The 55792-nt window shown below is 64.6% G+C and carries 56 protein-coding genes, 1 tRNA gene and 1 riboswitch (2 of these 58 cut by a window edge); of the genes, 32 read left to right on the forward strand and 25 right to left on the reverse strand.

Features of this window, described 5'->3' with window-relative positions:
* Positions 1-229, forward strand: the end of a protein-coding gene (locus MESAU_RS17040; RefSeq protein WP_015317286.1) for a GNAT family N-acetyltransferase. Its footprint begins 302 nt before the window's first position; the window shows 229 of its 531 coding nt (coding positions 303-531); its start codon lies beyond the left edge, outside the window; its stop codon occupies positions 227-229.
* A gap of 10 nt (positions 230-239) precedes the next feature.
* On the opposite strand, the gene MESAU_RS17045 is transcribed toward MESAU_RS17040, so the two are convergent.
* Positions 240-1121: a LysR family transcriptional regulator gene (locus tag MESAU_RS17045; RefSeq protein WP_015317287.1), complete on the reverse strand. Its 882-nt coding sequence runs from the start codon at positions 1119-1121 to the stop codon at positions 240-242.
* Between the two features lie 117 nt (positions 1122-1238).
* On the opposite strand from MESAU_RS17045, the gene tmpA reads away from it, so the two are divergent.
* Genes tmpA through MESAU_RS17060 form a run of 3 tightly spaced genes read left to right on the forward strand, consistent with a single transcriptional unit; the run spans position 1239 to position 3194 of the window.
* Positions 1239-2390, forward strand: a complete 1152-nt coding sequence (tmpA, locus tag MESAU_RS17050) for a 2-trimethylaminoethylphosphonate dioxygenase (protein ID WP_015317288.1) — start codon at positions 1239-1241, stop codon at positions 2388-2390.
* Complete coding sequence (gene tmpB, locus MESAU_RS17055; RefSeq protein WP_015317289.1) at positions 2387-2971, forward strand: (R)-1-hydroxy-2-trimethylaminoethylphosphonate oxygenase; 585 nt, start codon at positions 2387-2389, stop codon at positions 2969-2971. The genes tmpA and tmpB overlap by 4 nt, the downstream gene beginning before the upstream one ends.
* A 28-nt stretch (positions 2972-2999) precedes the next feature.
* Positions 3000-3194, forward strand: a complete 195-nt coding sequence (locus MESAU_RS17060) for a hypothetical protein (RefSeq protein ID WP_015317290.1) — start codon at positions 3000-3002, stop codon at positions 3192-3194.
* On the opposite strand, the gene MESAU_RS17065 is transcribed toward MESAU_RS17060, so the two are convergent.
* Entirely contained in the window at positions 3182-4990 is a 1809-nt protein-coding gene (locus tag MESAU_RS17065; protein ID WP_015317291.1) for an NAD(P)/FAD-dependent oxidoreductase, read from the reverse strand. The two genes, MESAU_RS17060 and MESAU_RS17065, sit on opposite strands and share 13 nt — an antisense overlap.
* A gap of 445 nt (positions 4991-5435) precedes the next feature.
* Here MESAU_RS17065 and MESAU_RS17070 point away from each other — a divergent pair, with 445 nt between their 5' ends.
* From MESAU_RS17070 to MESAU_RS17115, 9 genes are all read left to right on the forward strand, one after another.
* Positions 5436-7232, forward strand: coding sequence for an acetolactate synthase 3 large subunit (locus tag MESAU_RS17070; protein WP_015317292.1), 1797 nt, complete (start codon positions 5436-5438; stop codon positions 7230-7232).
* Between the two features lie 78 nt (positions 7233-7310).
* The gene (gene ilvN, locus MESAU_RS17075; RefSeq protein ID WP_013894763.1) at positions 7311-7886 is read left to right on the forward strand and encodes an acetolactate synthase small subunit; all 576 of its coding nucleotides are present in this window, start codon (positions 7311-7313) and stop codon (positions 7884-7886) included.
* Positions 7887-8311: 425 nt separating this feature from the next.
* Positions 8312-8908: a LysE family translocator gene (locus tag MESAU_RS17085; protein WP_015317294.1), complete on the forward strand. Its 597-nt coding sequence runs from the start codon at positions 8312-8314 to the stop codon at positions 8906-8908.
* A gap of 235 nt (positions 8909-9143) precedes the next feature.
* Entirely contained in the window at positions 9144-10406 is a 1263-nt protein-coding gene (locus MESAU_RS17090) for an efflux RND transporter periplasmic adaptor subunit (RefSeq protein WP_015317295.1), read from the forward strand.
* A complete protein-coding gene (locus MESAU_RS17095; protein WP_015317296.1) occupies positions 10403-13564 on the forward strand; it encodes an efflux RND transporter permease subunit in 3162 nt (1053 codons plus the stop codon). The genes MESAU_RS17090 and MESAU_RS17095 overlap by 4 nt, the downstream gene beginning before the upstream one ends.
* A 78-nt stretch (positions 13565-13642) precedes the next feature.
* The gene (nthA, locus tag MESAU_RS17100; protein WP_015317297.1) at positions 13643-14248 is read left to right on the forward strand and encodes a nitrile hydratase subunit alpha; all 606 of its coding nucleotides are present in this window, start codon (positions 13643-13645) and stop codon (positions 14246-14248) included.
* Complete coding sequence (nthB, locus tag MESAU_RS17105) at positions 14245-14904, forward strand: nitrile hydratase subunit beta (protein ID WP_015317298.1); 660 nt, start codon at positions 14245-14247, stop codon at positions 14902-14904. The genes nthA and nthB overlap by 4 nt, the downstream gene beginning before the upstream one ends.
* Positions 14891-15256, forward strand: a complete 366-nt coding sequence (locus MESAU_RS17110; protein WP_015317299.1) for a nitrile hydratase accessory protein — start codon at positions 14891-14893, stop codon at positions 15254-15256. Before nthB ends, MESAU_RS17110 begins: the two co-directional genes overlap by 14 nt.
* Positions 15257-15382: 126 nt before the next feature.
* Positions 15383-16510 (forward strand): ATP-dependent DNA helicase, encoded by a 1128-nt coding sequence (locus MESAU_RS17115; protein ID WP_015317300.1) that lies wholly within the window; start codon positions 15383-15385, stop codon positions 16508-16510.
* A 25-nt stretch (positions 16511-16535) separates the two neighbouring features.
* On the opposite strand, the gene MESAU_RS17120 is transcribed toward MESAU_RS17115, so the two are convergent.
* Complete coding sequence (locus tag MESAU_RS17120; RefSeq protein ID WP_015317301.1) at positions 16536-16964, reverse strand: SpoIIAA family protein; 429 nt, start codon at positions 16962-16964, stop codon at positions 16536-16538.
* Positions 16965-17124: 160 nt separating this feature from the next.
* Here MESAU_RS17120 and MESAU_RS17125 point away from each other — a divergent pair, with 160 nt between their 5' ends.
* From MESAU_RS17125 to MESAU_RS17140, 4 genes are all read left to right on the forward strand, one after another.
* Positions 17125-17865, forward strand: coding sequence for a pyridoxine 5'-phosphate synthase (locus MESAU_RS17125; protein ID WP_015317302.1), 741 nt, complete (start codon positions 17125-17127; stop codon positions 17863-17865).
* 96 nt (positions 17866-17961) lie between these two features.
* A complete protein-coding gene (locus tag MESAU_RS17130; protein WP_015317303.1) occupies positions 17962-19875 on the forward strand; it encodes a potassium transporter Kup in 1914 nt (637 codons plus the stop codon).
* 192 nt (positions 19876-20067) lie between these two features.
* Positions 20068-21987, forward strand: coding sequence for a potassium transporter Kup (locus MESAU_RS17135; protein ID WP_015317304.1), 1920 nt, complete (start codon positions 20068-20070; stop codon positions 21985-21987).
* 36 nt (positions 21988-22023) lie between these two features.
* Complete coding sequence (locus MESAU_RS17140; RefSeq protein ID WP_015317305.1) at positions 22024-23064, forward strand: SDR family oxidoreductase; 1041 nt, start codon at positions 22024-22026, stop codon at positions 23062-23064.
* A 34-nt stretch (positions 23065-23098) separates the two neighbouring features.
* On the opposite strand, the gene MESAU_RS17145 is transcribed toward MESAU_RS17140, so the two are convergent.
* Complete coding sequence (locus tag MESAU_RS17145; RefSeq protein WP_015317306.1) at positions 23099-23986, reverse strand: SDR family oxidoreductase; 888 nt, start codon at positions 23984-23986, stop codon at positions 23099-23101.
* Positions 23987-24121: 135 nt separating this feature from the next.
* On the opposite strand from MESAU_RS17145, the gene MESAU_RS17150 reads away from it, so the two are divergent.
* A complete protein-coding gene (locus MESAU_RS17150) occupies positions 24122-24532 on the forward strand; it encodes a winged helix-turn-helix transcriptional regulator (RefSeq protein ID WP_015317307.1) in 411 nt (136 codons plus the stop codon).
* 53 nt (positions 24533-24585) lie between these two features.
* Positions 24586-25851 carry an FAD-dependent oxidoreductase gene (locus tag MESAU_RS17155; RefSeq protein WP_015317308.1) on the forward strand — a complete coding sequence of 422 codons (1266 nt, stop codon included), beginning with the start codon at positions 24586-24588 and terminating at the stop codon, positions 25849-25851.
* Here the strand turns inward: MESAU_RS17155 and MESAU_RS17160 are convergent.
* Positions 25799-26533: a glutathione S-transferase family protein gene (locus MESAU_RS17160; RefSeq protein WP_015317309.1), complete on the reverse strand. Its 735-nt coding sequence runs from the start codon at positions 26531-26533 to the stop codon at positions 25799-25801. The two genes, MESAU_RS17155 and MESAU_RS17160, sit on opposite strands and share 53 nt — an antisense overlap.
* 100 nt (positions 26534-26633) lie before the next feature.
* Between MESAU_RS17160 and MESAU_RS17165 the strand changes: the two genes are divergently transcribed.
* The 3 genes from MESAU_RS17165 to ilvC all read left to right on the forward strand — a co-directional run bounded on the left by MESAU_RS17165 (position 26634) and on the right by ilvC (position 28940).
* A complete protein-coding gene (locus MESAU_RS17165; protein WP_015317310.1) occupies positions 26634-27092 on the forward strand; it encodes a MarR family winged helix-turn-helix transcriptional regulator in 459 nt (152 codons plus the stop codon).
* 148 nt (positions 27093-27240) lie between these two features.
* The gene (locus MESAU_RS17170) at positions 27241-27894 is read left to right on the forward strand and encodes a TetR/AcrR family transcriptional regulator (RefSeq protein ID WP_015317311.1); all 654 of its coding nucleotides are present in this window, start codon (positions 27241-27243) and stop codon (positions 27892-27894) included.
* A 26-nt stretch (positions 27895-27920) separates the two neighbouring features.
* Positions 27921-28940: a ketol-acid reductoisomerase gene (gene ilvC / locus MESAU_RS17175; RefSeq protein WP_013531065.1), complete on the forward strand. Its 1020-nt coding sequence runs from the start codon at positions 27921-27923 to the stop codon at positions 28938-28940.
* A gap of 79 nt (positions 28941-29019) precedes the next feature.
* Here the strand turns inward: ilvC and MESAU_RS17180 are convergent, their stop codons facing one another.
* Positions 29020-29601, reverse strand: a complete 582-nt coding sequence (locus tag MESAU_RS17180) for a BA14K family protein (protein ID WP_015317312.1) — start codon at positions 29599-29601, stop codon at positions 29020-29022.
* A gap of 189 nt (positions 29602-29790) precedes the next feature.
* On the opposite strand from MESAU_RS17180, the gene MESAU_RS17185 reads away from it, so the two are divergent.
* From MESAU_RS17185 to MESAU_RS17200, 4 genes are all read left to right on the forward strand, one after another.
* A complete protein-coding gene (locus tag MESAU_RS17185) occupies positions 29791-30903 on the forward strand; it encodes an endonuclease/exonuclease/phosphatase family protein (RefSeq protein WP_015317313.1) in 1113 nt (370 codons plus the stop codon).
* A 6-nt stretch (positions 30904-30909) separates the two neighbouring features.
* Positions 30910-31626 carry a hypothetical protein gene (locus MESAU_RS17190; RefSeq protein WP_015317314.1) on the forward strand — a complete coding sequence of 239 codons (717 nt, stop codon included), beginning with the start codon at positions 30910-30912 and terminating at the stop codon, positions 31624-31626.
* An 81-nt stretch (positions 31627-31707) separates the two neighbouring features.
* Positions 31708-31962 (forward strand): FitA-like ribbon-helix-helix domain-containing protein, encoded by a 255-nt coding sequence (locus MESAU_RS17195; RefSeq protein WP_015317315.1) that lies wholly within the window; start codon positions 31708-31710, stop codon positions 31960-31962.
* Positions 31959-32384, forward strand: coding sequence for a type II toxin-antitoxin system VapC family toxin (locus tag MESAU_RS17200; RefSeq protein WP_015317316.1), 426 nt, complete (start codon positions 31959-31961; stop codon positions 32382-32384). Before MESAU_RS17195 ends, MESAU_RS17200 begins: the two co-directional genes overlap by 4 nt.
* Before the next feature lie 60 nt (positions 32385-32444).
* Here MESAU_RS17200 and MESAU_RS17205 read toward each other — a convergent pair whose 3' ends face one another.
* The 4 genes from MESAU_RS17205 to MESAU_RS17220 form a co-directional block, all read right to left on the reverse strand.
* The gene (locus tag MESAU_RS17205) at positions 32445-32684 is read right to left on the reverse strand and encodes a hypothetical protein (protein ID WP_015317317.1); all 240 of its coding nucleotides are present in this window, start codon (positions 32682-32684) and stop codon (positions 32445-32447) included.
* Positions 32685-32815: 131 nt separating this feature from the next.
* Entirely contained in the window at positions 32816-34033 is a 1218-nt protein-coding gene (locus MESAU_RS17210; RefSeq protein ID WP_015317318.1) for an ABC transporter permease, read from the reverse strand.
* Positions 34030-34737 carry an ABC transporter ATP-binding protein gene (locus MESAU_RS17215; RefSeq protein ID WP_015317319.1) on the reverse strand — a complete coding sequence of 236 codons (708 nt, stop codon included), beginning with the start codon at positions 34735-34737 and terminating at the stop codon, positions 34030-34032. The genes MESAU_RS17210 and MESAU_RS17215 overlap by 4 nt, the downstream gene beginning before the upstream one ends.
* Before the next feature lie 4 nt (positions 34738-34741).
* The gene (locus MESAU_RS17220) at positions 34742-36028 is read right to left on the reverse strand and encodes an efflux RND transporter periplasmic adaptor subunit (RefSeq protein ID WP_015317320.1); all 1287 of its coding nucleotides are present in this window, start codon (positions 36026-36028) and stop codon (positions 34742-34744) included.
* A gap of 101 nt (positions 36029-36129) precedes the next feature.
* Here MESAU_RS17220 and MESAU_RS17225 point away from each other — a divergent pair, with 101 nt between their 5' ends.
* On the forward strand, positions 36130-37038 hold the full coding sequence (locus tag MESAU_RS17225) for a PhzF family phenazine biosynthesis protein (protein WP_015317321.1): 909 nt from the start codon (positions 36130-36132) through the stop codon (positions 37036-37038).
* Positions 37039-37144: 106 nt separating this feature from the next.
* Positions 37145-37220, forward strand: a tRNA-Lys gene (locus tag MESAU_RS17230).
* Positions 37221-37454: 234 nt separating this feature from the next.
* Here MESAU_RS17230 and cobT read toward each other — a convergent pair.
* From cobT to MESAU_RS17265, 7 genes are read right to left on the reverse strand one after another with little or no spacing between them, the layout of a single operon-like run.
* Positions 37455-38465 (reverse strand): nicotinate-nucleotide--dimethylbenzimidazole phosphoribosyltransferase, encoded by a 1011-nt coding sequence (gene cobT / locus MESAU_RS17235; protein ID WP_015317322.1) that lies wholly within the window; start codon positions 38463-38465, stop codon positions 37455-37457.
* Between the two features lie 39 nt (positions 38466-38504).
* A complete protein-coding gene (gene cobS / locus MESAU_RS17240) occupies positions 38505-39281 on the reverse strand; it encodes an adenosylcobinamide-GDP ribazoletransferase (protein ID WP_015317323.1) in 777 nt (258 codons plus the stop codon).
* A gap of 4 nt (positions 39282-39285) precedes the next feature.
* Positions 39286-40599 (reverse strand): cobyrinic acid a,c-diamide synthase CobB, encoded by a 1314-nt coding sequence (locus MESAU_RS17245; protein ID WP_015317324.1) that lies wholly within the window; start codon positions 40597-40599, stop codon positions 39286-39288.
* A complete protein-coding gene (cobA, locus tag MESAU_RS17250) occupies positions 40596-41414 on the reverse strand; it encodes a uroporphyrinogen-III C-methyltransferase (protein ID WP_015317325.1) in 819 nt (272 codons plus the stop codon). The genes MESAU_RS17245 and cobA overlap by 4 nt, the downstream gene beginning before the upstream one ends.
* Complete coding sequence (gene cobM / locus MESAU_RS17255) at positions 41411-42175, reverse strand: precorrin-4 C(11)-methyltransferase (protein ID WP_015317326.1); 765 nt, start codon at positions 42173-42175, stop codon at positions 41411-41413. The genes cobA and cobM overlap by 4 nt, the downstream gene beginning before the upstream one ends.
* The gene (locus tag MESAU_RS17260) at positions 42172-42558 is read right to left on the reverse strand and encodes a cobalamin biosynthesis protein (RefSeq protein WP_015317327.1); all 387 of its coding nucleotides are present in this window, start codon (positions 42556-42558) and stop codon (positions 42172-42174) included. Before MESAU_RS17260 ends, cobM begins: the two co-directional genes overlap by 4 nt.
* Positions 42555-43796: a bifunctional cobalt-precorrin-7 (C(5))-methyltransferase/cobalt-precorrin-6B (C(15))-methyltransferase gene (locus MESAU_RS17265; RefSeq protein WP_015317328.1), complete on the reverse strand. Its 1242-nt coding sequence runs from the start codon at positions 43794-43796 to the stop codon at positions 42555-42557. The genes MESAU_RS17260 and MESAU_RS17265 overlap by 4 nt, the downstream gene beginning before the upstream one ends.
* A 1-nt stretch (position 43797) precedes the next feature.
* Between MESAU_RS17265 and MESAU_RS17270 the strand changes: the two genes are divergently transcribed.
* Positions 43798-44565 (forward strand): cobalt-precorrin-6A reductase, encoded by a 768-nt coding sequence (locus tag MESAU_RS17270; protein ID WP_015317329.1) that lies wholly within the window; start codon positions 43798-43800, stop codon positions 44563-44565.
* On the opposite strand, the gene MESAU_RS17275 is transcribed toward MESAU_RS17270, so the two are convergent.
* From MESAU_RS17275 to MESAU_RS17310, 8 genes are all read right to left on the reverse strand, one after another.
* On the reverse strand, positions 44529-45293 hold the full coding sequence (locus MESAU_RS17275; RefSeq protein WP_015317330.1) for a precorrin-3B C(17)-methyltransferase: 765 nt from the start codon (positions 45291-45293) through the stop codon (positions 44529-44531). The two genes, MESAU_RS17270 and MESAU_RS17275, sit on opposite strands and share 37 nt — an antisense overlap.
* Positions 45290-46048: a precorrin-2 C(20)-methyltransferase gene (locus MESAU_RS17280; RefSeq protein WP_015317331.1), complete on the reverse strand. Its 759-nt coding sequence runs from the start codon at positions 46046-46048 to the stop codon at positions 45290-45292. The genes MESAU_RS17275 and MESAU_RS17280 overlap by 4 nt, the downstream gene beginning before the upstream one ends.
* A complete protein-coding gene (locus MESAU_RS17285) occupies positions 46045-46677 on the reverse strand; it encodes a precorrin-8X methylmutase (protein WP_015317332.1) in 633 nt (210 codons plus the stop codon). Before MESAU_RS17285 ends, MESAU_RS17280 begins: the two co-directional genes overlap by 4 nt.
* Before the next feature lie 2 nt (positions 46678-46679).
* Complete coding sequence (cobG, locus tag MESAU_RS17290) at positions 46680-48155, reverse strand: precorrin-3B synthase (RefSeq protein ID WP_015317333.1); 1476 nt, start codon at positions 48153-48155, stop codon at positions 46680-46682.
* Positions 48152-51526, reverse strand: coding sequence for a cobaltochelatase subunit CobN (gene cobN, locus MESAU_RS17295; protein ID WP_015317334.1), 3375 nt, complete (start codon positions 51524-51526; stop codon positions 48152-48154). The genes cobG and cobN overlap by 4 nt, the downstream gene beginning before the upstream one ends.
* Positions 51527-51545: 19 nt before the next feature.
* On the reverse strand, positions 51546-52583 hold the full coding sequence (gene cobW, locus MESAU_RS17300; protein WP_015317335.1) for a cobalamin biosynthesis protein CobW: 1038 nt from the start codon (positions 52581-52583) through the stop codon (positions 51546-51548).
* A gap of 2 nt (positions 52584-52585) precedes the next feature.
* Positions 52586-53014, reverse strand: a complete 429-nt coding sequence (locus MESAU_RS17305; RefSeq protein WP_083883227.1) for a DUF1636 family protein — start codon at positions 53012-53014, stop codon at positions 52586-52588.
* A gap of 38 nt (positions 53015-53052) precedes the next feature.
* Positions 53053-53259, reverse strand: a riboswitch (cobalamin riboswitch).
* A gap of 29 nt (positions 53260-53288) precedes the next feature.
* Positions 53289-54488: a winged helix-turn-helix domain-containing protein gene (locus tag MESAU_RS17310; protein WP_015317337.1), complete on the reverse strand. Its 1200-nt coding sequence runs from the start codon at positions 54486-54488 to the stop codon at positions 53289-53291.
* A 334-nt stretch (positions 54489-54822) separates the two neighbouring features.
* On the opposite strand from MESAU_RS17310, the gene MESAU_RS17315 reads away from it, so the two are divergent.
* The 3 genes in view from MESAU_RS17315 to MESAU_RS17325 are tightly spaced (at most 4 nt apart) and all read left to right on the forward strand, a layout consistent with a single transcriptional unit that may run on beyond the window.
* Complete coding sequence (locus tag MESAU_RS17315; protein ID WP_010910112.1) at positions 54823-55188, forward strand: NADH-quinone oxidoreductase subunit A; 366 nt, start codon at positions 54823-54825, stop codon at positions 55186-55188.
* Positions 55179-55760 carry a NuoB/complex I 20 kDa subunit family protein gene (locus MESAU_RS17320; protein WP_015317338.1) on the forward strand — a complete coding sequence of 194 codons (582 nt, stop codon included), beginning with the start codon at positions 55179-55181 and terminating at the stop codon, positions 55758-55760. The genes MESAU_RS17315 and MESAU_RS17320 overlap by 10 nt, the downstream gene beginning before the upstream one ends.
* Before the next feature lie 4 nt (positions 55761-55764).
* On the forward strand, positions 55765-55792 hold the 5' portion of the coding sequence (locus tag MESAU_RS17325) for an NADH-quinone oxidoreductase subunit C (RefSeq protein ID WP_015317339.1). The gene runs 575 nt beyond the window's last position; 28 of the gene's 603 nt are visible here — the first part of the coding sequence; its start codon is at positions 55765-55767; its stop codon lies off the right edge, out of view.

Here is a 55792-nt window from a genome sequence, read left to right on the forward strand (position 1 = left end):
GGGCAGGGGTGTCGGGACGCGCCTGATGCGAGCCGCCGAACGCCTCGCGGCGGAGAAGGGACGCACGCTGCTGGTTCTGGATACGGCGAGCGAAGAGGGTGCGTCGGGACTTTATGAGAAGCTTGGCTTCACCTTGGCCGGCGAAGTTCCGGACTATGCGCTGAAGCCGCATGGCGGGCTGACGGGCACGCTGATCTACTGGAAGCGCATCGGCACAGCGTCGCGGTAACGCCAGTCACTCATGCCTTCCCGGCGAGGCGCTTCAGCAGCCAATGGCGGAAATCCTGCTCGGCGCTGGTCAGGTGCGCGGTCGACGGCCCCGTCAGGAAATGCCCTGACGTGCTGGGCAGCTCAAAAACGGAAAGCCGGACCAGCGCTCCGCCGTCGAGCGCCGCGTCGATTAGGGGCCGCGACCCAAGGAGGACGCCGGCACCGGCGCTCGCCGCATGCATGGCGGCAACGAAACTGTCGAAGCGATGCGAGCGCCGGGGATGGCCGGCCAATCCGGCCGCCGCGAACCATTCGGCCCACATCTCGCGTGCGCCGGCCACCAGAAGCAGCGGCAGCGATGTCCAGTCGGCGGCACTGGCCAAGGCCGGGCTTGCCACCGGCACAAGCCGCTCGGCGGTCAGCCTCTCGGCCTCGCGTCCGGGAAAGGATCCGTTGCCGAAACGGATGTCGAGCGCCGAGCCTGGCAAATCGTAGTCGGTCGGGCGATGGATCGTCACCAGATCAAGCTGGATGCGCGGCAGCGCCTCGGCGAGGTCGGGCAGCGCCGGAACCAGCGCCAGCAGCGCAAACGAGATCGGCACCCGGAGCGAGACGGTCTGGACGGCGCGCGGTTCGAACAGTTCCGTGGTGCTGCTGCCAATGGTGGCGAAGGCCGACTGGATGTGGGGCAGGTAGGCGGCACCTTCCGGCGACAGCGCGACCCCACGCGCCAGCCGCGAGAACAGACGCGTCTTCAGCCTTTCCTCGAGCAGCCGGATGTGCTGGCTGACGGCCGCCTGGGTCAGGCCGAGTTCGGCTGCCGCCGCGGTGAAGTTCGACAGCCGTGCCGCAGCCTCGAAACTGCGCAGCCAGTCGAGTGGAGGAAGGGTAGGAGCGGTTCGCCGTGCCATTACCAAATCGCTGCCATTGGCCAAAAAATGATAATTGGAATTATACCTTTCGGGAGGTCAACATGCAATCCAAACCACGGCACGACCGTGGGCAACAAGGCGACAGGACGGATTTCCATGCTCACCCACGTGCTGGTTGGCGATGAAGGCAGAACAATCGAACTTGGTTGGACAGAAGGCAAGCGTACCCGCTTCCACGCCGTCTGGCTGCGCGACAACGCGCTTGACGACAAGACGCGCAGCGCCGGCAATGGCCAACGCCTGATCACCATCCTCGACATTCCGGCGAAGACGAGAATTGGCGCTGCCGCCATCAAGGCCGGAGCGCTGGAGATCAGCTTCGAGCCGGAGGGAAAAACGGTCAGCTTTCCCGCCCAATGGCTGCGTGCGAACGCCTATGATCGCGACGAGACACGCCAGCCTGGTTGGACAGGCGATGTCATCCAGCGCTGGACCAGGGCGACGATGCAGAACGCGGTGCCGCGCGCCAGCTATCCGGCGGCCTTGCATGGCCGCGGTGTCCTGCGCGAATGGCTTTCGGCGGTGAGGACTTATGGTTTTGCGGTGATGGACGGGCTGCCGGCCGAATCCGGGGCGCTGTGCAAGGTGTCCGACCTGTTCGGCTATATCAGGGAGACCAATTACGGGCGCTGGTTCGAAGTGCGCGCCGAGGTCAACCCGAACAATCTCGCCTACACCAATCTCGGCCTGCAGGCGCATACCGACAATCCCTATCGCGATCCGGTGCCGACGCTGCAGATCCTGTCCTGCATCGAGAACACGGTGGAGGGCGGTGAATCCAGCGTCGTCGACGGCTTTGCCGTCGCGGCCGCTCTTCAAACGGAAAATCCCGAAGGTTTTCGGCTGTTGAGTTCCCATGCGGCGCGGTTCGAATATGCGGGGTCGTCCGGCGTGCGGCTGCAGGCGAAGCGCCCGATGATCGAGCTTGGACCCGACGGCGAACTGATCTGCATCCGCTTCAACAACCGTTCGCTGGCGCCGACCGTCGACGTGTCGTTCGCCGAGATGGGCGCTTATTATGCCGCCTACCGCCGCTTCGCCGAGCTGATCGAGGATCCATCCTTCGAAGTCACCTTCAAGCTCGAGCCCGGCCAGGCCTTCATCGTCGACAACACCCGCGTCATGCATGCCCGCAAGGCGTTTTCCGGCACCGGCAAGCGCTGGCTGCAGGGATGCTACGCCGACAAGGACGGCCTGTTGTCGACGCTCGCGGCGATCGAACACGGCTTCAAGGAGGCCGCGGAATGATCGGCCAGGATCTGAACGCGGACACCATCGTCGAATTCATCGCCGACATTTTTGAGCGCCGGGGCGCCGAATCCTATCTCGGCGAGCCGGTGACGATGTCCGAGCATATGCTGCAAGGGGCTTGGCTGGCGGAACAGGATGGAGCCCCAGACGTGCTGGTGGCCGCCGCGCTGCTGCACGACATCGGCCATTACACCAGCGAGTTCGGCACCTATTCGCCTGACGATGTCGAGGACAAGCACCATGACGAGGCCGGCGGCGAAGTGCTGGCGCCGTTCTTCCCGCCTGTCATCGTCGAGTGCGTCCGGCTGCACGTTGCCGCCAAGCGCTATCTCTGCGCCGCCGACCCGACCTATTTCTCCAGGCTGTCGCCGGCTTCGGTTCATACCTTGTCGCTGCAGGGCGGACCGATGAGTGCCGACGAGGTGGCTGCGTTCCGCGAGAACCCGTTCCATGAGGAAGCGGTGCGGGTTCGCATCTGGGACGAGGGCGGCAAGGTCGCCAATATGCGGACGCGGGCGTTTCGCGACTATGTGCCGTTGCTGCAGCGCGTCGTGCACGACTTCGCCAATCGGCCCTGACGAGACCAATGATCAGGAGGAGACAGCCATGTGCTTCTGCTTCGACGGCGAAAGCGCGGTGGCGGCATACCGGCCCTGCCGCGAGCGTTTGGCTGACGAGGGCGTTTTCACGCCATCGCCGACCAGCCCCAGCGGCGAACTCGCCGCTGCCGCCTTGTTCGACGTCGCCGACGCGGGACAGGTTCACCGTGTCGATGCGGGAGACGCGACCTATCCCTTGTGATGGACCTGCTGCAGCCCGTAGACTGGTGTCGGCAAGCCAACCTGCCGGGCTTTGAGCTGCAGCGCCAGATATTGCGAATAGTGGCGTGACTGATGGAGGTTGCCGCCATGGAACCACAGCGCCTCCTGCTGGGTCGGCTTCCACATGTTGCGCTGCTCGCCTTCCCAGGGGCCGGGATCCTTGGCGGTGTTGGAGCCAAGGCCCCAGACCTTGCCGACCTTGTCAGCCACCTCCTGCGAGATGAGGTCCGCCGCCCATCCGTTCATCGAGCCGTAGCCTGTGGCGTAGATCACGAGATCGGCCGGCAATTCGGTGCCATCGGCGAATTTGACGCCGGTTTGCGTCAATTCCCGCACCGCCGCACCTGGTCCGCTCTTGAGCTTGATCGAGCCGTCTATGACCAGGTCGCAGGCGCCGACATCGATGTAGTAACCCGAACCCCGGCGCAGATATTTCATGAACAGGCCTGAGCCGTCATCGCCCCAGTCGAGCAGGAAGCCGGCCTTTTCCAGGTCCGCGTAGAACTTCGCGTCGCGTTCCTTCATCTGCTGGTAAAGCGGGATCTGGAACTCGTGCAGGATGCGATAGGGCAGGGAGGCGAAGATCAGGTCGGCCTTGCGCGTCGTCATGCCGTTCTCCACCGCCTGCTCGGAATAGAGTGCGCTGAGCCCGATATCCATCAGTGTGTCGGACTTGACGATATGGGTGGAGGAGCGCTGCACCATGGTAACGTCCGCGCCTCTCTCCCAGAGAGCCGCGCAGATGTCGTGGGCGGAGTTGTTGGAGCCGATGACCACGACCTTCTTGCCGCGATATTTGTCGGGGCCGGGATGGGTCGAGGAATGCTGCTGCTCGCCCTTGAAGATGTCCTGGCCCTTGTATTTCGGCCAGTTCGCCTTGCCGGACATGCCGGTGGCCAGCACCAACTGCTTGGGCTTGAGCACGATCTCTTCGCCGTCTCGCTCGACCACGACGGTCCATTCCTTGGCCGTCTCGTCGTATTTCGCGGATTTAGCCGAGGTGGAGGACCAGTAGTTCAGCTCCATCACCTTCGTGTACATCTCCAGCCAGTCGCCGATCTTGTCCTTCGGGGCGAAGACCGGCCAGTTCTTGGGGAAGTCGATATAGGGCAGATGGTCGTACCAGACCGGATCGTGCAGGCAGAGCGACTTGTAGCGCTTGCGCCAGGAATCGCCGGGACGCTCGTTCTTCTCAATGATGATGGCCGATACGCCGAGCTGGCGCAGGCGCGCGCCGAGCGCAATGCCGCCCTGGCCACCGCCGATGATCACGACATAAGGCTGCTTGCCGCGGCCGAGTTCGGCGATCTCGTCATCACGCTCCTCGCGCCAGGATTTCCTGTCCTTGCCGTGACCGTGCTTGGCGCCGAGCGGCCGATTGAAACCGGCCTTCTCCTCATGGCCCTTGAGTTCGGCCATGGTGGTGAGCAAGGTCCAGATCAGGTCGCCCTTGAACCGCACCAGGCCGAAGCCGCGCGCCACCTCGGTCTCGAAGGTGATCCAGGCGGTGGTGACGCCGTCCGCCTCGGTCGCCTCCTCGCCTTCGGCCACCCTCCAGTCGCTCGGCCGGGTTCCAGCCAGCGTCGCTTTCAGCATGTCGCGGACCTGCTCCTGGCCCTCCATCGTCCTGAGATTCCAGGTGAAGGTGACGAGGTCGCGCCAGTAGCAATCCGCCTGGAAACAGTTGACCGCCGCGTCGATGTCGCCGGTCTCCAGCGCCTTGCCAAGCTTGTCGAGCAGGGCCTGCGCCTTCGTGGTGGGTGTTCTCTCGAGCATGGTTTCTCCTCCGGTTGTCGGTTTCCAAGAACGCCTGTTCAGGCTTCCACTGGAACAGCAAGCGGCCGGCCAGGACCTCCCTGCCTGGGGATGGGGCTCCCATTCGCCGGCAACGCGTCTCCTCCCAGGCACGTCGTCAGCCCGGCATAGTGGTGCGTCGATGGGATGGGCTCAACTGTACTATGGTAGCGCGCGGCGGAGCCGATCTCACGGCTGAGTGAATTCGTGCGGTACCCCATTGACGACCCCGCGACTTCGCCTTTATGGTCCGCCACCATGAAAACGGCACTCATTCTCGTAGGAAGGCGCGTGGGCAAGGCGGTGTAACCGCCGGGCGAAAACCCCCCATGCGCAGACACAGGCTCCCTCGGGGGCCTTTTTTATTGCCTGAAACACGACTAAACGACCAGCAACGCCCAATGGCGGACAGTACGGGACCAGACCGATGAGCAATGGACAGAACGAGCGGCGCGAGATGGCAGGTAGGGAAATGACCGGCGCCGAAATGGTGGTGCAGGCGCTGAAGGACAATGGCGTCAAGCATGTCTTCGGTTATCCCGGCGGCGCCGTTCTCCCGATCTATGACGAGATCTTCCAGCAGGACGAGGTCGAGCACATCCTCGTGCGGCACGAGCAGGGCGCCGGCCATGCGGCAGAGGGATATGCGCGGTCGACCGGCAAGGCCGGCGTCATGCTGGTGACATCGGGTCCCGGCGCCACCAATGCGGTGACGCCGCTGCAGGATGCGCTGATGGATTCGATCCCGCTGGTCTGCCTGACCGGTCAGGTGCCGACCTCGCTCATCGGCTCCGACGCGTTCCAGGAATGCGACACGGTCGGCATTACGCGGCCCTGCACCAAGCACAACTGGCTGGTGAAGGACGTCAACGAACTCGCCGCGACCATCCACGAGGCGTTCCATGTCGCGACGACCGGCCGTCCCGGTCCGGTCGTGGTCGACATCCCGAAGGACGTGCAGTTCGCCAAGGGCTTTTATGTGCCGCCGCAGATCGCGCCGCGCACCAGCTACCAGCCCAAGGTCCAGGGCGACCTGGAGAAGATCAAGGCGGCGGTCGAACTGATGGCCGGCGCCAGGAAACCGGTGATCTATTCGGGCGGCGGTGTCATCAATTCCGGCCCTGAAGCGAGCCATCTCTTGCGCGAACTGGTCGACCTCGCCGGTTTCCCGATCACCTCGACGCTGATGGGGCTCGGCGCCTACCCGGCGTCGGGCAAGAACTGGCTCGGCATGCTCGGCATGCACGGCACCTACGAAGCCAACATGGCCATGCATGACTGCGACGTCATGCTCTGCATCGGCGCGCGCTTCGACGACCGTATCACCGGCAGGCTGAATGCGTTCTCGCCGAACTCGCGCAAGATCCACATCGATATCGATCCGTCCTCGATCAACAAGAACGTCCACACCGAAGTGCCCATCATCGGTGATGTCGGGCGGGTGCTGGAAGACATGGTGCGGCTGTGGCGGGCAACCGCCAAGGCCGACAAGAAGGCGCTCTACCCCTGGTGGGAGCAGATCGCCAAATGGCGCGGGCGCGATTCACTCGCCTTCAAGATGAACAACGACGTGATCATGCCGCAATACGCCATCCAGCGGCTCTACGAGCTGACCAAGGACATGGATACCTACATCACCACCGAGGTCGGCCAGCACCAGATGTGGGCGGCGCAGCATTATCATTTCGAGAAGCCGAACCGCTGGATGACCTCGGGCGGGCTGGGCACGATGGGCTACGGCCTGCCTGCCGCGCTCGGCGTGCAGATCGCGCATCCCGATGCGCTGGTCGTCGATATTGCCGGCGATGCTTCGGTGCAGATGACCATGCAGGAGATGAGCGCCGCCGTGCAGCACGACGCGCCGATCAAGATCTTCATCCTCAACAACCAGTATATGGGCATGGTGCGCCAGTGGCAGCAGCTGCTGCACGGCAATCGGTTGTCGCACTCCTACACCGAAGCGATGCCCGATTTCGTCAAGCTGGCCGAGGCCTATGGCGGCCATGGCATTCGCTGCGACAAGCCAGACGAACTGGATGACGCGATCAAGGAGATGATCTCGGTCAGGAAACCGGTGCTGTTCGACTGCCGCGTGGCGACGCTCGCCAACTGCTTCCCGATGATCCCGTCTGGCAAGGCGCATAACGAGATGCTGTTGCCGGACGAGGCCACCGACGAGGTAGTGGCCAATGCAATCGACGCCAAGGGCAGGGAACTGGTGTAGACGACGGACCGGGGCAGGGCTTGTCAAGATAAGCCGTGCGGAAACAGATAGTTAGATCAAGAATTTGAGATTCATGTCATGAACGCACAGCACCTTCAACCCACCGGTTCCGCCTACTTCATCGCCAAGGAAACGGAACGGCCGGAAAACCACACGCTTTCCGTGCTGGTCGATAACGAACCGGGCGTGCTCGCCCGGGTCATCGGCCTGTTTTCCGGGCGTGGCTACAACATCGAGAGCCTGACCGTCTCGGAAACCGAGCATGAAAAACACCTGTCGCGCATCACCATCGTGACGCGCGGCACGCCGCATGTGCTGGAGCAGATCAAGCATCAGCTCGAGCGCATCGTGCCGGTGCATCGCGTGGTCGATCTCACCGTGCGTTCGCACGAGTTCGGACAGGAGCGGCCGCTGGAACGGGAACTGGCGCTGGTCAAGGTTGCCGGCACCGGCGAGGCCCGGGTCGAGGCGCTCAGGCTCGCCGACGCGTTCCGCGCCAGCGTCATCGACGCCAACACCGAGCATTTTATCTTCGAGATCACCGGCAAGGGCTCCAAGCTCGACCAGTTCATCGCCATTATGAAGCCGCTCGGCCTGGTCGAGATCTGCCGCACCGGCGTGGCAGCCATGAACCGCGGCCCGCAGGGGATGTAGCAGTCATACGAAATTAAAGTTCAGCAATCACGGTCGGGCGAGGCGATCCGAAAAGCGAACTGAGACTTGGTGGCGCATGACCCCACGACAAGATCTGGTGATACATGTGATGATGTACGCACTGATCGCATACTCGATCTGGGTGCTTGCCCACGGCTGGGTGACGATGACAGTCCCAGCCTTACGAGGCAATGAATGGGTTGCCTATGCGGATAATCCAACCAGATTCTGGGACCTGATCTTCTTCCACGCGGGGTCCATTGTCATCTTCAGTTGGCTTCTCTGGGCTCTGAAGTATCGCCGTCGGAACTGACGCGCCGCTGGCCGTACAGGCGGATCACTGCGGCGCGCATTGGACCACTCGAATGACGTTGCGTCCGGCGCCCGGTCGATTTAAGTCAGTATTGCTGACCTTTGGAGCCGTCATGACCCTCGACGCCTTCCTTGCCCTGCTGCTCTACGCCCTGGTGACCTCGGTCACGCCGGGCCCGAACAACTTTATGCTGCTGGCGTCGGGCGTGAATTTCGGCATCGTGCGGACTATCCCGCATATGCTCGGCATCAGCATCGGATTTCTCGTCCTTTTGCTTGCCGTCGGCTTCGGGCTTGGGGCGGTGCTGACCGCGTTCCCCGCGCTGCACACCGGGCTTAAGATCGCCGGCGCCGTCTATCTGCTCTACCTGGCCTGGAAGATTGCCATGTCCCGCTCGCTCAGCGGCAAGGGCGAGACGGATGCGCGGCCGATGCGATTCATCGATGCGGCGGCCTTCCAGTGGGTCAACCCCAAGGCTTGGGTGATGGCAATCACCGCGATGGCCGTCTATACCAATCCCGAACGGCCATTCTTGTCCGTCATTCTGATCGGCGTGGCCTTCACCGTGGTCAATCTTCCCAGCGTCTCGGTCTGGGCCGGATTCGGCACGGCACTGCGCGGCTTCCTGTCCGACCCGGTGCGGTTGAAATGGTTCAACATCGCCATGGGCGTGCTGCTGGCGGCGACGCTTTGGCCGATGCTGCGCTAGATAAGGCTGCCCTCTCGGAGGCCATTTTTCCGAGCCCATCCGGCTTCCGGCTTTGAGGATAGCCGGCTGCACAGCTATTGTGCAGTGCACATTAAATCTTCGTAATGCCGTGTTTTGGCCCTTTTCCGACAAACCCGCGTCCTATCTATTCGGCGAAATCGCGGCAGTGAGCCGGGAATTGCGCTAGAATACGACCACCTGGCTATGGCGTGTCGGACGGAGAGGTCTTTTGTCGATGCGTGGAAAAGTCATGCTTTCATTGCTGGCGGTCGCCTGTGTCGGCGCGGCCTGGCTCTATCTGTCGCCGGACGCGCTGAACAAGGCTCAGCAGTTCCTCGGCGCAAAGCAGGTCGCCGCGACAGACAAGCCAGCGACCGACAAGCCGGCGGCGGGGGACAAGGCGGCGGGTGGCGGCAACGGTGCCCGTTCGGCCTCGATCGTTTCGGCGACGGCGACGACCGCGGATTTCCCGATCCGCCGCTATGCCATTGGCTTCGTCTCCTCTCCGGCCGTGGTCAACATCAACGCGCGCGTCTCCAGCCAGATCGTGTCGATCGACGTCAAGGACGGGCAGATGGTGAAGGCGGGCGACCTCCTGTTCTCACTCGACGATCGGGCGCTGAAGGCGCAACTCGCCAAGGACCAGGCAGCGCTTGCCAAGGACCAGGCGCTGCTTGCCAGCTCGAACTCCGACCTTCAGCGCGCCAAGGACCTTGTCGCCAAGCAGGCCGGTACGCAGCAGACCTACGACCAGGCCGTTGCCGCGCAGAAGGCGGCGGCGGCGACCGTCGATGCCGACAAGGCGACGATCGACGCCGACAATGTCCAGCTTGGCTTTGCCACCATCACCGCGCCGATCGCCGGCAGGCTGGGTGCCGTGAATGTCGCCGTCGGCGACCTCGTCACCGTCAGCAACGGCAACAGCAGCACGGCGACGCCACTGGTAACCATCACCCAGATGGACCCGCTGCAGGTCAACTTCAATCTGCCGGAAAGCAACCTTGCGCTGCTTCACAAGGCGCTTGCCAATCCACAGCAGAACGCGGTGACGTTGATCCAGAACGGCGACCCGACGCCGATCGGCAAGGGTACGCTCGATTTCGTCGATTCCAGCGTCGACACCGCATCGGGCACGATCGCGACGCGGGCAAGCATTCCGAATGCCGATCTTTCCCTTTGGCCGGGCCAGTATGTGAATGTCGTGCTCGACGCCGGCATCATGCCGCGGATGACCTCGGTTCCGACCGTGGCGGTGCAGCCCAGCCAGAAGGGGCCGTTCGTGTACGTGGTCAAGCCGGACAGCACTGTCGAGATGCGGCCGGTGCAGGTGGCGCTGACCGAAGGCGCAAACAGCGCCATCAGCCAGGGGCTGAAAAGCGGCGAGAAGGTCGTCACCGAGGGCCAGACAAGGCTGAAGAACGGCGCCGCGGTGCATGAAGGCAAGGCGGCCGCGCCGAAGGTGGCCGAGGCGACCAACGCCGGCGAGGCGGCCCAATGATCTCCGAATTCTGTATCCGCAGGCCGGTCGCCACCCTTCTGATGTCGTTCGCCCTCGTGCTGGGCGGACTGTTCGCCTACAAATTCCTGCCGGTGGCGGCACTGCCGAGCGCCGAATTCCCGGTCGTCAACGTCTCGGCCTCGCTGCCCGGCGCTTCGCCGGAAACCATGGCCACATCGGTGGCGACGCCGCTGATCAAGCAGTTCGCGACCATCGCCGGCATCGATTCCATTTCGACCACCAACTCGCTCGGCCAGACCTCGATCGCCATCCAGTTCGTGCTCAACCGCAACATCGACGCGGCCGCCGCCGACGTCCAGGCGGCGATCGCGCGCACGCAGAAATCGCTACCGCCGCAGATGACGGCGCCGCCAAGCTACCGCAAGGTCAATCCGGCCGATGCGCCGATCCTCTTGATGTCGCTGGTCAGCGACACGGTGCCGCTGACCGACCTCGATGCCTTCGCCGAAAACGTCATCTCGCCGTCGCTGTCGACCATCGACGGCGTCGCGCAGGTCTCGATCTTCGGCCAGCAGAAATACGCGGTGCGCATCCAGATCGATCCGACCGCGCTTGCCGCGCGCGGCATCTCGATCGATCAGCTGCAGGCGGCGGTCGCGTCCGCCAACAGCAACACGCCGCTCGGCGTGCTGCAGAACAACAAGCAGCAGCTCACCATCACCGCCAACACGCAGCTTACCGACGCGGCCGGTTTCTCAAACCTCATCATCGCCACCAAGAACGGCCACCCGGTGCGGCTGGGCGAGGTGACCCGTGTCGTCGATTCGGTGCAGACCACCACGACCGCAAGCTGGTATGACGGTACCCGCGCGATCATCATGGCGGTGCAGCGCCAGCCGGACGCCAACACGGTCGACGTCGTCGACAAGGTCAAGGCGATGCTGCCGTCCTTCCAGGACCAGATGCCGGCCGCAGCCCAGATCAAGCTGCTCAACGACCGCTCGAGCTCGATCCGCCAGGCGGTCGACGACGTGCAGTTCACGCTGCTTTTGACCATCGCGCTGGTGGTGATGGTGATCTTCGTGTTCCTGCGTCGCGTCACGGCGACCATCATCCCGGCCGTGGCGGTGCCGATCTCGCTGATCGCCACGCTCGGCGCGATGTTCCTGTTCGGCTTTTCCATCGACAACATATCGCTGATGGGCCTGACGCTCGCCGTCGGCCTTGTCGTCGACGATGCCATCGTGATGCTCGAAAACATCTTCCGCCATATGGAAGAGGATGGGCTGTCGGCCTTCGACGCGTCGCTGAAGGGCGCGCGCGAAATCGGTTTCACCATCATCTCGATCTCGATCTCGCTAGTGGCGGTGTTCATCCCGGTGCTTCTGATGGGTGGCGTGATCGGGCGCATCTTCAACGAGTTCGCCGTCGTGGTGACCGTCGCCATCCTGGCCTCCATGTTCGTGTCGCTGACGCTGACGCCGATGTTGTGCTCGCGGCTGCTGTCGGTGACCAAGGCCGACCGCGAGGCACATGGTGCTGGCCACAAGCGCGATTTCCTCACGCGCGGCTACGATCGGATTCTGAGCTTCTGCCTGCGGCACACCTTCCTGGTGTTCCTCGTCTTCGTCGGCACCGCGGCAGCCTCGGTGTGGCTGATCGAGGTTTCGCCGAAGGGTTTCTTCCCGCAAGAAGATATCGGCCAGATTTCGGTGACCACCATCGCGCGCCAGGACATTTCGTTCGACGCCATGGCCAAGCTGCAAGGGCAGGTGGCCAGCGTGTTCTCGAAGTCACCCTATGTCGACCATGTGGCGTGGTCGGCGGGCAGCGGTAACAATGCGCTGAACCAGGGACAGCTCTTCGTCCAGCTCAAGGGCAAGGACCAGCGTCCCGATATCGAGAAGGTGCTTGCGGATCTGCGCAAGCAACTGGCCGGCGTGGCGGGTATCGAGACCTACATGCAGCCGGTGCAGAATCTGCGGCTCGGCTCGCGCTCGTCGGCCAGTGCCTACCAGCTTGTGGTTCAGGGCCTCGATACCGGCCTGACGGATCAGTGGGCGCAGAAACTGAATGACGCGATGGCGGCCGACCACATGACCTTCACCGACGTCACCAGCGACCTGCAGAACAACGCCTTGCAGGCGACGCTGGTGGTGGACCGCGACAAGGCCGCCCAACTCGGTATCGACACCGACACGCTGCGCTCGGCTCTTTATGGCGGGTTCGGCACCAACCAGGTTTCAACGATCTTCGGCTCGGCCGACAGTTACGAAGTCATCGCCGAACTCGATCCCAAGATCGAATGGTCGCCGGAGCGGATGCTTGCCATCCAGATGCGGACGGCGAGCGGCAGCCTAGTGCCGCTCGGCGCCTTCGCCAGGGTCGACCGCACGGCCGGAGCCTTGACGGTCAACCAGCTCGGCCAGCTTCCGGCGGTGACGATCTCCTACAACCTGCCGCAGGGCGTGGCGCTGGGCGACAGTGTGAAACGCATCGACGCGCTGAAAGAGCAGATCGGCATGCCGACGGCGATCTCCACGACCTTCGCCGGCACCGCCAAGACCTTCCAGGATTCGCTTGCCAACCAGGGCCTGCTGGTCGGCGGCGCCATCCTGACCATCTATATCGTGCTCGGCATTCTGTATGAGAGCTTCATCCACCCGCTCACCATTCTGACCGGCCTGCCGTCGGCTGTGCTCGGGGCGGTTGTCGCCTTGCGCTTCGCCGGCATGGATCTGTCCGTCATCGCGGTGATCGGCATCCTGATGCTCATCGGCATCGTCAAGAAGAACGGCATCATGATGGTCGACGTCGCGCTTGAACTGCGACGAGAGGGCATGTCGGCCACCGATTCCATCCACAAAGCCTGCCTGATGCGGTTCAGGCCGATCATGATGACGACGCTGGCGGCACTGATGGGCACGTTCCCGATCGCGCTCGGCACCGGCGCCAGCGCGGAACTGCGCCAGCCGCTGGGCGTTGCCGTCGTCGGCGGCCTGCTCGCCTCGCAGGCGCTGACCCTGTTCGTGACACCGGTGATCTACGTCTACATGGAGAATTTCTCGGGCTGGCTGGTCGGACTCATGCCGAAGCGCAAGGCCGAGTTGCACCTGGTCGAAGAGGGCGACCAGCCCTCGCTATTCGGCACCAATGACGACATCCCCGGTGAGCCGCAGAAGACCGCCGCCGAGTAGCAGGTCGCCACGCACCCAGTTCCGCTGGCCCAAGCCGTGATGCTTGCGGCCGGCGGATCGGAACTTTAGTTTGCCGTCATGTCCCACGATCATGACCACGACAACGAACTCGATCCGTTTGCCGCGCGGGTGCGCGCGCTGGAAACCATCCTGACCCGCAAGGGGCTGATCGATCCGGCTGCGATCGACGTCATCGTAGATACCTACGAGACGAAGATCGGTCCGCGCAACGGCGCCCGGGTGGTGGCCAAGGCCTGGAGCGATCCCGCTTTTGCCGCGTGGCTGAGGCGCGACGCGACGGCGGCGATCGAATCGCTGAGCTATACCGGTCGGCAAGGCGAGCATATGCAGGCGGTGTTCAACACCGGGAATACCCACAACCTCGTCGTCTGCACATTGTGCTCCTGTTATCCGTGGTCGGTGCTTGGCCTGCCGCCGGTGTGGTACAAGGCGCCGCCCTACAGGTCGCGCGCGGTGATCGATCCGCGCGGCGTGCTCGAGGAGTTCGGGCTGGTGCTGCCGGCCGGGACGAAGATACGCGTCTGGGATTCGACAGCGGAACTGCGCTATCTCGTCGTGCCGATGCGACCGGAGGGAACCGAAGGCTGGAGCGAGGAGCGGCTGGCCGAGCTGGTGAGCCGCGATGCCATGATCGGCACGGCTCTGGCGAGTCACCCGGCATGAACGGGCCGCAGGATCTCGGCGGACAGATGGGTTTCGGGCCGGTCGCGCCCGAACGAGACGAGCCGTATTTCCATGCCGACTGGGAGAGGCGGGCGCTCGGCTTGACGCTCTGCGCCGGCGGCATGGGCGCCTGGAACATCGACGAGAGCCGGCACGCACGGGAATCGCTGCATCCGGCCGATTATTATGGCTCCAGCTACTATCAGATCTGGATCAAGGCACTGGAGATCCTGCTCAAGCGGCACGGCTTCGTCAGCGAGCGCGACCTCGGGGCAGGCGAGGCGATCGATCCGGCGACGACTCCGAAACGGGTGCTGAAGGCGGAAAACGTTCCGGCCGTGCTGGCCAAGGGCGGTCCGTGTGACCGGCCGGTCGAGACAGCGCCGCGCTTCAAGGCTGGTGATTCGGTGCGGACCAAAAACTTCAATCCGACCGGCCATACCAGGCTGCCGCGCTATGCGCGCGACAAGAACGGGACGATCGAGGCCGTGCGCGACGGCTTCGTCTTCCCCGACAGCAATGCGCATGGGCAGGGCGAGAATCCGCAATGGGTCTATACCGTGGTTTTCGATGGCACGGAAATCTGGGGCGAGGGCGCCGACCCGACACTGACCGTCTCGATCGACGCCTGGGAGAGCTATCTTGAGCCGGCCTGAAGCGAAGGGATCCGCCGCCAGTTTGCCCGCCGGCTTCGACGCACCGGTGTTCGCCGAGCCATGGCAGGCCGAAGCCTTCGCCATGACTGTGGCACTGCACGACAAGGGCCTGTTTTCGTGGAACGAATGGGCGGATGCCCTGTCAGCCGAGGTGAAGAAGCCGGATGCCGCGGCGGACGGCCATGACTATTACGAGCATTGGCTGGCGGCGCTGGAAGGGCTGCTCGCCTCCAAGGGGCTGGCTGCCAAGCCGGACGTCGATGCGATGGCGCGGGCCTGGGAGCGCGCCGCGCACGCCACGCCACACGGCAAGCCGATCCTGCTGGAGAACGATCCGCACGCTGCCAACTGAATTTTCGTTCCCTTTACGTTCTTGCTTGCGGCTGATAGCCTGAACAGCAGGGAAGTTCGCCACCGGCGTGTCGATGGTGGTGGCGGCGATCTTGTGTTTGCCTCGCGAATCCGGTCACACGATCAGATGGAATTTTCACCCCAACAAGATGAGGCGCTGCAAGCGGTCGCCCGCTGGCTGAAGACCGGCACGCCGCAGCTGTTCCGGCTGTTTGGCTATGCCGGCACCGGCAAGACGACGCTGGCGCGCTATTTCGCCGAACATGTCGACGGCCAGGTGCAGTTCGCAGCCTTCACCGGCAAGGCCGCCCAGGTGCTGCGCTCCAAGGGCGCGGTCAACGCCCGCACCATCCATTCGCTGATCTACCGGCCCAAGGGCGAGGAATCGGTGGCCGACGAGGTCACCGGCAAGACCTCGATGTCGCCAACCTTCTCACTCAACCGGCAGAGCCCGATCTCGCGCGCCAAACTGGTCGTCATCGACGAGTGCTCGATGGTCGACGAGCAGCTTGGCCGTGACCTGATGAGTTTCGGCACGCCGATCCTGGTGCTGGGCGACCCCGGCCAGTTGCCGCCGATCTCGGGTGGCGGCTTCTTCACCGACCATAAGCCAGACTTCCTGCTGACCGAGATCCACCGGCAGGCGCGCGACAATCCGATCCTGCGGCTGGCGCTCGATGTGCGCGAGGGCCGCGAATTCATGCGCGGCGACTACGGCACCGCGAAGGTGATCGGCAAGGAAGACGTCAATCAGGAACTGGTGCTGAGGGCGGACCAGGTGCTGGTCGGCACCAACCGCACGCGGCGGCGCTACAACCAGCGCCTGCGCGAGCTCAAGGGCTTCAATGCCGATTATCCGCAAGCCGGCGACAAGCTGGTGTGCCTGCGCAACGATCCCGCCAAGGGCTTGCTCAACGGCTCGCTGTGGAAGGTGATGACCTCGTCGCGCGAGACGGTCAAGCCCGGGATCAATCTTCTGGTTTCGCCCGAGGAGGACGATCCGGATCGCGGCGTCGCGAAAATCAAGTTGCTGAAGGCGGCGTTCGAGGATCCTGACGCCGAAATCTCTTGGCAGCAGAAGAAGCGCTTCGACGATTTCGACTATGGCTATGCGCTGACGGTGCACAAGGCGCAGGGCTCGCAGTGGAACGAGATCGTGCTGTTCGACGAGAGCTGGGCCTTCAAGGAAACGCGCCAGCGCTGGCTTTACACAGCTATCACCCGGGCCGCCGAACGCCTGACCATCGTCAGGTAGAAGGGGGGTAGCCGGGAGAACCGTTTCATCCTCTTTCTGGAGCGGCGGTCGCCTCCTCACTCGTCGGCCGCGCGCCGAGCCATTCCCAGGCAGCGGCTTCGTCCTCGATCTTGAAATGCCTGAATTCGACGGGCGAGGAAGCCGGCAAGGCGTGTCGTGCATTCGGCGTCCAGTCAGGGGCGCCGATCGCCGCGCAACGGCCAATATGTTCCAATGCATGGACGGCACCCTTCTTGATGGTCTCGTCCGAGATGTCGGCCCAGTCGACGCCCTCATGATCGACTATGCGCACGGCCACGTCGATTTTCTGATGGAGCAAATAGGCCGCCTCCAGCAGGCCGAACAGGTTTTCGGCATCGGCGGCCGAGACATGGCCGACCACATCGATGGCAAAGAGGTCGTCGCGGCTGGTCTCGATGCGGCGGATCGCCGGCACGGATTGGAGGAAATTCAAGGTGGTGCCTCCCTTTCGTGGAGTATGTTGGTCTTCTGGAACACCGGAAAGGCCCTATCTGTTCCCGTCAAAGACGCTATAGATGCGCCGTCTCAAATGCGCCGTGCCGGAACGAATGAGCGTGGCGCGCCTCGATCGCCTGTTTCACGGACGCCAAACCATGCCAGCCAAGCTTTCCGTCAACCTCAACGCCATCGCCATGCTGCGCAACCGGCGCGACCTGCCGTGGCCCAATGTGATCGCTGTCGGACGCCTCGCCCTTGCCGCCGGAGCGCATGGGCTGACGGTGCATCCGCGCCCCGACGAACGTCACACAAGGCATTCCGACCTGCCCGAGATCAGGGCGCTGATCGACGACGAGTTCCCGCAGGCGGAATTCAACATCGAGGGCTACCCAAGCGAGGATTTCCTGGCGCTGGTGGAGAAGCATCAGCCCGAACAGGTGACGCTTGTGCCCGACGATCCCTCCCAGGCAACCTCCGACCATGGCTGGAACTTCGTCACCGATGCGGCGTTGCTGACGCCGATCGTCAGACGCCTGAAGAAGGGTGGTTTCAGGGTCTCGCTGTTTTCCGATGCCGACCCCGCCGGCATGGCGGCCGCGCGCGACACGGGCGCCGATCGTATCGAACTCTATACCGGTCCTTATGGCAGCTACCATTCCGATTCAGGTAAGGCGGCCAAAGAACTGGAAAGATTGGGCGAAACCGCTGACGCGGCATTTGCCGCCGGTCTCCAGGTCAATGCCGGGCACGATCTGACGGTGGCCAATCTGCCCGCGCTGGCCAGGCGCATTCCGGCATTGGCCGAAGTGTCGATCGGACATGGGTTGACAGCCGACGCGTTGGAGTATGGCATGGCCGGCACAGTGGGCCGGTTCCTCAGGGCCTGCGGTTGGTAGGGGGCAATGCTTCGTATTGGTATGGCAGCCATCGCGTGCATTTGATATCGTATCGCAGCATGCATAAAGCACCGCGCGCTTATCGGAGAGTGGTCGATGGCCCTTGCCAATAGCGGGAGCGAAGCTGAAACCGTCGAGCAATCGAGCCATGCCGGGGTCGAGCAGCACAGCACCAAGGTTCTCATGCTGGGCGCACTCGGCGTTGTCTATGGCGACATAGGCACAAGTCCGATCTACGCCTTTCGCGAGGCGCTTCACGCTTCGCCCGGCATCGATACGCGCGTTCACGTGCTTGGCGTGCTGTCGCTGATCGTCTGGGCGCTGACGATCATCGTGACCGTCAAATACGTTGCCTTCGTGCTTCGTGCCGACAACAAGGGCGAAGGCGGCACGCTGTCGCTGATGTCATTGGCACGCAGCGCCTATCCCAAAGGCGCTCGACTGATTCTGGTGATCGGTCTTTGCGGCGCGGCGCTGTTTTTCGGCGATTCGATCATAACGCCGGCCATCTCGGTGCTGTCGGCGGTCGAAGGCCTCACCGTGGTCACCCCAACGCTCGACGCCTATGTCGTGCCGATCACGCTGGTCATCCTTGCCATCCTGTTCTCCGTGCAACGCTTCGGCACGGGAAAGGTGGCGGCGGTGTTCGGGCCGGTGACGGCGCTGTGGTTCCTGGCCATCGGCGTTGCCGGCATCTATCACTTGATGGACGATCCATCGATCCTGCTTGCCATCAATCCCTATTACGCGGTCATTTATCTGGCCAGCACACCGACCGCCGCCTTTGTCACCGTCGGCGCCGTGTTCCTGGCGGTAACCGGGGCTGAGGCGCTTTATGTCGATCTCGGCCATTTCGGACGCAAGCCGATCGTGCTGGCATGGTTTTCCGTGGTTTTCCCCTGCCTGCTGCTCAACTATTTCGGGCAGGGCGCCTTTGTGCTCGCCAATGACGGAAAACCGACCAATCCGTTCTTCCAGATGCTGCCTGACTGGGCACTGATGCCGATGGTGGGACTTGCAACGGCCGCGACGGTCATTGCCAGCCAGGCGGTCATTTCAGGAGCTTTTTCGCTGACCCGCCAGGCGGTGCAGCTCAATCTTCTGCCGCGCATCGAGGTGCAGCATACCTCGGAAATGCAGTCCGGGCAGATCTACATGCCGCGCGTCAACCTGCTCATAGCAATGGGTGTGATGCTGCTGGTGGTCGGTTTCGGCAGTTCGAGTTCGCTGGCGTCCGCCTACGGCATCTCGGTGACCGGCGAAATGCTGATGACGACGATCCTGCTGTTCGTGGTGATGCGCAAGATGTGGAAATGGAAGCTGGCGCTCGCCCTGGCGCTGACCTTGCTGTTCGGCGTCATCGACAGCGGCTTCTTCCTGGCCAATGTCGTGAAGATCGTGGAAGGCGGCTGGGTCTCGATCACCGTTGCCTGCCTGATGGGACTGATCATGTGGACGTGGATACGCGGCACCCGCTATCTCTTCGACAAGACCCGCCGCAACGAAATCCCGCTCGATTTCCTCGCCGGCAATCTGCTGAAGAAGAAGCCGCAGCTGGTGTCCGGCACCGCGGTGTTCCTGACCAGCGATCCCTTGAGCGCGCCGACCGCCCTGATGCACAGCCTCAAGCACTACAAGGTGCTGCACGAGCAGAACGTCATCCTTTCGGTGGTGACCGCGCCGCAGCCCGTCGTGCCCGACAGCGAACGCGTCAAGATGGAGACGGTCAACGAGTTGTTCATGCGGGTGACGCTGACCTTCGGCTACATGGAACAGCCCAACATCCCGCGCGCGCTGGCGATCTGCCGCAAGCAGGGCTGGAAATTCGACATCATGACGACGTCGTTCTTCCTGTCGCGGCGGTCGCTGAAAGCCTCGCCCAATTCAGGCATGCCGGTGTGGCAGGACCGGCTGTTCATCGGACTGGCGCGCTCGGCGGCCGACGCGACGGAGTATTTCCAGATCCCGACCGGCCGCGTCGTTGAAATCGGCACGCAGGTCGCCATTTAACAGACGTGCTCGCCGGCCCGCAGGTTTTGCCATGGGTCCGGACATGAGCCCGCGAATGCCGCATTGACCGGCATTCGCTCGAAGTCGCCCACAAGAAGCCGCGCGCTGCCAACATGAGTGCCATAACGTTACGGCACTTGATATTGCAGTGCAGCAAGCGTAGAGCACCGCGCGTTTATCGGAGTGTCGTACATGGCCCTTGCCAGTGCTGGTAATGAGGCAGAACCCGTCGACCAATCGAGCCATCCCGAAATCGAACAGCACAGCACCAAGGTGTTGATGCTGGGCGCGCTCGGCGTGGTCTATGGCGATATCGGCACCAGCCCGATCTATGCGTTCCGCGAGGCGCTGGTCGCGTCGTCGGGCGGGCAAGTTGCCGACCGTGGCGACATTCTTGGCGTTTTGTCGCTGATCATCTGGTCGCTGACGATCATCGTCACCATCAAATACATCATGTTCGTGCTGCGTGCCGACAATCGCGGCGAGGGCGGCGTGCTGTCGCTGATGGCGCTGGCGCGCGGCAGTTTTCCGAAACGCTCGGCGCTGATGCTCGGCATCGGCATCGTCGGCGCTTCGCTGTTTTTCGGCGACGCCGTCATCACGCCGGCGATTTCGGTGCTGTCGGCGGTCGAGGGCATGAATGTCGTCACCCCCACCTTCCAACCTTACGTCGTGCCACTGACGCTGGTCATCCTCGCCATGGTGTTCGCGGTTCAGCGTTTCGGCACCGGTGGCGTCGGGCTGGTCTTCGGCCCGGTGACAGCGATCTGGTTCCTGGCCATCGGCCTTTCCGGTCTCAAGCACATCATCGCCGATCCGGAGATCCTGTGGGCGGTCAGCCCGCACTATATCGTCGCCTTCCTGATCCATTCGCCCGATGTGGCTTTCGTCACCATCGGCGCCATCTTCCTTGCCGTCACCGGCGCGGAAGCGCTTTACGCCGATCTCGGCCATTTCGGCCGCAAACCCATCGTGCTCGCCTGGCTCTCGATCGTGTTCCCCTGCCTGCTGTTGAATTATGCCGGGCAGGGCGCCTTCGTGCTGGCGAAGAACGGCGTGGTCGGCCATCCGTTCTTCGAAATGAACGAGGGTTGGGCACTGATCCCGATGGTGGTGCTGGCGACGGCGGCGACGGTCATTGCCAGCCAGGCGGTCATTTCAGGGGCTTTTTCGCTGACCCGCCAGGCGGTGCAGCTCAACATGCTGCCCAGGCTCCAAATCCTGCACACGTCGGAAAAGCAGTCAGGCCAGATCTACATGCCGCGCGTCAACCTGCTGCTGGCGCTGGTGGTGATGATGCTGGTGGTCGGCTTCGGCGAGTCCAGCAAGCTGGCCTCCGCCTACGGCATCTCGGTGACCGGCAACATGCTGGTGACGACGGTGCTGCTCTATGTGGTCATGACCCGTATCTGGAAGTGGAAACTGTCGGTGGCGGTCCCGCTGACCGTGCTGTTCGCTTTCATCGATATCGGCTTCTTCGCCTCCAACATCGTCAAGGTGTTCGAAGGCGGCTGGGCGTCGCTGGTGGTGGCCTTCACCATCGTGCTGGGCATGTGGACCTGGGTGCGTGGCAGCCGCTATCTCTTCGACAAGACCCGCCGCAACGAAATCCCGCTCGATTTCCTCGCCGGCAATCTGCTGAAGAAGAAGCCGCAGCTGGTGTCCGGCACCGCGGTGTTCCTGACCAGCGATCCGCTCAGCGCGCCAACCGCGCTGATGCACAGCCTCAAACACTACAAGGTGCTGCACGAGCAGAACGTCATCCTTTCGGTGGTGACCGCGCCGCAGCCCGTCGTGCCCGACAGCGAGCGTGTCAAGATGGAGACGGTCAACGAGTTGTTCATGCGGGTGACGCTGACCTTCGGCTACATGGAACAGCCCAACATTCCGCGCGCGCTGGCGATCTGCCGCAAGCAGGGCTGGAAGTTCGACATCATGACGACGTCCTTCTTCCTGTCGCGGCGGTCGCTGAAAGCCTCGCCCAATTCAGGCATGCCGGTGTGGCAGGACAGGCTGTTCATCGGCCTGGCGCGCACGGCGGCCGACGCGACCGAATATTTCCAGATCCCGACCGGGCGTGTGGTAGAAATCGGCACGCAGGTGGCGATCTGACGAGGTCGATCGCCTCGGCCTGACGGGGAGGTGGCCATGGGCGGCGAATTGGTGCTTGTCACCGGCGGATCGGGTTTCCTCGGCGCGCACTGTATTCTTGCCCTGTTGAAGGCGGGCTATCGCGTGCGCACGACGGTGCGCGCCGCCAGGCGCGAAGCCGACGTTATCGCCATGCTCAAGGCCGGCGGCGGCGAGCCGGGCGACAGGCTTTCCTTTGCCATCGCCGACCTCATGAGCGATGCCGGCTGGCCCGACGCTGTCGCCGGCTGCGACTATGTCCTGCATGTCGCGTCACCATTTCCGCCCGGCGTGCCGAAGCATCAGGACGACCTGATCATCCCGGCTCGCGAAGGCGCGTTGCGCGTGCTCAGGGCGGCGCGAGACGCTGACGTCAAACGCGTCGTGCTGACCTCGTCCTTCGCCGCCATCGGCTATGGCAAGATGCCACCCGGCGGTCGGTCTTTCACCGAGGAGAGCTGGACCGATCCGACAGCCAAGGTCAGCGCCTATGTGAAATCGAAGACGCTCGCTGAGCGCGCGGCCTGGGATTTCATCGCCGCCGAGGGTGGCAAGCTGGAGTTGGCCGTCGTCAATCCGGTCGGCATTTTCGGACCAGTGCTCGGGTCCGACCATTCGACCTCCACCGAATTTGTTCAGCGCATGATGAACGGTGCGATGCCTGGGTTGCCGCACCTGTCGTTCGGCGTGGTCGACGCGCGCGACGTGGCGGACCTGCATGTGCGCGCAATGACCAATCCCGCCGCCAGTGGCGAGCGCTTCCTGGCCGTTGCCGGCGATTTCATGACCGTGCGGGAGATCGCCCAGACGGTGAAAACGCGGCTCGGCGCGGCCGCCTCGCGGGTCACGACGCGGGAGCTTCCCGATTGGTTGGTGCGGGTGGTGGGACTGTTCAACGCGGAAGCCGCGCAACTCGTGACGGAACTCGGCAAGGTCAAGAACGCCACCAACGCCAAGGCGGTGCGCATGCTCGGCTGGGCGCCACGCTCGCGCGAGGACGCGCTGGCCGCCACCGCCGAAAGCCTGGTCCGGCTCGGGCTGGTCAAGACCCCGAAATAGCGCGGCGGGAGAAAGACTTCCCGCCGCGCTGATATCAACCCGCCAGTGCGGCCTTGTTGGCCTCGAGGAACCGCTTCAGCGGTACCGATTTCCGACCGGAAAGTGTCTCAACCGAGTCCGTTACCATGCCAAGGTCGCCGGCGCGCGTGGCGGCGTCGAAGGACACCAGGAGCCTGGCAATCGGCTCGGGAAGCCCGGCTGCCTTCATGCCTTCGGTCAGCGCTTCATCGGAGAGCTGGACGACCTGGATCGGCTTGCCTGTGACTTCGGTGACGAGCACGGCGACTTCGGCTGATGTATAGGCCTTGGGGCCAGTCAGCGTGTAAGTCGTGCTTTCGGTGTTATCCGAAGCCAGCCCCGCGGCTATCGCCGCGGCGAGGTCGTCACGCGCGCCGTAGGAAATGGCGCCGTCGGCCGCCGACGTATACCATTGGCCCGATGCGAGGATTTGCGGCATCGCCATGAACAGGTTCTCGTCGTACCAGCCGTTGCGGAAGATCGTGTAGGGAATGCCGCTGGCCTTGATCGCCTGTTCGGTGTCGTAATGATCGGGGGCAAAGAGCACGGCGGAACCGGGTTCGGTGTTGGGCAACGAGGTGTAAAGCAGGTGGCCAACGCCAGCCTGCCTGGCCGCCGCGACGGCGGCAAGCTGCTGCTCGCGCCGTCCCTGGATCGCCAGCTCGTTGGTCGAAATGATGAGCGCCCGGTCGGCGCCCGCGAAGGCTTGGGCAAGCGAGGCCCGATCGTCGAAATCGGCCCCGCGAACGGTGACGCCGCGCGCCGACAGGTCGGCAAGATTGGCGGGCGTGCGGGTCGTGGCGATGATCCGGGCCGCCGGCACCTCGAACGTGTCCAGCAGATGGTTGATGACGCTGCGGCCGAGCTGGCCGGACGCGCCGGTGACGAGAAGAATTGCGGTCATGGGGGATCCTGACATTGCGCCGGAAGGGCGGTTCGGGTGGTGGTCTCAAAAAGAGACCAGCACTAAAATAGGAATTGACCCGGTGCCGTAAAGAAGGCAGTTTTTGGGGAGGTAGGCACACGCAGGGAACCAGCCATGGACAGCCGGACCGTCAATCTGAAATCCAAACTCGAAGTCTACAAAGCGATGACCGACGGCGGAAACATTGCCGATTGCCCGGTCCGCGACGTCATCCAGGGCCTCAATGGCAAATGGAGTTCGCTGCTGACGGCGGCGCTGGCCGAGCAGCCTTATCGCTTCGGCGAGCTGCGGCGGCTGGTTCCCGATATCTCGCAGCGCATGTTGACCCAGACGCTCTACGATCTGCAGCGCGACGGCTATGTGCGCCGCGAGGTGTTTCCGACCAAGCCGCCCAGTGTCGAATACAGCCTGACCGACCTTGGGCGATCGATGTTCGACGCTTTGCAGTATCTGCTGCAGTGGGCCGAAAACAACCATGACGCAGTGCGCGGCGCGCGGACTGCCTTCGATTCGACGCAGGCTTGACCAGCAGGCTAGCGCTCGGCGTCGCGACTTGATTTCGTCCGGCGGCTGAAGGATTGTCCCGGCCAGTTCGGCTTGGGGGCAGCGGCATTTCCTACGGTATCGCAATCGCCGGCGCTGGTCCGGCCGGGCTCGCCGCGGCGCTCTATCTCAAGCGCGCCGGCCACCGCGTAACCATCTTCGAGCGCTTCGAGGAACCGAGGCCGGTCGGCTCCGGGCTGATCCTGCAGCCGACTGGGCTGACGGTGCTCGCCGATCTCGGCCTGCTCGACGACATCATGGCGCTGGGCAGCAGGATCGACCGGCTGCATGGCGTCGATGCGTCGAGCGGCCGCACCGTGCTCGATGTCCGCTACGATGCCCAGCGCGGCAACCGTTTCGGCCTGGCGGTACACAGGGCCGCCCTGTTCGGCGTACTCTTTCGCGCTGCCCGGCGCGAGGCGATCCCCATTGAGACCGGCGTCGAAATCGAGGCCCTGGAGACCGGCGAGCGGGCGACGCTGATCCGGGGCAACGGCCGAAGGGAAGGGCCGTTCGATCTAATTGTCGACGCCAGCGGCGCGCGCTCGAAGCTGCGGCGGTGCGCCGGTAGTGCCGAAGCGCCACGGCCACTCACCTATGGCGCGTTCTGGGCATCGCTCGGCTGGCGCGGCGAGGGCTTTGACGAGCACGCGCTTCTGCAGCGCTACGACAAGGCCAGCGTGATGATCGGCGTGCTGCCGATCGGGCGGCCCGAGCCGGGCGCCGAAAGGATGGCGGCCTTCTTCTGGAGCCTGAAGCCGGCCGATGCCGACGCGGTGCGTGCCAGCGGTCTCGACACCTGGAAGGAGCGGGTGGTGCGGCTGTGGCCACGGGCCGAGGCGTTCACCAGCCAGATCGACAGTTTCGACCAGCTTTCGCTGGCCCGCTACGGCCATCACACAATGAAGTTTCCGGTTGGCCGGCGGCTGGCCGTGATCGGCGATGCCGCCCATTCGACCAGCCCGCAGCTTGGCCAGGGCGCCAACATGGCGCTGCTCGACGCCGCGGCACTTAGCTATGCGCTGGCGCGAACGGACGGCGTGGAGACAGCGCTGGAAGCCTATGCGCGAGCGCGGCGCCGGCATGTCAGGGTCTTTCAGGCACTGTCGCTGGCATTCACGCCCTTCTACCAGTCGGATTCGGTGGCACTGCCCTTCATCCGCGACAGGCTGGTGGCGACGATCGCCAAGATCCCGCCGGCGCCGCGGTTGCTGGCCTCCATGGTCGCCGGCACGGTGACCGATCCGTTCAGGCGGGCTGGGCTTGCCGAAGCGCTATGGCCGGATCGCCTTGCCGAATGAGGCTCGATAGAAATGATCCCTTCGCCCGCAGGAAGGCATGCAGGCGCTGCGGATAGTCCGGCGCCACGGCCTGCCTGATCGACGGACGGTCACTCGACGCACTGCGCCAAGCCTGGACAAGCGGCTTGCCGTCAAGAATACCGAAATCGCCGATCCGATCGAAGGCGTCGAGGTAGCGGAAGACCGGACCGTAAACGGCATCGACGAGGGAAAAGCGACTGCCAGCGAACCATGGCCCGCTCCGCACGGCGCCCGGCAGTTCAGCCTCAACACGGTCGAACATCGCCGACAGTGCGCTGGCTTCGGCGAGGAAGCCGGCCTCGCTCGGCGCTGAATAGAACCGGCCGATGGTGTTGAGGATGGCTGAGCCATACTCGATCCAGGCACGGTGCCGGGCGCGTGCATAGGGGTCGGCGGGGTGGAGGGGATTGGCCTGCGTTTCCTCGAGGAATTCGAGGATGACCGCGGATTCGAAGATTATCGTCTCGTCGCCATTTTGCCGTACGCGCAGCAATGGCACCTTGCCGAGCGGCGAGATGGCCTTGAACCAGTCCGGTTTGTCGGCAAGGTCGATGTCGATCCGCTCGAACGGCGCGCCTTTCTCGGCCAGCGAAATCGCGGCGCGCTGGACATAGGGGCAGAGCGGATGGCTGACGAGAACAAGGGTGTCGGCGGGTTTCATAGGAATGTGCCTTTCGATATCGATGCAATTGCATTTATGTAGATGCATGTGCATTGAGCGTCAAGCTTGATGCATCTGCATCTATCGCCTAGGGTGGGCCATGACCGAAAAAGACAAGCCTTCGCCTGAAGCCATCAAGGCCTGGGCCCGCCTGATGCGGGTTTCGCGCCAACTGCTGGAACGGGCCGAAGACGCGCTGAAGGAGGGCGGCCTGCCGCCGCTCGCCTGGTACGATGTGCTGCACGAGCTTGCCGAGGCGGGCGAGGGCGGCTTGCGGCCGTTTCAACTGATCGAACGCACCCTGTTCGCGCAGTACAACATCTCGCGGCTATTGGCTCGGCTCGAGGCCGACGGGCTGGTCGAGAAACTGCCGGTGGCCGACGACGGCCGTGGCCATCACATCCGCATCACGCCCAAGGGACGGGAGACGCGCCGCCGCATGTGGACGATCTATGGCAGGTCGATCGAGGAGTTGGTTGGCGCGAAGCTGTCGTCGGATGAGCTGAGCACGGTCTCGGCACTGCTGGGCCGCCTGCGTCATCCGCCTACCGCGGACTGAGCTTGCGGACTGCGCGGCTGCGCGGACATCAGCGGATTTTTTCTTCTTTGCCCTTGCGCCGCTCACCGGATTGCGCAATATGCCGAACCGTAACGTACGGTACGGCAGGTCGAATTCACGCCCTGCCTTGTCCTTCCGAGGGAAGAGCGTGTTGCACAGCGTACCCGACATCGACAACAGCGAGGCGCTGACGGAGCGGCAGCAGGCCGTCCTGGACGCGGCTTTGCGGCTGCTGGTCGAGGAGGGCGATCACCTGACCATGACCGCCGTGGCGCGTCGCGCGAGCTGCTCGAAGGAAACACTCTACAAATGGTTCGGCGATCGCGACGGGCTCTTGACGGCGACCGTGCAGTGGCAGGCCTCGAAAGTGCGGGTGGCTTCGGTCGGCGGCAAGGGGCTTGATCTTGCCTCGCTCACGGCGAGCCTGGAGCGCTTTGGCTCCGACTGGTTGAAGGTGATCTCCAGCGATACGTCGATCGCCCTCAATAGGGTGGCGGTCGGCCATGCCGGTTCGGGGAAGGACAATCTCGGCGCCGTCGTGCTGGAGAATGGGCGCTTTGCGCTGGCCAAGCGGCTGAAGCCCGTGCTGGAAGCCGGCCGGCAGGCCGGGCTCCTTGAATTCGGGGATGCCGAGATGGCCTTCCGTACCTTTTTCGGGCTGGTTGGCCGGGACGTGCAGATCCGCCTGCTGCTCGGCGACCGGCTGGAATTGACTGAAGCGACGATCGGCGGCGATGCCGTCCGCGCGACGCAGCAGTTTCTCGCTCTTTTCGGAGCAAAAACCGGGCCGCAAGGCCTCTGATCTTCAAAAACGGGAAGGAAGACAAAATGCGTGTCTATTACGATCGTGATGCCGATCTCAACCTGATCAAGGGCAAGAAGGTCGCCATCATCGGCTATGGCAGCCAGGGCAGGGCGCATGCGCTCAACCTCAAGGATTCCGGCGCCAAGGAGATCGCCATCGGTCTCAAGGCCGGCTCGGCGACCGCCAAGAAGGTCGAGGCCGACGGGCTCAAGGTGATGAGCGTCGCCGACGCCGCCAAATGGGCCGATCTGATGATGATGGCGACGCCCGACGAATTGCAGGCCGACATCTACAAGAACGAAATCGCGCCGAACATCCGCGACGGTGCCGCGATCGCCTTCGCGCACGGTCTCAACGTGCATTTCGGCCTCATCGAGCCGAAGTCGACCGTCGACGTCGTCATGATCGCGCCAAAGGGCCCGGGCCACACGGTGCGCGGCGAATACCAGAAGGGCGGCGGCGTGCCGTGCCTGGTCGCCGTCAACCAGGACGCCTCGGGCAACGCGCTCGATCTCGCGCTTTCCTACGCCTGCGGCGTTGGCGGCGGCCGTTCGGGCATCATCGAGACCAATTTCCGCGAGGAATGCGAGACCGACCTGTTCGGCGAGCAGGTCGTGCTGTGCGGCGGCCTGGTCGAACTGATCCGCGCCGGCTTCGAGACGCTGGTGGAAGCCGGCTATGCGCCGGAAATGGCCTATTTCGAGTGCCTTCACGAGGTCAAGCTGATCGTCGACCTGATCTATGAAGGCGGCATCGCCAACATGAACTACTCGATCTCGAACACCGCCGAGTGGGGCGAATATGTCTCGGGTCCGCGCATCATCACCGCCGAGACCAAGGCCGAGATGAAGCGCGTGCTGAAGGACATCCAGACGGGAAAGTTCACCTCGGAATGGATGCAGGAATACCGCGCCGGCATGTCCCGCTTCAAGGGCATCCGCCGCAACAACGACAGCCACCAGATCGAGGAAGTCGGCGCCAAGCTGCGCGCCATGATGCCGTGGATTTCCAAGAACAAGCTGGTCGACAAGGCCAAGAACTGAGCGATCCACGCTTCGCGATCAATAACGAAAACGGCGCCACGTGGCGCCGTTTTCATTTCTGGTATCAGCCGCAGGCAGCTCAGCTATAGGGCGACCAGCACTGCTGGCGCGGGCCGTTATAGGGTTGGAACGTGTTGTCGTAGGCGCGATACGAGCGGTAGCGGTTGTAGCACCATTGCACATGCGCGTTCGACAGCCGGCCGGCGCGATAATAGCGGCGCGGCGCCGGCGCATAGTAATCGTAGTTGTTGTAGTTGTTGTACATGCTGCCGAGGCCGAGCCCCAGGCCGAGACCGAGGACCGCCGCAGCGCCATCATCGTAGTAGCGTCCGCCACGATAATGATGGCGGCCATGGCGCCAGCGCCAGTTGTCGCCGCGGTTCCAGTTGCCACCACCGTTCCAGTGGCGGCCGCTCCAGTTGCCTCCGCCATTCCAATGGCGGCCGTTCCAATTGCTTGACCGGCGCCATCTCCAATCGCCGCCGTTGTTGCCGCCAGCCCAGCCCTCGCGGACCGGGATGACCGTCGGCGCGGCGGTGCTGGCCGGGATCGACACATCCGGCTGCAGAATCGGCGCGGCAGCGGATGGCGCCGTGATGCCGGAGACAATACCGAGCGCTATCAGCCCGGATTTGACAGTGGAAGAAAAGAGCGCGTTCATTGCACTTCTCCAAGAGAACAGGCCCCACGCCTACCCTGGGAATGGGCTTACCGTGGACCTTTGCGTCTGAACGGCGGATGAACGGAAAGGTTCCGTCAACCATGGCGTGAAACCCACCGGGAACAAGGGATCCCTGCTTGTGGTCCTGCGATCTTGTTTTCCGCCGCTCTTGCAGGCAAAGGTCAGCGCATGTCGCTGCGCCTTGCCACCTTCAATGTCGAGAACCTGATGAACAGGTTCGATTTTTCCGGCTTTCGCAACCAGCTCAATGAGGATCGCACGTTGGCGCTCTTCGATATCCAGAGCGAGGCCGAATACAAGATGCTGGAACAGGCGCGCGCCATCGCGCAATCCGACGACACGCGCCAGCTGACGGCGTTGGCGATTGCCGCCGCCCGTGCCGACATCATCTGCATGCAGGAGGTCGACAACATCGAGGCCTTGAAGGCCTTCGAGTACGGCTATCTGTTCAAGATGGTGGGGCAGGGCTACCGCCAGAAATACACCACGTCGGGCAATGATTCGCGCGGCATCGATGTCGCGGTGATGATGCGCAACGAGACCGCGCAGGGACAGCCGATCGAATTCGTGCGCATGACCAGCCACGCCTATGTCACCTACGAGCAGTTCGGGTTGCATACGCCCGAGCTGGCGGCCCTCGGCAACCAGCCCAATGAACGCATCTTCCGGCGCGACTGCCTGGAGGTCGACATCAAGGTGGGCGGCGCGCCGATGACGCTCTATCTCGTGCACTTCAAGTCCATGGGCTCTCCCCGCAACGGGCTCGACGGACGCGAGGCGACGATGCCGGTGCGCATCGCGGAGGCGCAAGCCGTGCGGCGCATCATCGAGGAGCGTTTCGGGGCGGAGCACGCGGCCGACAAGCGCTGGGCGATCTGCGGCGACATGAACGATTACCGCCAGCGGGTGAAGATCGCCGGCGATGAGGTCGACGGCTACCGTTTCGAGGTGGTCGACGAGAACCTGTCCTGCATCAATGTGCTGACGGCGGGCGGCTTCTGTGAAAATGTGGTCGAGCGGCGGCCGGAAATGAACCGCTGGACCTTCTATCACACACGCGGGCCGCAAGAGCGGCATCTGTGCCAGCTCGACTATATCCTGCTGTCGAAGGGGCTGGCGGCGAAGAACGCCACCGCAGTTCCCGACATCATCCGCAATGGCCAGCCCTGGCGCACGATCTTTCCCGCGGGCCAGGAAGTCGAGCGCTTCCCGCGCGCCGGCTGGGACCGGCCAAAGGCCTCGGACCATTGCCCGGTGGCGATCACGCTGGACATGGCCTGAGCCGACATGAGTTTTGATCTTCCGCGCAATGTCATCCTGCCGGTCGATGCCATCGATGTCCGTCTCGATCCCGGCCCGCATCCCTTCGCGGTGGAGAATGCCGCGGTGATTGCCGAGAACTGGCGGGGCGAGATCGAGGCCAATCCGGCGCTGTTCGACGGCATTGTGGTGCTGCTTTCCGAGCTTGCCTATCGCGACCGCAGCCTTATCGGCCGCTGCCATGCGGTCAATTACTCGACCTTCATGCTGTGGCGGAAGCGGCGCGAGAATTCCGGCGCCGAACACGCCTATGCCCATGCCGTGCTGGTGGCCGGGGACAACGCTCTGGTGGCGATCCGCATGGGACCGCGAACCGTCAGTGCCGGCCGGGTCTATTTCGCCGCCGGTTCGTTCGAGCCGATCGATTTCCGCGACGGTCTCGTCGATGTCGATTTCAACATGATGCGCGAGGTGCGCGAGGAGACCGGTATCGACCTGTCGGAGGCCAGGCGTGGTGTGCGCTGGCACGCTCTGTCGACGGCAAGCGGCACCGTCATCTTCCGCCGCTATCACGTCGACGCGCCCGCCGATGAGATCGCGCGCCGAATCTCGGCCTTCGTCGCCACCGAAGCCGACCCGGAGATCGAGGGGCCGGTGATCATCCGCCATGCCGGCGACCTGCCGGACGGCCTGTCGCCGCACATGAAGCCGCTGATCGAGTGGCATTTCGCGCGCGCAGACTAATATCGGTGCGTACCAGTTGTATCTGATAGCAGATTTTCTATACTGATAGCAGTGACATCATTGTAGATTGGAATGATATCGATGAGCGCCGTCACGATCCGCAATTTGCCAGAGGAGACGCTCCGCGCCTTGAAGGTGCGGGCTGCGCATCATGGCCGCAGCACTGAGGCCGAAATGCGTGAGATCCTGGAAACGGCCGTGCGGCCGGCCAATCGGGTCAAGCTCGGTTCGCTGCTCGCCGCCATCGGCCGCGAGGCCGGATTGTCGCAAAGGGATGTCGATACCTTGCAGCAGCTCCGCGACAAAACACCGGGCGAGCCGGTGCGGTTCGAATGATCCTCATCGACACCAGCGTCATGTCTGAGCCATGGAGACCTGCACCCGATCCTCGCGTCATCGCGTGGATCGACGCCCAGGCCGTCGAAACCCTATATCTTTCGGCCGTCACCGTGGCTGAGTTGCGTTTCGGGATCGCGGCCATGCCTTCCGGCAAGCGCCGCACGATCCTGCATGATCGTCTTGAGCAGGACGCGTTGCCGCTGTTCGCTGACCGCATTCTGCCGTTCGACCTCGACGCGTCGCGCGCCTATGCTAACCTCATGGTGCAGGCGAGAGCCGCAGGCAAGGCGATCGGCAACGCCGACGGCTATATCGCGGCCACGGCCGCGGTACACGGCCTCACGGTCGCCACCCGTGACACCGGTCCATTCGCGGCCGCCGGTTTGAACACCGTCAATCCGTGGGAAAGCGCGTCGTAGTCTTGCCTGCCACTGAAACCGTACGTCAGTGCCGCGATCATGTCGTGGAGCGGCCAGGCCCTATGATGTCTTGCTTTTGAGTGCCTTGCGGTCGTTGCGCGCGGCGACGAAGAACAGGATGAAGCCGATACCCAGCAACCCACCCATGGCCATTCCCATCGTCTGGCCAACGACCGCCTGGAAATCGGCGGTGACGCGATCGGGATTGGTCATGCCGTAGCGGGCGAGATACCACCAGATGCCTGCAAGGGCGGCCTCGATGATGATCATCACCAGGATCACGCGCGCCTTCTTGCTCATCAGCTGCTCCTCGACCAGATATGCCTTGGCATAACATCGCCAACACAGTGACGATAGGTTGGGCAAGGCGGAAACGTCGAAGGTTGTGTAAAACCGGCCCGGAGTGCCGGACGCCCTCGCAGCTTGCCCTTTTACTCGTGACGCAAGGCGTCGATCGGATCGAGCCTGGCGCCGCGCAGCGCCGGGAAGAAGCCGAACACCATGCCGATCAGCGCGGAGAAGCCGACGGCAAGCAGAATGACGGCCGGGCTAGGCGCGAAAGGTATGGTCAGCGTCACCGAGGCGAGGCCGGCCAGCGCCAGCCCAATCAGGATGCCGATGATGCCGCCAAGCAGCGACAGCACGGTCGCCTCGACCAGGAACTGGATGAGGATGTGCTTTTCATGCGCGCCGATGGCGAGCCTGATGCCGATCTCGCGCGTGCGTTCGGTGACCGACACCAGCATGATGTTCATGATGCCGATGCCGCCGACCAGCAGGCTGACACCGGCGACCGCGCCCAGCATGCCGGTCATCGTCGTGGTGGCGCTGGCCATGGCGTCGGCGATCTGGGTCATGTCGCGGATGGCGAAATCGCTCTCGCGGTCGGGCGTGATGCGGCGCGCATCGCGCAAGATGTCCTCGACGCGCGGCTGCAATTCGGTGGTCGGCGTGCGGTCGTCGGCGGCGATGTAGATGTTGTCGATGTCGCGATTGCCGGCGATGCGGCGCTGATAGGCGGCGAGGGGCATCAGCACGACATTGTCCTGGTCTTGGCCGAAGCCGGTGTAGCCTTTCGGCTCGAGCAGCCCGACGATCCTGCAGGAGGTGCGGTTGACGCGGATGATCTCGCCCTCGGGATCGCCTGCGCCGAAGAATTGCTGGCGCACCGTCTCGCCGATCAGGCACACACCGGTGCCGGAGCGGGTTTCGGAATCGCTGAACGGGCGGCCGGACACCAGTTTCCAGTCGCGTGCGTCGAGATAGGCGCTGTCGGTGCCGGTGACGCCAGAGGTCAGGCTCTCGGTGCCGAAGATGACGCGCACCTGCTTCTGCGCGGCCGGCGAGATGGCGCGGGCGCCGGTGAGATGCGCAACCAGCGCCGCCAGATCCTTTTCCGCCAGCGGCCGCACCGCCTGGTCGAGCCCGCCGGGACCGCCGGGGCCGGCCGGGCGCCCGGCTCGGACGACCAGCAGATTGCTGCCGAGCTTGGAAATGTCGGACTTGACCTTTTGCGTGGTGCCGGAGCCGATGGTCAGCATGGCAATCACGGCGGCGACGCCGATGACGATGCCGAGCAAGGTCAGAAACGAGCGTAGCACGTTGCGGCGGATCGAGCGCATCGAGAGGCGGACGGTTTCCCAGATCATGCCATCTCCATATTCATGGTGTCGGAGGCGACATGGCCGTCGAGGAAGCGGATGGTACGCTCGGCATATTCGGCGACATCGGCTTCGTGGGTGACCATGGTGACGGTCAGGCCAAGCTCTTTGTTCAGCCGCGTCAGCAGCTCCATGATCTCATGCGTGCGTGCGGTGTCGAGATTGCCGGTCGGCTCGTCGGCGACGAGCAGCGTCGGCCTGGTGACGATGGCGCGTGCGATCGCCACGCGCTGCTGCTGGCCGCCGGAGAGTTCGGCCGGCGTGTGATGCTCGCGGCCGACAAGGCCGACCTCGGCCAGCGCCTGCATGGCGAGGTCGCGGCGCTCGCGGGCGGCGACACCACGATAGATCAGCGGCAGTTCCACATTTTCGGCCGCGGTGGTGCGGGCCAAGAGATTGTAGCCCTGGAAGACGAAGCCGACATAGAGGTTGCGCAGCATGGCGCGGCGGTTGCGGTCGAGCCGGCCGGCATCGACGCCCATGAAGGAATAGGTTCCGGCCGTCGGCGTGTCGAGGCAACCGATGATGTTCATCGCCGTCGACTTGCCGGAGCCCGATGGGCCCATGATGGCGACGAATTCACCGCGCCGGATGGCAAGGTCGACTCCGGCCAGCGCATGCACCTTGGCTTCGCCCTGGCCGTAGCTCTTCCAGACCTTGTCGAAGGTGATGAGGGGGGCGCCCGCGGCCACTGCCTCAGCTCCGCGACTGCGAAGCGGTGATGATCTGAGCGCCTTCCTCCAGGCCGGAGGTGATCTCGGTCAGTTCACCATCGGTCGAACCGATCTTGACGTTGACCGGGTGCGGGCGGCCGTTCTCCAGCACATAGAGCGTGCGGGAACCATCGGTCGGGGTCTGTGCCGCCGGGCGCTGGCGATTGCCGCGGCCCATGCGGCCGGTGAACAGGTCGCTCAGGCTCCAGCCGCGCGCCGCTTGCTGTGCCGGGCGGTAGCGGAAAGCGGACGAGGGCACGGTTAGCACGTCCTTGGCTTCCCTCGTGACCACAGAAACGGTGGCGGTCATGCCGGGCCGCAGCAGCAACTCGTTGTTGTCGACTTCGAGCCGCGCATTGTAGGTGACGACGCCGTCCGTCGTGACCGAGGCATAGGAGATGTCGCGGATTTTGGCATCGAACGGCCGCTCCGGGAAAGCGTCGACGGTGAAACGGGCATGCTGGCCTGACTTGACCGCGCCGATATCGGCTTCGTCGACCGCCGCCACCAGTTCCATGTTCCTCAAATCGGCGGCGATGATGAACAGCACCGGCGCCTGCAGCGAGGAAGCGACCGTCTGGCCGGGGTCGACTGAACGCGTCAGCACGATGCCGTCGATCGGCGCGTAGATGGTGCTGTTGGCAAGGTCGGTCTGCTGCGACTTGAGATCGGCATTGGCGATGGCGAGATTGGCCTCGGCGCTATCGAGTGCCGCCTTGGAACGGTCGCGCGTCGCCGTCGCCGCCTCGAGCGACTGGTCGGTTGCCATGCCACGCTTGGTCAGGGCCGCGGCGCGGACAAGCGCACTCTCGTTCTCGGCGAGCGTCACCCTGGCGTCCTCCACATTGGCGGCCGCTCCCTTGGCGGACGCTTCGGCGCGTTCGATCTGGACCTGCAGCTTGGCGGTGTCGAGGGCCGCCAGCACGTCGCCTTTCTTCACCTGCTGGTTCTCGTTGACCGCGACCGAGCGTATGATGCCTGAAAGCTGACTTGATATGTCGACCTGGGTGAGCGGCTGCAGCGTGCCTGTCGCCGACACCTGGACTGTGAGGTCGGCCTTGGCCGCCGGCACCGTGGTGTAGTCAATCCTGGTCGGCGTGCCCGCATACCATTGATAGAGGCCAAGGCCGGCGGCAAGCACGATGAGGGTCAGCAACGCATAGAGCCAGCCACGCCGGCGCGTCCTGCGTCGACCGGTCTGGTCGAGCCCAAGCGCCGTCTCGATGGCGGAATCCGATTCCGTCTTTGGCAGATTGACAATCTGGTCCACGTCGGACCCCTATGATGCGTAATGTCCCTGTCTGTGCACAGATCAGGCTTACCGGTTCGAATATCAAATTAAATTTCGCCCATGTTGGGATTGAGGCAGGGATGCAAACCCGGAATTACTTGCTTTACGATGTGTTTACGACCGAGCGACTGGCCGGCAACCCGCTGGCGGTGGTGTTGGATTGCAAAGGTCTGGACACGGCCGCGATGCAGGCCATCGCGCGCGAGTTCAACCTGTCCGAATCGGTTTTCGTGTTGCCGCCGGACAATCCCAAGCACCGCAACCGCATCCGCATCTTCACGCCCGATTATGAAATGCCATTCGCCGGCCATCCGACGGTGGGCTCGGCCATCGCGTTGGCCGAACTGGCGGGCGAGGGCGGCGCCGGCATCTTCGTGCTTGAAGAGAACATCGGCCCGGTGCGTTGCGCGGTCAGCACACACGATGGCGCCACCTTCGCCGAGTTCGACCTGGCGAAATTGCCGGAGCCGCTGAAGCTGGAGGCCGATCCGGAGGCGATCGGCGCCGCCCTTGGCCTGACACCGCACGAGATCGGCTTCGAGAATCACCGCGTCGCCTTCTGGTCGGCCGGCGTGCCTTATGTGACCATTCCGGTCGCCAATCTCGAAGCGGCGGGCCGCATCCGGCTGGACAACCAGGCATGGTCGGAACTGGCGCCGCGCAAGAGCGAATGGGCCTTCGCCAGCCCGTACGTCTATTGCCGCGAAACGGTGAACCACGAAAGCGCTTTCCATGTCCGCATGATCGTTCCCGGCACGCCTTCCTATGAGGACCCGGCGACCGGTTCGGCAGCGGCGGCCTTCGCCGGCGCCATCATGCATTTCGACGGTCCGACGGACGGGGTTTCGCAGCTATGGATCGAACAGGGACTGGAGATGGGCCGGCCGTCGCGCATCCGCCTCGAACTAACCGTGCAAGGCGGAAAACTGGCGTCCGCGCGCATTGGCGGGCATGCGATCAAGGTGGCGGAAGGCAAGCTTTTCGCCTGATTGGAGAGAGCCCCGGTCGATTTGTCGGGAAATGATTCCAGCAGGGCTGGACAGGACCGGTATCGGCGGCTATATGCCCGCCAACGCCGGTTTTTGCCGGCCGAGTGGGTGCGTAGCTCAGTTGGTAGAGCAGCTGACTCTTAATCAGCGGGTCCACAGTTCAATCCTGTGCGCACCCACCAAATTCCTAGAAGACTTGGTGGAAATGACCCTGAATAGGCCGGTTCAATTGCCGCGCTCGTTCATCAGTGTTTGGCTGCCCTCGCAACCCGGCCGCCTTTGGCCAGGTGAGATGTAGGGCTTTGCAGCTCGCTCAAAGACTACGAGTGGCCACGCCGAAAACGCGGTTCAGAAGGCAGCCGGATGAAGATTTTCATCCACCCGGTCCATTCGAGAGTCGCTACAACCGGAAGATGCTACTTCTCCGACACGCCGGCCTCGGCAAAGCTTGCCATGCGGGCATGGCACTCCAGCGCCGAGCGGACGATGTTGACGGCAAGGCAGGCGCCGGAACCTTCGCCGAGCCGCATGCCGAGATCGAGCAGCGGCGGCAGGCCGAGCGCTTCGAGCAGGCCACGATGGCCCGATTCAGCCGAGACGTGCGCCGCGATCGTATGAGCAAGGCCGGTTGGATGCAGTTTCGCCAGGGGTGCTGCGGCGGCGGTGCAGACAAAGCCGTCTAGCAGGACCGGTACGCCGATGCGACGCGCGGCGAGCGTCGCACCGAAGATGGCGGCGAGCTCGCGTCCACCAAGGGTGGCGGCGATCGCCAGCGGATCGGCGAGGGCGGCGGCATGGCGCTTCAAGCCCGATTCGATGGCAACCACCTTGCGCTTGAGGCCGGCATCGTCGACGCCGGTGCCGCGCCCGGTCCATTTTTCGGCGCCACCGCCGAACAAGGCAGCCGAAATCGCGGCGGCCGGCGTGGTGTTGCCGATGCCCATTTCGCCAAAGCAGACCAGGTCGAGGTTTTTCGTCACGGCGTCATAGCCCGCCGAGACAGCGGCGAGGAAGGTCTTCTCATCCATTGCCGGCACTTGCGTGAAGTCACCGGTGGGATGGTCGAGATCGAGCGGGATGACGTCGAGTTCCGCGCCGGCGATGCGTGCGAGCTGGTTGATGGCGGCCCCCCCGCCGGCAAAATTCGCCACCATCTGCACGGTGACTTCGGAGGGGTAGGCCGACACGCCCTGCGCGGTGACGCCGTGGTTGCCGGCGAAGACGAAGACTTTCACGCGGTCGAGCCTTGGCATGTCGCGGCCTTGCCAGCGCGCCAGCCAGGCGGCGATCGCTTCGAGTTTGCCGAGGCTGCCTTGCGGCTTGGTCAGCGTGTCCTGGCGGCGAGCGACGGCACTGGCGGCCACTTCGCTGCCGGCAGGCAGGTCGAGGCAGGCGGCGCGCAGTTCATCGAGGGATTTGAAGGGCATGGGGGCAATGTCTCCGGAAGGGAATCAGGTCAAGGGGGGTCAGGAAAGGGCGACGGAAGCGACGAGAAGCACCGCGATTTCGCTCAACTGCTGCAAGGCGCCAACGGTGTCGCCGGTCTGGCCCTCGATCTGGTTGAGGCAAAGGGCGTGGAAGGCGGCAAAGAACAGGCCGAGCAGGATGAGCGCGGCAATGGCGCCGCCAAGCCCGAGCAGGAGCAGTGGTATCGCGCCGAGCACGGCTCCGGCTATTGCCGTTTCGAGCGAAACGGTGCCGGCGCCAGCCGACAGGCCGTCGGACCGCGCCGGTGGCAAGAGATGCATGAAGGCGCCGAGCACGCCACGCGAGGCTGCGTGCGCCGCCACGAGCGCAAACAGAGCCTGTGTGGGTTCCACCACTTGCGACAGCGCGCTCCAGCGGATCAGCAGCGACAGCGCCAGCGCCATGGCGCCATAAGCGCCGATGCGGCTGTCGCGCATGATCTCGAGCTTGCGGCCGCGCGACTTGCCGCCGCCGAAGCCGTCGGCAACGTCCGACAATCCATCCTCGTGCAGGCACCCCGTGGTAACCACGGTTGCAACAAGGGCAAGGGCAGCCGCCGGCCCAATGGCAAGGCCAAAGCGTTCCGCCGTGGCAAAAACGATGGCGCCGATCAGGCCGACGACAAGGCCGGCAATGGGGGCGGCCCAGATCGCGGCGGCGAGGTTGCGGCCGCGAAAATCAAACACGGGCAGCGGCAGGCGGGTGAAGAAGACCAGGCAAAGCGCGATGTCGTCGAGGACTTGCCGGGGCGACAGGGTGATTTTCGGGAGCTTCATGGCCCTAGCTCCTCGCAATCGCATGAAAGAAGGTGCCGCTGACGTGGCCACGCCGGTAGCCTGAGGCGCCGAGCGGATTGCCCTGGCCGTCGGCAAGGTCAGCCAGCGGCTCGTCATTGCCGGTGGCCGTCATCTGCGCATAGTGGAATTCGTGACCCCGGATCAGCGCGCCCTGCGAACCCAGCGGGCAATCGGCACGCAGCCGAGCCTCGCGGTAGCCAAGATTCATCTTGCGCCTGGCGAAGCTGGTGGAATGGCCGAGCAGGCCGAGCATGCGATGCGTTTCGCCTGATGCATCCTCCATCGCTTCACCAAGCACCATGAAGCCGCCGCATTCGCCATGGATCGGCTTTGTCGTGGCGAAACGTGCCATCCCCGCATGGAAATTCGCGGCGGCCGTGAGTTTGCCGGCATGAAGCTCGGGATAGCCGCCGGGCAGCCAGCAAACATCGCAATCCTCGTCCGGCGCTTCGTCGGCGAGCGGCGAGAACGGGACGATTTCCGCGCCGGCCTTGCGCCAATAGGCGGCGACATGCGGGTAGAGGAAGGTGAAGGCGGCATCCTCGGCAAGCGCGATGCGTTGACCGGGCGGCCGCAGCGCGTCGGCGAAGGAACCTGCTGCCGGGGCGAAGGGCGTTGCCAGGGCCATGACCGCGTCGAGGTCGAGCGACTTCTCCGCCGTGTCGGCGAGCCGGTCGAGATGCGCCATCAGGTCGTCATATTCGCCGGCCTGGACGAGGCCGAGATGGCGCTCGGGCAAATTGAGCGAGGGGTCGCGCAAAATAGCGCCGACGACGGGCAGGCCGATCGCCTCGATGGCGTCGCCGGACAGCTTCCGATGGCGCTCGCTGCCCAGCCGGTTGAGCACGACGCCGGCCATGCGCACATCCGGGTCGTACGTGGCAAAACCCTTGGCGACGGCCGCCGCCGTTGTCGACTGGCCTGACACGTCGAGCACCAGCAGCACCGGCAGACCGTAGAGCCGGGCCAGATCGGCAGCCGAACCGGTGCGGCCAGGCGAGGCCGGGATGCCGTCGAACAGGCCCATGGCGCTTTCGAGGATGACGAAATCGGTGTCGTCGGCCGCTTGTGCGGCCAGCGCATTGAGCAGCGGCGGCGACATCGCCCAGCTGTCGAGATTGACGCCGGACAGGCCGGTGGCGGCGGTATGGAAGCCGGGGTCGATATAGTCGGGGCCGGACTTGGCGCCGCGCACTTTCAGGCCACGCCGGGTGAGTGCGCGCAGGATGCCGATGGTGACGCTGGTCTTGCCCGAACCAGAGCGCGGCGCGCCGATGATGATCGCCCGGGCCGTCATGCCCCGCCCGCCAGCGCCGCGCGCATGGCGACGATGCCGCCGACGACGATCAATGCCGGCGAGGCGAGCCCGGCCGCCGCCGCTGCCTCGGCAATGGTGGCGAGCGTGGCGACGACGGTCCTTTCCCGCGGCGTCGTCGCGGCGACGATCACGGCCGCCGGTGTCGATGGCGCCAGTCCGCCGTCGAGCAGGGCGGCTGCTATGAGAGGCAGATTGGCCATGCCCATGTAGACGACGACCGGCTGGCCGGTGCGGGCGATCGCCGCCCAGTCGAGATCGTCATCGGTGCCGGCGGCGTGGCCGGTCGCCAGAATGACAGCCTTGTTGATGCCGCGCATGGTGGCGGGAATGCCGGTGGCGGCGAGCGCGCTGAGACCCGAGGTGAGGCCTGGCAGGACGCGGAACGGGATGTTCTCACGCGCCAGCGCCAGCGCCTCTTCGCCGCCACGGCCGAAAATATAGGGATCGCCGCCCTTCAGCCTGATGACGCGGCGGCCTTCACGCGCCAGCCGCACCAGCAGAGCGGTGATGTCATCCTGCTTCATCGAGGGCTTGCCGCCGCGTTTTCCCGCAAAGAAAAGCTCGGCATTTCCGGCAACAGCAACCACATCGGGCGAAACCAGCGCGTCGTAGACCAGCGCATCCGCCTCGGCCAGTGCCGCCAGCACCTCCAGCGTCAGGCAGCCGGGATCGCCGGGACCGGCGCCGGCCAGCCAGACATGCCCCGGCTCAAGCGGACGCGGCTTGAAGTTCAGCCGTGCGAGCGCCTGTTCGAGTGTGGCGTTTTCGCCGTTATTTCCAGTGCTGGCGCTCACAATCCGTCCCGTCCGCGAAAACGCCGCTGATAGTGGGCGTCGTATAATGAACTCTCGCCGAAATCTTGTGCCGCCAGCGAGCGGCCGACGAAGATGATGGCCGTGCGCTCCATCGGATCGGCCGCCAGTTGTGCCTCGATGGATTCCAGCGTGCCGGTCATCACGCGCTGGTCCGGCCAGGAGGCGCGGAAGACGATCGCCACCGGGCAATCGCCGCCATAGTGCGGCGTCAGCTCGGCGACGACGCGGTCGATGGCGTGGATGGCAAGGTGGATGGCCAGCGTGGCGCCGGTGCGGCCGAAGCCGGCCAGGGTTTCGCCCGGCGGCATTTTCGACGCACGTCCGGAAACGCGGGTCAGCACCAGGCTTTGCGCGACTTCGGGGATGGTCAGCTCGCGGCGAAGTGCGGCGGCGGCGGCCGCGAAGGAAGGGACGCCCGGCGTCAGCGTGTAGGGGATGCCATGCTTTTCCAGCCGGCGGATCTGCTCGGCCACGGCACTCCACACCGACAGGTCGCCGGAATGCAGGCGGGCAACATCATGGCCGGCCATTTGGGCTGCCACATATTCAGCCTCGATCTCGTCGAGCGACATCGGCGCGGTGTCGACCAGCTTCGTTCCCGGCGCGCAATGCTGCAGCAGTTCCGGCGCGACGATGGAGCCGGCGTGGAGGCAGACCGGGCAACTCGCCAGGAGCCTTGCGCCACGCAGCGTGATGAGGTCCGCCGCACCTGGGCCGGCGCCGATGAAATGGACGGTCATGGCGCGTCTCCGCTGATGGCGATGGCGCAGGTGACCGGACCGAGCACGGTGCGGGACCCAAGCAGCGTCGCGCTTTTGCCGGCGACGGCAAGGGCGGAGGCTTCCGAGACCGATGGCGTGCCCGCCAGCTTCCGCGAGAGACTGGAGCTGCTGAGCGTACCCGGCGAGGCGGCCTGTAGGGCTGAGTCATCAACGACAATGACGGGGAGGTTCAGCTTGCGACCGGCGGCAACGATGGCGTCTTCATCCTTCTTGAGCGCAGCGGTGGCCAGTGCCGAAAGAGCCGTCATCGCCAGGCCATGCGCTTCGAGCGCGGTTTCTATGGCCGCGAGCACGTCCTCGACGGTGACGCCCCTTCGGCTGCCGATGCCCGCGACCATCATGGCTTCACCCAGCTCCATTGCGTGACGGGCATGGCCGGCCGCCATGCCTGCATGGAGCCGACCGGCGAAGCGCGGGAGATGCCGATGCGGGTGAGGTCGCCGCCGCGCTTTGTGTGCTGGGCGAGGAGCAGGGCTTCCATTTCCAACGTCACCGCGTTGGCGACAAGACGGCCGCCGGCGCGCAAGGCTCTGATGGCGGCATTCATGACGCCGGCGTCGCTGCCGCCGCCGCCGATGAAGATGGCATCAGGTGTCTCCAGTCTGGCCAGGGCCTTGGGCGCGCTGCCTTCCACAATGACAAGGCCGGGAACGCCGCAGGCAACGGCGTTGTGGCCGATGCGGGCGGCGCGAGCCGGGTCGGCCTCGATGGCGATGGCGCGCAGCGAAGGGTGGGCGAGCATCCATTCGATGCCAATCGAGCCCGAGCCGGCGCCGACATCCCACAGCAATTCGCCCCGCCTCGGCGCCAGCGCCGACAGGGTGATAGCGCGGATTTCGCGCTTGGTGATCTGGCCGTCATGCTCAAACAGATGGTCGGCGAGGCCTGCCGTGAGCGACAGCACGCGCGCCTGCGGGGCCGAATCAATTTCGATGGCCAGGACATTGAGCGGATTGATGTTTTCGAGGTCGAAAGCATCGGCGCGAGCCGAGCGCAACGTCTCCTTCGGCCCGCCCAACGCTTCCAGCACCGTCAGCCGCGAAGTGCCGAAGTCGAGTTCGGCGAGCAGGCGGGCAACCGCCGCCGGAGCGAAGCCATCGGATGTCAGCGCCAGGATGCGGGCGTTGGGCTGCAGCAGTGGGCGGATCAGGTCGATCGGGTGGCCGTGCAGTGAGACGGTCTCGATATCCTGTAGCGCCCAGCCAAGCCGCGCCGCGGCCAGCGACAACGCCGACGGCGCTGGTATGACGTGCATCTCGCGCGGCTTGACCTTGCGGGCGAGGGTGGCGCCGACCCCGTGGAAGAACGGGTCGCCGGAGGCGAGCACGCAGACGTTCCTACCGGCAAGCGCCAGGACGTCGGCCATCCCGGCATCGAAAGGAACCGGCCAGGGACGCGGCTTGCCCTTGGCGAAGGAAGCGACGAGCGCCAGGTGCCGCTTGCCGCCGAAGATGAACTCCGCCTCGGCGATCCGCCGCTTGGCCTCGTCGCCGAGACCCGCTAAACCGTCCTCACCGATGCCGACGATTGTGAGCCATCTCGGGTTGGGCTTGGCGGCGCGCGGACCCTCAGCAGGCATGATGACCCACCGCATTCTGATCCTCGGCGGCACCACCGAAGCCCGGCAACTGGCCGGAAGACTGGCGGCGCGCGCCCATTGCTCGGTCACGCTGTCGCTGGCCGGCCGTACGGAAAACCCCGTCGCGCAGGGCGTACCCGTGCGAAGTGGAGGGTTCGGCGGTGCCGACGGTTTGGTCGCTTATCTCAGGGAGACAGGCACTGGTCTGCTGATCGACGCCACGCATCCCTACGCGGCGCGTATCTCCGCCAATGCCGCGCAAGCGGCACGCGCCACTGGCGTGCCGATCCTTGCCTTGCGGCGTCCGGGCTGGGATGTCGTCCAGGGCGACCGCTGGCTTGAGGTGGACAGCGTTGCCGGGGCGGCACGGGCGCTTGGACCGGCGCCACGCCGTGTATTTCTGGCGCTGGGCCGGCAGGAGGTCACCGCCTTCGAGGCCGCACCCCAACACCACTACCTCATCCGCAGTGTCGATCCGGTCGAGCCGAAGCTGGTTGTGCCCGATGCCGACTATCTGCTGGCGCGCGGGCCGTTTGGCGAGACCGACGAGCGCGTGCTGCTCGAAAAGCATCGCATCGATGTCGTGGTGTCGAAGAACAGCGGCGGCACGGCGACATACGGGAAGATTGCCGCGGCGCGAACGCTCGGCATCGAGGTGATCATGGTGCGCAGGCCCGTCCTGCCGGATGTGCCCTCGGCTGAAACAGTCGAAGCGCTGGCCGCGATGGTCCGTCATTTCGTCGAGCCCGATGCCGAGCGCGGCGTGTAGACCAGCGCCGGCTTTTCGCCGCGCCTGATGATCCGGGTCTCCGGCGAGCCGATGATGATGCAGGTCGCCATGTCGGCCTTTTCTGCGTCGACATCGGCCAGCAGATAGACCTCGATGCGCTCGTCGGGCCGGCCGGCGGCGCGGCCGAAGATCACCGGCGTCGTGCCGGGCAGGATGGCGGCCAGGCATTCGAAGGCGCGGCCAAGCTGCCAGGGACGCGCCTTGCTGATCGGATTGTAGAGCGCAATGACGAAGCCGGCGCCGGCCGCCGCCAGAAGACGCAGTTCGATCAGATCCCAAGGCTTCAGATTGTCGGACAGCGAGATAGCGCAGAAGTCGTGGCCAAGCGGCGCGCCGATGCGGGCGGCGACCGCGAGCATGGCGGTGACGCCGGGCACGACAGCGACATCGACCGCGCGCCATTCGGCCGGACCGGCCTCGATGGCCTCGCAGACCGCTGCGGCCATGGCGAAGACGCCGGGATCGCCGCCCGACACCACGGCGACGTCGTGACCCTCGGCGGCCTTGGTCAAGGCATCCTTGGAGCGGGCGAGTTCCTCGCGGTTGTCGGAAGCGACACGGGTCTGGTCCGGGCGCAGGCCGAGCCGGTCCAGATACGGCTTGTAGCCGTAGAAGAATTTGGCCTCGGCGATAGCGTGGCTGGCTTGCGGCGTGACCTGGTCTGCATTGCCGGGCCCGAGGCCGATGACGGTGAGACGGCCGCTCATATCTGGGCTCCAGCCGCGCCCGGCCGACCGGACCAGCCGGCAACCAGCACAATGGCGAAGTAGGGCGCCTTGTCATCCGGCTTGTCGGCTAGTTTCATCGAGACGCTGCCGGCCATCGTGCCGCGCTCGACATAAACGGCGCGCGTCAGCTTGCCGGTCGCCTCCAGCGCGCGCCTGATCTTGGGCAGGTTGCGGCCGACCTTCATGATGACGGCGGCGTCGGTGTCGGCGAGGCGGCGCGTCAGCTCGAACTCGCTCATCGTGCCGGGCAGCACGGTCAGCACGTCGTCGCCCTGGACGATCGGCACACCGGTCTGCGACCAGCAGCCGGACATTGCGGTGATGCCGGGAATGACCTCGGTGGGGAAACGATGGGCAAGGCGGACATGCAGATGCATGTAGGACCCGTAGAACAGGGGATCGCCTTCGGACAGCACGGCAACCACCCTGCCGGCGTCGAGGTGCTCGGCGACCTGTTCCGCCGACTCCTCGTAGAAACCCGTGATCTGCGACCGGTAATCGTCGTGGTCCTTGTCGATCTCGGTGGTCACGGGATAGAGCAGCGGCAGTTCCAGCATGTCGGGCCGGAAGCGCGCCTCGACGATGGCGCGCGCATTGCTGTTGTTGCCACGCTTGGCGAAATACGCCACGACATCCGCCTCGGCCAGCACCCGCGCGGCCTTCAGCGTCAACAATTCTGGGTCGCCGGGACCGGTGCCGACACCAACGAGACGGCCTTTGGGGAGCGCGTTCACAGACCCGGCCTCGCCAGTGAATTGAGCGCGGCGGCGGTCATGGCGCTGCCTCCAAGCCTGCCGCGCACGATGGCATAGGGCACGCCATAGGAATTCTCGGCCAGTGCGTCCTTGGATTCGGCAGCGCCGACGAAGCCGACCGGCATGCCGATAATGGCCGCCGGCTTCGGCGCGCCATCGCGCAACTTCTCCAGGAGATAAAAGAGCGCGGTCGGTGCGTTGCCGATGGCGACCACCGAACCGGCGATGCGCTCGCCCCAGAGGTCGATGGCGGCCGCCGAGCGGGTATTGCCGATCTGCCTCGCGATGTCGTGCGTGCGCGGGTCGCGCAAGGTGCAGATCACCTCATTGCCGGTCGGCAGCCGGGCGCGGGTGACGCCATGCGAGACCATTTCGGCGTCGCAGAAGATCGGCGCGCCGGCCGCCAGAGCTTTGCGCGCGGCGCTGACGAAATCGGGGGAGAAAACGAAATGACTTGCCGCCTCGACTTGGCCGCAGGCATGGACCATGCGGATGGCGACATCGGCCTCGGCCTCGGAAAAGCGCGAGAGATCGGCCTCGGCGCGGATGATGGCGAAGGAGCGCTCGTAGATCGCCGTGCCGTCGCGGATATAGTCGTAAGCGGCCATGCTCATTCCTGTTGGTACATTTCGGCGATTGCTGCCGTGCCAAGCCTTGTCAGGCAAGCGGCGGCGGTTTCGCCCTGATGTCGTGCGCCGCGGATCATCGCCGCGACGCGGCTGAAGCCGCGCGGGGCGTCATAGCCCGGCCTGTAGCCGGCAGGAAGAGCCTTTGCCGTCGCGTTCACGACAAGTCCGGCTCCATTTTCGCCGCCGACAATTGTGAGTGCTGCCGGGCCGGGATTGGCGCAGCCCTTGGCGCAGCCCGACACGTGCAGCGTGAAATCGAGGATGTCGGCGTTTTCGGTGGCGATCGCCTCGGCGATGTCGCGGGTCGCGATCCGGCCGGAGGCGCAGGCCGGGGCGCCGGGGCAAGCCGCGATGCGCGTGCGCGGGTCGGTGGGAGAGGTGACGAAGCCGAGGGTGGCGGCGGTATCTTGAAGGGATTGATTGGCTTCCGTCGGCTGGCCGAGGAAAAGCAAGGCGCGGCCGGGGGCGAGGCGGATTTCTGACGTGCCGAAGGCAAGAGCTTTTTGCGCGAGGCCGATGATCTTGTCCGCCGGCATGCTGCCGTAGGGGAGGCCGATGCCGAAGGTGAAAATGTCGCCGGCTAAGGAGAAAAGGCCGATAGGCTTGCGCGAGGCGCTCCCCTCTGTCCTGCCGGACATCTCCCCCTCTAGGGGGGAGATTGCGCTGTTGTCGCTGTCTTCGCCAATCTTCGACGTTGAAAGGGGAATGCCGGCGCTCAAGCTGCCGATCTCCCCCCGCGTGGGGGAGATGTCCGGCAGGACAGAGAGGGGCGCCGTAGAGTGCCAACCTGTGAGAGACGCCAACTGCCGCTCCGACAAATCCCGTGTGTGTGCGTCCGGACCTTTCTCAGCGACCATCCGAAGCGCGGCGACAGCAATGTCGCGCGCCGCACCTTCGCCAGCCGTCGCAAGTCGCTTCTCACTTTGGCGGTCACCGGCAACTGATATGGCCCAAAGGGTGCCAGCGCTGACTCCAACCGCCTTCAGCCTGACATCGGCCGTCACCGCATCCAGAGTCAGCTGCCCGCCGCCGTCGACGACCACCGAAACCTTCGGCCCCAGCCTTGGTGCCAGTCCGGCATCTTCGATCGCCGCCATGATCCGCTCAGCCATCGCCCGGGGATCCGCAATCTCGTGTGGGTCGATACCCGCCAGCGGGCCGGTCTCGACCGGTACGCCGGTGCGCACCGCGATGCCCAGCGCATCGACCTCCGCCGCCAGCAACGCGGCACTTTCCGTTGTCAGGCCGCGGATCTGCAGGCTGCCGCGGGCCGTCACTTCCATGATGCCGTTGCCGTGCCGCGAGGCGGACTCAGCCAGGGCGATCAAGAGCTTCGGGGACAACCCTCCGGAAGATGAGCCTCCAGCGACCGGGTTGAGCCGCACCAGCAGGCCGTCGCCTGTCTGCATCGGTGCGGACAGAGCAGGGCAGGCGCCACGGCGCGAGAAGGCGTTCATGCCGCGACCCCGAGCGCGTTAGCCTCGGCGATCAGCGCGGCCAGATCGTCGTCGATAGAATTGCGCAAGGGATGCCAGAGGCCGCGCCGGCGCGCCGACAAGAAGCGCTCGGCAATGACTTTGGCGGCTGCGGGGTTTTCGCGCAGGATGAAGGCGCGGACGTCCGCGTCGCCAAGATAGGCGTCGTGCACAGCCTCGATCAGCGCGCCTGAAATCGCATGGGTGGTCTCGGCGAAGCCGACCAGCCGGTCGACGGTTTCGGCGAATTCGGAGGCGCCGCGCGGACCGTGGCGCATCTGGCCCGATATGAAACGTGAATTCACGGCCCGGGCGCGCACCACGCGCGACACCGCCTCGCCGACCGATCGCGGTTTCGGCTTTCGCGGATCGGTCGTATCGAGCACGATGACGTCGGCGTTCCTGCCAAGTGTGGCCAAGGCGGCCGAGAAGCCGCCGATGAAGGCGACGTCGGCGGAGCCTTCGAGAATGTCGCGGCCGGGGTCGTCGCCGGTGTGTACGAGAAGATCGGCGTCGGCGATGCGGCCTTCAAACGCTCCAGGTGCCGAGACGCCTTCGCCGCCGGCACCGCCATAGGCATGCGAGGTCGCGTCGAGATAGGCGCGGCCGATCTCTTCGCGCGCCGTCCAGTCGCCGCTCGACAGCATGTCCTCGACGCCGGCGCCGTACGTGCCGGGCGAAGTGCCGAAGATTCGTGGGCTGACCTTGCCGTCGGCGCGGGTTTTGGCGGCGAGCGGGTTTTCCGAATCGTCCTCGTCGCGCGCGGCAACGGCCTTGGCGGCGGCGTCGATCAGCGCGATCTGGGTCGGGAACATGTCGCGGAACAGACCTGATATACGCCAGGTGACGTCGACACGCGGGCGGCCGAGCGCCGCCGGGGGCAGCACCTCGATGCCGGTGACGCGGCCGGTGGCAGTGTCCCATTGCGGTCGGCAGCCCATCAAGGCCAGGCCCTGCGCGATCTCCTCGCCGCCGGTGCGCAGCGAAGCCGAGCCCCAGAGATCGATCACCAGCGAACGCGGCCAGTCGCCATGCGACTGCATGTAGCCGCGCACCACTTCTTCGGCCGCCGCCTTGCCGAGATCATATGCGGTCGGCGTCGGCATGATTCGCGGATCCGAGGTGAACAGATTGCGGCCGGTGGGCAAAACATCGGAGCGCCCGCGCGCGGGTGCGCCGGCCGGGCCCGCCTTGACGTGACGGCCATCGAGCGCCGCGAGCAGGGAGGCTTTCTCGGCGTTCGCGCTTTGCAGGCGCACGGAGTCTGGTTCGTCGTTGGGGACGCGGCCGTAGATGTGCAGCCCGTCCTTGATGGCGAAATCCTTGAGGTCGCAGAGCCAGGCGTCGATGCGGCGCAGCGCTTCGTCGGGCGCGTCGGTCTTGGCGACGCCGGCTTCCGAGGCAAGGCCGGTCTTTTGCGCAGTTTCGACAATCAGCCTGGCGAGCCGGTCCCGGCGACGGCGGTCGAGCCCGTCGGCCTGGGCGTATTCGTCGACCAGTCGCTCGAGCTCGTGCTGGTCCTCGTCCAGCCCTGCGCCTGCAAGCGGCGGCGGCAAATGGCCAAGCGTGACGGCGGCAATACGCCGTTTGGCCTGCGCTGCTTCGCCGGGATTGGAGACGATGAACGGATAGATGACGGGTAATGCGCCGGTGACGATCTCGGGAAAGCAGGTTGGCGACAGCGCGACGGTCTTGCCGGGCAACCATTCCAGCGTGCCGTGGGCGCCGACATGGACGAGAGCGTGGACGCCGAGCGATTTGCGCAGCCACAGGCCAAAGGCGATCAGGGCATGGCGCGGCGGGAGGGTCGGATCGTGGTAGTCGGCGCGACGGTCGGCCGAGCGGCCCCGGTCGGGGGCGAGTGCCACGGTGATATTGCCGAAATGCGCGGCGCGGAAGGGGAAGTGGTGTTTGCCTGATAGCGAAGGTGTGTGCGAGCGAAGACCTGTCTCATTTTCCGCTCTGCCCCACGCAGCCTTTACCGCAGCAATCGCCGATGTCGGCAACTCTTTCGAGAAGTCGAGATAGTCATTCAACCCCAGCCCATCACTGCCCCGCTCCAGCAAATCCAGCAATTCACGCGGCGTTTGCGGAATCCCGTCAACGGCATAGCCCTGTTCGCTCAAGTCGTGCAGCATGGCCAGCACGCTGGACGGCACGTCCAGCCCGACCGCATAGCCGGTGCGGCCAGGGGCGCTGGGATAATCGGGAATGAGGATCGCGAGCTTGCGCTCCTCCCGTCTTGTCTCCCGCAGCCGGATGAAAGCCGCGACTCGACCCGCCACTTGCTCCACCCGATCCAGTTCCGGGCGGTTCGCCAACGCACGATGGCCAAGCGCCGGATCGATATCGCTCTCGGCCTTAAAGGAAATGGCGCCGGCGAGGATGCGGCCGTCAAGTTCGGGCAGCACGACATGCATGGCAAGGTCGGCGGGCGCCAGGCCGCGCTGGTTGTTTTCCCAGATGTCGCGGCGCGTGGTGGCAACGATGACCTGGAAGACGGGCACGCCGGCGCGGTCGAACAAGGTTTCGACGCCGGGCTCGGCGCCGGAAGCGAACGCGGTCGCGGTGACGATCGCGGCGGGTTTCAGCGATGCGACGGCATTTTCGACGAACGCAAGCGACACCGGATCCTTCAGACTGGAAACGAAGATCGAGACCGGTGCCAATCCCCTGGAGCGCAAAGCCTCGGCCAGCGCATCGATCGGGGCGACATCGGCGGCGAGCAGCATCGATCGGTAGAAGAGAATCGGGATAATGGGAGTGCCGCTATTGGAACCGGTCGGCTCCTCCGCGACCCCCAATCCAGCCTGATAGTAACCGGCCTTCGGCACGCTGACCGGGTTGGCGACGGGCGCATCCTGTCCAGCCAAGCCTGCCAGCCTGTGCACCAGCGCGCCCATATTGGCCGGGCCGCCCTCGCGGAAATAGCCGAGCAGGCCGTCCAGTTCGGCGCGCCGCAGCGTCGAGGCTTCGACCAGCCTAAGATCCTCGTCGTGGCTTTCGCCGGGAAGCAGCGCCAGTTTGATGCCGCGTTCGCGGGCAATCACCGCCAGTTGGTCGCAGCCATAGCGCCACCAGTCGTAGCCGCCGAGGATGCGCACCAGGATGATTTTGGCGTGGCGGGCGACGCTGTCTATCCAGAGGTCGACGGACATGGGATGGCGCAGGTCGCGCAGTGCGGCCAGCCGCATCGAGGGCAGGCGACCGGCATCGGCCTTCCACGCCGCAGCCAGTCCGGCGAGATCGCTGTCGGTGAAGGACAGGGCCACGATATCCGCCGGCACCTGCCTGAGATCGACAGGCTCGGCGAGATCGTCGAGCGAGGCGGAGGTCGTGGTGAGGATGTGCATCGCGGCCCGGGCCTGAAAATCAGCCGGCGAGGATACGTTCGATCGCCGGGCGGTTCAGCCCCTTGAGGCCAATGACGACGAGCCGCGAGCGGCGGTCGTCCCCAGCGGTCCAGGCGCGGTCGTAGTAATGATTGACGCGCGGGCCGACGGCTTGCAGCAGGAGCCGCATAGGTTTGCCGCCGACCTCGACGAAGCCTTTCACGCGCAGCACGTTTTCCTGTTCGGCGGCCGCGGCGACGCGCTTTGCCAGCTCGTCGGGATTGGCGATCGAGGGAATGTCGACGATGAACGTGTCGAAGTCGTCATGCTCGTGATCGAATGCGCCGTCATGGTGGGACTTGCGGTTCTCGATGTCGTCCTCGACGGCGAGACCGAGCCCGAGCAGCACCGAGGGATCGACCTTGCCATGAGACGTCGGCACGATCTTCACGGCGCGGGCGGAGTGTTCGTTGATAATGGCGTTGGCGCGGGCTGAACCGGCGGCATCCATCAGGTCGCTCTTCGACAGGATGATCAGGTCGGCGCAGGCAATCTGGTCCTCGAACACTTCCTCGACCGGGTCGTCATGGTCGAGGCTCTCGTCCTGCGCGCGCTGCGCCTGCAGGGCGTCCATGTCGTTGGCGACGCGGCCTTCCGCCAGTGCGGGACCGTCGACCACGGCGATGACGCCATCGACCGTTACGCGGCTCTTCACCGTCGGCCACTGGAAAGCCTGGACCAGCGGCTTGGGCAGAGCGAGGCCCGAGGTTTCGATCAGGATATGGTCGACCTTAGGCGTCAGCGACAGGATCTGGTCGAGCGCCGGCACGAAATCATCGGCCACGGTGCAGCAGATACAGCCATTGGCCAGTTCGACGATGTTTTCCTCTGGGCAGGTGTCGATGCCGCATCCCTTGAGGATCTCGCCGTCGATGCCGATGTCGCCGAACTCGTTGACGATGATGGCAATCCGCTTGCCGCCGGCATTTTCCAGGAGATGGCGGACCAGTGTCGTCTTGCCGGCGCCGAGGAAGCCGGTGACGACGGTGCAGGGAACGCGGGACAGAGATGTTGTCATGATCAGTCTTTCAGCATGTCGAGGGGAGGGATGCGGGCAACGAGGCCGCGCTTGAGGCTATCGGGCCTGCCCCGCCAGGGAATGAGGCCGTCGCTCGAGGTGGCGAAGAGTTTCGCGCCGGTGACCAGATCGGCGCCGCTGCTCGCGGTCAGATCGCCGAACACATAGCTCCAGCAGCCGTCGCGCAGGATCGCGGCGCTCAGGCGGCGCTTGCAATTGCCGAGGCATTCGACCGTGCGGATGCGAATCTTCTCGCCCGAGGCGGCTTGGCGCGTATCTTCGGCCAAAAGTTCGCCGGCCCGGGGATGGGCGTCGGAGCCGGTCTCGTCGCGACAGGAAGCGCAGACAATGACCGTGATGCCGGCCAGGGGATGATTCCCGCCGGACGAAATGTCGGTTGTTTCAGCCGAAAAACTGCTGTCGCGATCCACATCAGGCTCCTTGCCCGGAAAACCCGCCAGGCGATCGGACTCTTGCATTCCAGACGGCAGGTCTCCTGGCTCGCGGGTCATCGCCTTGGGTAGCCGCCTTCCCGGGACAATCCCAGTGGCTTTCGGCCTTGGCTCTTCGCTCACAGTTGCGGGGACAGCCGCGGATTTGGGATCTTCAATCCCGCACCGCATTCCCTCTTGGCTCCTCCCTTTGCCGAGAGGAGACCGTCTGGATGGGATTTAGGCTCTTGCGGGCAGCGGTGTCAACGCGAGCTTACGACACCGCGATGTCGGACAGCGCCGGGCCGAGGTCGCCGGCAGGCGTTATTTCCATGCGCTCGAGGCCAAGCCAGCCCTGCATCTGCTTCAATTCCTCGAAGAGCTGGGCTGCGGTTTCGGGCGGTGTGCCGGGCTCGGCGTAGGCGGCATGGACGCGCAGGACACTGGCCGGCCGGTCAGCCTTGAGGTCGACGCGCGCCACGATCCTGTCGCCGAGCAGGAAAGGCAGGACATAGTAGCCGTATTGGCGCTTGTCGGCCGGCGTGTAGATTTCGATGCGGTAATGGAAGTCGAACAGCCGCTCCGAGCGCGAACGCTCGAAGACGACCGGATCGAACGGCGCCAGCAGAGCGCGGGCCTCGATCTTGCGCGGGATACGGGCGTCCTTGTGAAGGTAAGCCGGCTTGTCCCAGCCCTCGACACGGACCGGCAGCAAGTCGCCGAGCTCGACCAGTTCCTCCAGCCGGCCTTTCATGTCGGCCGGCGAGAGTCGAAAATAATCGCGCAGGTCGCCTGATGTCGCCACGCCATGGGCACGGGCGGAAATGCGCAGCAATTCGCGATGCGCGTCCTCAGGCGTCGGTACCGGCAGATCGAGGATCGCCTGCGGCAGCACGCGCTCCGGCAGGTCGTAAAAGCGCTCGAAGCCGCGCCGGTGCGCGGTGGTGATGCGCCCGGCCCAGAACAGCCATTCGAAGGCGTGCTTGGCATGGCTCCAACCCCACCAGCCACCGGAGCCTTTCTGGCCTTCGAGCGCCGAAGCGGCGATCGGCCCGCGCGCGACGACCTCGCGGTAGATCTCTTCTATATAGGCTGCGTGCTCGCGGCCCCATTTGGCCAGCCCCAGATACATTTCATCGCCTTGCTCGGCGCGCTGCATGCGCCAGCGCATCAGTGGGTAGGTCTCGACCGGCAGGAACGAGGCTTCATGCGCCCAATATTCGAAGACGGTGCGCTTGCGCGTCACGGCGGCGTTGTCGAGCAAAGCGAGGGGATAGGGGCCGAGACGCGAATAGAGCGGCATGTAATGAGCGCGCACCACCGCACTGACGGAATCGATCTGCAACAGGCCGGTGCGAGACAGAACGCGGGCGAAATGGCGGCGGTCCGGCGTGCCGGCGGGGCGGGGATCGAGAAATCCCTGGGCGGCGAGCGCGATGCGCCGCGCGGCGGCAAGCGAGATCTTTTCCTTCATGCGTATGCGTCCCTGATGGACCTGTCTGGCGTCATTGCCGGCGTGATTCCCGTCCATGCTAGCAGGGTTTTGGCGGCAACCCTGTCAGGAGAGAAAAGTGGAGTTAAAAGCGAAGGAAATCAAACAGGAGCGGATGGGACCAGTTTCTCCCGGAATGCCGTCCAGCTCGGTGTTTTGAACAAGGTTTGACTTGCTTCGCTGGAAGTGCTGCGCTAACCCTCGCCGCGTTGCAGCATAGGCCCCTTAAAACGGTTCAGCGGTTAATCTGTCACGCTTCCGCATTAAGGTTCGGTGCTGTAGTCAAAGTGGATTGGCGCCAACGGAAAGCCGCTGCATGAACGCACTTCTCAGTTCGTACCTGCCCATCGTCCTGTTTATCGGCGTGGCACTGGTCGTCGGCCTGGCGCTGCTGGCGGCTCCGTTCCTGGTGGCGTATCGCAACCCCGATCCCGAAAAGCTTTCCGCCTACGAGTGCGGTTTCAACTCGTTCGACGATGCCCGCATGAAATTCGACATCCGCTTCTACCTGGTGTCGATCCTGTTCATTATATTCGACCTGGAAGTTGCCTTCCTCTTCCCCTGGGCAGTGTCCTTCTCGAAGATCGGCATGCTCGGTTTCTGGTCAATGATGGTGTTTTTGGCAGTGCTGACCATCGGCTTTGCCTATGAATGGAAAAAAGGAGCGCTGGAATGGGATTGAACGACAGTTCAGGCACCCTCGTCGCGCCGAAGCCCAAAGGTATTATCGATCCCAACACCGGCAGGCCGGTGGGGGAGGACGATCCCTTCTTCCTCGAAATCAACAATGAGCTTGCCGACAAGGGTTTTCTGGTCACCTCGACCGAGGCGCTGATCACCTGGGCGCGCAGCGGCTCGCTGATGTTCATGACCTTCGGTCTGGCTTGCTGCGCGGTCGAGATGATCCACACCTCGATGCCGCGCTACGATTCGGAGCGGTTCGGTGTCGCGCCGCGCGCGTCTCCGCGCCAGTCCGACATCATGATCGTCGCCGGCACGCTGACCAACAAGATGGCGCCGGCGCTGCGCAAGGTCTACGACCAGATGCCGGAGCCGCGCTACGTCATCTCGATGGGCTCCTGCGCCAATGGCGGCGGCTACTATCACTATTCCTATTCGGTGGTACGCGGCTGCGACCGCGTCGTGCCGGTCGACATCTATGTGCCCGGCTGCCCGCCGAGCGCCGAAGCCCTGCTCTATGGCATTCTTCTGCTGCAGAAGAAGATCCGCCGCACCGGCACGATCGAACGGTAAATCCATGGCCGCCTCCTTAAGCGAACTGTCGA

It is taken from the genome of Mesorhizobium australicum WSM2073 (assembly GCF_000230995.2).
GTDB classification, from domain to species: domain Bacteria; phylum Pseudomonadota; class Alphaproteobacteria; order Rhizobiales; family Rhizobiaceae; genus Mesorhizobium; species Mesorhizobium australicum.

Bases quoted from the DNA above. Each gene is read 5' to 3' on its own strand.
- MESAU_RS17135 (WP_015317304.1), top strand. From the start codon at position 20,068: ATGGCCCTTGCCAGTGCTGGTAATGAGGCAGAACCCGTCGACCAATCG.
- MESAU_RS17180 (WP_015317312.1), bottom strand. From the start codon at position 29,601: ATGAACGCGCTCTTTTCTTCCACTGTCAAATCCGGGCTGATAGCGCTC.
- MESAU_RS17285 (WP_015317332.1), bottom strand. From the start codon at position 46,677: ATGGCCGCTTACGACTATATCCGCGACGGCACGGCGATCTACGAGCGC.
- MESAU_RS17085 (WP_015317294.1), top strand. From the start codon at position 8,312: ATGACCCTCGACGCCTTCCTTGCCCTGCTGCTCTACGCCCTGGTGACC.
- MESAU_RS17130 (WP_015317303.1), top strand. From the start codon at position 17,962: ATGGCCCTTGCCAATAGCGGGAGCGAAGCTGAAACCGTCGAGCAATCG.
- MESAU_RS17205 (WP_015317317.1), bottom strand. From the start codon at position 32,684: ATGAGCAAGAAGGCGCGCGTGATCCTGGTGATGATCATCATCGAGGCC.
- nthB (WP_015317298.1), top strand. From the start codon at position 14,245: ATGAACGGGCCGCAGGATCTCGGCGGACAGATGGGTTTCGGGCCGGTC.
- MESAU_RS17065 (WP_015317291.1), bottom strand. From the start codon at position 4,990: ATGCTCGAGAGAACACCCACCACGAAGGCGCAGGCCCTGCTCGACAAG.
- MESAU_RS17200 (WP_015317316.1), top strand. From the start codon at position 31,959: ATGATCCTCATCGACACCAGCGTCATGTCTGAGCCATGGAGACCTGCA.
- MESAU_RS17225 (WP_015317321.1), top strand. From the start codon at position 36,130: ATGCAAACCCGGAATTACTTGCTTTACGATGTGTTTACGACCGAGCGA.
- cobG (WP_015317333.1), bottom strand. From the start codon at position 48,155: ATGAACGCCTTCTCGCGCCGTGGCGCCTGCCCTGCTCTGTCCGCACCG.
- tmpA (WP_015317288.1), top strand. From the start codon at position 1,239: ATGCTCACCCACGTGCTGGTTGGCGATGAAGGCAGAACAATCGAACTT.
- MESAU_RS17145 (WP_015317306.1), bottom strand. From the start codon at position 23,986: ATGACCGCAATTCTTCTCGTCACCGGCGCGTCCGGCCAGCTCGGCCGC.
- MESAU_RS17265 (WP_015317328.1), bottom strand. From the start codon at position 43,796: ATGCCTGCTGAGGGTCCGCGCGCCGCCAAGCCCAACCCGAGATGGCTC.
- MESAU_RS17045 (WP_015317287.1), bottom strand. From the start codon at position 1,121: ATGGCACGGCGAACCGCTCCTACCCTTCCTCCACTCGACTGGCTGCGC.
- tmpB (WP_015317289.1), top strand. From the start codon at position 2,387: ATGATCGGCCAGGATCTGAACGCGGACACCATCGTCGAATTCATCGCC.
- MESAU_RS17320 (WP_015317338.1), top strand. From the start codon at position 55,179: ATGGGATTGAACGACAGTTCAGGCACCCTCGTCGCGCCGAAGCCCAAA.
- MESAU_RS17190 (WP_015317314.1), top strand. From the start codon at position 30,910: ATGAGTTTTGATCTTCCGCGCAATGTCATCCTGCCGGTCGATGCCATC.
- MESAU_RS17185 (WP_015317313.1), top strand. From the start codon at position 29,791: ATGTCGCTGCGCCTTGCCACCTTCAATGTCGAGAACCTGATGAACAGG.
- MESAU_RS17150 (WP_015317307.1), top strand. From the start codon at position 24,122: ATGGACAGCCGGACCGTCAATCTGAAATCCAAACTCGAAGTCTACAAA.
- cobT (WP_015317322.1), bottom strand. From the start codon at position 38,465: ATGCCCTTCAAATCCCTCGATGAACTGCGCGCCGCCTGCCTCGACCTG.
- MESAU_RS17125 (WP_015317302.1), top strand. From the start codon at position 17,125: ATGCCAGCCAAGCTTTCCGTCAACCTCAACGCCATCGCCATGCTGCGC.
- MESAU_RS17315 (WP_010910112.1), top strand. From the start codon at position 54,823: ATGAACGCACTTCTCAGTTCGTACCTGCCCATCGTCCTGTTTATCGGC.
- cobW (WP_015317335.1), bottom strand. From the start codon at position 52,583: ATGACAACATCTCTGTCCCGCGTTCCCTGCACCGTCGTCACCGGCTTC.
- MESAU_RS17070 (WP_015317292.1), top strand. From the start codon at position 5,436: ATGAGCAATGGACAGAACGAGCGGCGCGAGATGGCAGGTAGGGAAATG.
- MESAU_RS17270 (WP_015317329.1), top strand. From the start codon at position 43,798: ATGACCCACCGCATTCTGATCCTCGGCGGCACCACCGAAGCCCGGCAA.
- MESAU_RS17160 (WP_015317309.1), bottom strand. From the start codon at position 26,533: ATGAAACCCGCCGACACCCTTGTTCTCGTCAGCCATCCGCTCTGCCCC.
- ilvC (WP_013531065.1), top strand. From the start codon at position 27,921: ATGCGTGTCTATTACGATCGTGATGCCGATCTCAACCTGATCAAGGGC.
- MESAU_RS17095 (WP_015317296.1), top strand. From the start codon at position 10,403: ATGATCTCCGAATTCTGTATCCGCAGGCCGGTCGCCACCCTTCTGATG.
- MESAU_RS17165 (WP_015317310.1), top strand. From the start codon at position 26,634: ATGACCGAAAAAGACAAGCCTTCGCCTGAAGCCATCAAGGCCTGGGCC.
- MESAU_RS17090 (WP_015317295.1), top strand. From the start codon at position 9,144: ATGCGTGGAAAAGTCATGCTTTCATTGCTGGCGGTCGCCTGTGTCGGC.
- cobS (WP_015317323.1), bottom strand. From the start codon at position 39,281: ATGAAGCTCCCGAAAATCACCCTGTCGCCCCGGCAAGTCCTCGACGAC.
- MESAU_RS17310 (WP_015317337.1), bottom strand. From the start codon at position 54,488: ATGAAGGAAAAGATCTCGCTTGCCGCCGCGCGGCGCATCGCGCTCGCC.
- MESAU_RS17115 (WP_015317300.1), top strand. From the start codon at position 15,383: ATGGAATTTTCACCCCAACAAGATGAGGCGCTGCAAGCGGTCGCCCGC.
- MESAU_RS17140 (WP_015317305.1), top strand. From the start codon at position 22,024: ATGGGCGGCGAATTGGTGCTTGTCACCGGCGGATCGGGTTTCCTCGGC.
- MESAU_RS17210 (WP_015317318.1), bottom strand. From the start codon at position 34,033: ATGATCTGGGAAACCGTCCGCCTCTCGATGCGCTCGATCCGCCGCAAC.
- MESAU_RS17275 (WP_015317330.1), bottom strand. From the start codon at position 45,293: ATGAGCGGCCGTCTCACCGTCATCGGCCTCGGGCCCGGCAATGCAGAC.
- MESAU_RS17245 (WP_015317324.1), bottom strand. From the start codon at position 40,599: ATGACGGCCCGGGCGATCATCATCGGCGCGCCGCGCTCTGGTTCGGGC.
- ilvN (WP_013894763.1), top strand. From the start codon at position 7,311: ATGAACGCACAGCACCTTCAACCCACCGGTTCCGCCTACTTCATCGCC.
- MESAU_RS17060 (WP_015317290.1), top strand. From the start codon at position 3,000: ATGTGCTTCTGCTTCGACGGCGAAAGCGCGGTGGCGGCATACCGGCCC.
- cobN (WP_015317334.1), bottom strand. From the start codon at position 51,526: ATGCACATCCTCACCACGACCTCCGCCTCGCTCGACGATCTCGCCGAG.
- MESAU_RS17195 (WP_015317315.1), top strand. From the start codon at position 31,708: ATGAGCGCCGTCACGATCCGCAATTTGCCAGAGGAGACGCTCCGCGCC.
- nthA (WP_015317297.1), top strand. From the start codon at position 13,643: ATGTCCCACGATCATGACCACGACAACGAACTCGATCCGTTTGCCGCG.
- MESAU_RS17260 (WP_015317327.1), bottom strand. From the start codon at position 42,558: ATGATGGTCGCGGGCATCGGCAGCCGAAGGGGCGTCACCGTCGAGGAC.
- cobM (WP_015317326.1), bottom strand. From the start codon at position 42,175: ATGACCGTCCATTTCATCGGCGCCGGCCCAGGTGCGGCGGACCTCATC.